The organism is Pseudokineococcus sp. 1T1Z-3, assembly GCF_037482365.1.
Lineage (GTDB): Bacteria > Actinomycetota > Actinomycetes > Actinomycetales > Quadrisphaeraceae > Pseudokineococcus.
The window spans coordinates 173,748-228,447 of record NZ_JBBHZF010000012.1 but is presented as its reverse complement, the minus strand read 5'-3'; the positions used below and the strand labels follow the sequence as shown (position 1 = coordinate 228,447).

The window sequence follows — 54,700 nt, the reverse complement described above, 5'->3', positions numbered from 1 at the left end:
CCCGGCTTCGGCCACGTCAGCACCCAGGCGGAGTGGGACGACTACGAGTGGTCCTGGACCGGCTCCCTCGTCGACTGGGCGCTGCACGAGGCGCCCACCGACGACGACCGCCAGCAGGCGTTGTCGACGGCTCGCGAGCACCGCCGGCAGTGGCTGGGTGGGTACCGCGGCGTCCTCGGCTTCGCCACGGTGGTCCTGCACGACGTCGCCACGCCGCAGGGCTCGGAGCCCTGACCGACAGCCGAGGCTCGGTCACCGAGGCGGGCGCGCCTCACTCGACCGTCGGGATCGACGCCTCCTGGGCCACCCGGTGCGACGACGGCTCCAGGAGCTCCTCGAGGCATGGCCAGACCCGCCGTGAGGGGCAGCGCCAGGCGCCACTGACGGAGAGTCCGCCTCAGTCTCCCCGGCAGCGGTCGACCAGGACGAAGGCTCCCGGGCCGCTCAGCCCCTCGGCGTGGACGCGGCGGCCAGCCACCACCCTTGGTGAGGAAGCGGTTGATGTCGCCGTGAGGACCGCCGTTGACACCAGCCCCTCCTCGAGCTCGACGGCGACGACCCCGTCGTCATCCACGCGATGACGCTGCGTCCGAAGTTCCATCGATCCTTGGCATGAGGCAGACGCCGATGCGCCACACCGACGAGGAGATCGACGCGGCAGCGCACCGCTTCGAGCGGCTGGCCGACGAGCTCGACCCCGAGACCGCTCTCGCGGTGGACACCGCAGACCTCCAGCGCGTCGCGTCGGCCACACGGTCGGTCCGGACTGAGGAGATGCGACTTCGCGAGGCCGTCGCCGAGGGACAGGTCCACGGCCGTTCCTGGGCGCAGATCGGCCTCGCCCTCGGCGTCTCGCGGCAGGCGGCGCGTCAGCGGTTCTCCGACCGTGCCTCGGCGTGAGGTCCTGGCCCGGCAGACGTGCTGACAGGCCCGCGCTCCGGGACTGACGACGTCCTCTGGGGGCATCACGCCGCGGGGCTGCGCAGCGAGGTGGTGACCGAGGTGCGGGCGGGTCTCGCCGTCGCCGCCGACGAGTCCCAGCCCGGCTGAGCGGCGCCTCGACTGGCGTCACCACCCGTCAGGCCTGGACCTCCGGCCCGTCGAGCGGGAGGCTCGAGGTATGTGGTCGGACAAGAGCGGCGACCCGTCGACGGACGACGACGGTGAGCGGTGGCAGCGCACCTACCAGCGACCCGACAACGAGGTCGGCGTCCCCGTGCCGCTGTCGCTCGTCCTCGCGCGCACCGAGGACACGGCGGTGGTCCTGACGTCCGTGCTCGCCTACAGCACGGGCTTCGCCTTCGACGTCGCCGTCCGCCTTCGCCAGCCGCCGCCCGACGACCGTGACCTCTTCTGGCACGGGTTCGGCCGCTCGACGTCGGCAGACTCGTTGCTCCTCGGCGTCGAGTACGTCGACGGGCGGCGACGCTCGGTCCTCGACGTCGACGACGCACCGTGGTCGCCCTCGGGGCGTGCGAACCGCGCGGCGGCCGAGGCCGGCCCCCTCACCCTGGTGGGCGGCGGAGGTGGCGGGGGCGGCAGGACGTACGACCACAGCTGGTGGGTCCACCCGCTGCCGCCCCCCGGTCCGGTGCGGGTCGTGGTGCGGTGGGACGCCCAGGGGCTCGCGGAGTCCGTCACCGAGGTCGACGGAGCGGGCATCGCCGACGCCGGCGCCCGGGCGGAGGCGCTGTGGCCGTGGGAGCCCGAGCGGCGCCGTCACGACGTTGAGGCGCCGTCGCCGGCCCGACCCAGCGACGGCTGGTTCGCGACGCCGTAGCGGTTCACCTCCATGAGGTGTCCCTCCAAGGTGACCGCGCACGGTCTCCTCCGACCTGCGTCGTCGGACCACCGGGGCACCCTGGCGACACCCGCCGCCCTTCTCCTCCTCAGCGGCGGCGGCCGGGGGGCGGGTTGACGGAGTCCCCGCCGTCGCTGAGGTCGCCGTCGGGCGGGACCCGGTGGGCCTCCAACGCGGTGCTCGCCACCACGGCCTCGACCAGTGACGCGGGCCCGCCGACCAGCGTCGAGTCGAGGTCGACCTCCGTGGACAGGCACCAGGACCGGTCGTGCGGCCAGAGCAGGGCGGGGGACTGGCGCCACAGCCACTCCCCGGGCCACACCTCGGCGACGTCGGCGCAGGTGCGTCGACCCAGCCGCGCAGCGGCCGCCAGCGGACCGGTGAAGAGGAGGTACCCCCGACCGGGCAGCTGCAGCCGGGGACCGCCGAGGACGTCCGCCGAGAACGCGGGTGGAACTGGCCCGGGGTCTTCGCCGTCGCCGTAGAAGCCGACGCCCCGGCCGTCGACCCAGCCGTGGCCCTCCCACAGGGCCATCACGTGCTCCTGCTCGGCAGGCGTCCACGACCCGAGGACGTCGAGCAGCGCCGCCAGGGCCGTGGGCTGGAGGTCGCCCTGCTCGGGCTCCTCCCCCTCCCACTCCGTCGTCCTGGTGCGCCGCGTGCGGGAGGTCCCGCTGATCGCCTCCCACTGCATCAGCGGGTGCGCCGTGCGCCCGGTGGCCTCGCAGACCTGCGCCCACGTCGTCTGCTCCGGCGACCCGTCGTCACCGACGGGGTGGAGCACCCGCGCGTACGCCTCGTAGCCGCTCGGCACGAAGCTGGTGACCGGCGCCCCACCGGCTCCGCTCTCCGTCAGGCGAGGAGCCAGCCAGGCCCCCAGCGAGACAGCCGGCGTCCAGACAGGCTCCACGAGACCTCCATCTCCGCCGAGAGCCGCCCGGCTCCGTGCCACCGCTGTCCAGGGCGTCCGACGGCGGAAGCAGGATGACGCACGAGCGGCCGGCCCGGACGGACGTCGAGTCCGACGGCGCGCACGTCCAGCAGCTGCCCGACCTGCCGGAGGTCGGACTCGACGCGCCGCGGCGACCGGACGAGCGGGAGGCGGCGCCCGCACCAGGCGGGCACGCGCGCTGCGTCATCGACGTCGACCTGCGCTGGTCGATCCGCCGACCTACGGTTCCGGTCCGCCCTGGCTCGTCCGCCGGGGCGGTGTCGTCGACGCATCCCGGGAGAGCCCCATGCCCCTGCAGCCCACCGTCGTCGTCCTCGACGTCAACGAGACCCTGTCCGACATGAGGCCGATGGCCCGCCGGTTCCGCGACGTCGGCGCGCCGGAGCACCTGGCGCGGCTGTGGTTCGCGACGCTGCTGCGGGACGGCTTCGCCCTCACCGCCGCCGGTACGCGCCCGACCTTCGCCGACCTGGGCGTCGACGCGCTGCGCACCGTGCTGGCCGGCGTCGACCTCGACCGCGACCGTGAGGCGGCCGTCGAGCACGTCATGTCCGGCTTCTCCGAGCTCGGGCTGCACCCCGACGTCGCCGAGGGCCTGCGCGCGCTGCGCTCGGCGGGGTACCGGCTCGTCACGCTGACCAACGGCGCCGCACAGGTCTCCGAGCAGCTGCTGGCCGGCGCGGGCGTCCGCGACCAGGTCGAGCGGCTCATCTCGGTCGACGACGCCGAGGCGTGGAAGCCGGCGCGGGCCGCCTACGAGCACGCCGCCCGCGTGTGCGAGGTACCCCTGGCGGAGATGCTGCTCGTCGCCGCCCACCCGTGGGACGTCGACGGCGCCGCCCGCGCCGGCCTGTCCACGGCGTACGTCGACCGCACCGGCGCGCCCTACCCCGCCTCCTTCACCGCGCCCGACCTCGTCGTCACCGGCCTTGGCGACCTCGCGGCCCGGCTGGGGTGAGCCGACGAGGGCGCGAGCGGCGCCCTCGCCGGCACGGCCTCAGCCGATCTCGGCCCGGTGCACGCGCAGCGCGCCGAGCACGGAGGGCACGAGGACCCAGATCGCCGAGGCCGTGGCCAGGCGGGCCCACTCCGGCGCGCCCATCTGGAGGCCCTGCCCGACGGGCGTCAGGGCGGTGCTGAAGTCGACCCACGGCGCGACGTCCTGCAAGGGGCCCACGAAGAGCAGGAGCAGGGTCACGGCGGTGGGGACGACGAAGTACAGGACGATCGCGACGGGCGAGCTCAGCAGCAGCAGGGCCAGCGCGAAACCCACGAGCACCGAGACCAGCAGCAGCACGAACGGCTGCAGCACCTGCCACCACTGGACGTCCCAGTCCGCCGGGACGTCCTGCACCGCCGCCCCCGCAGCGGTGCCTGCGGCCGTGACGGCCACGCTGACGGCGAAGGCGGCCACCGTGAGCACGAGCACCGCCAGCAGCTTCGCGGTGAGCACCCGCTGGCGCCGCGGGACCAGGGTGAAGGTGCCGGTCGCCGTGCGCGCCGACCACTCGCTGGTGACGACGAGGATGGCGATGACCGGCACGAGGAAGCCGGCCGGCGTCTGCTGGAGCACCAGCCAGAAGGCGTAGTCGCCCGCCTGGTCCCCGCCGGCGAGGACCTGGACGGCCACGACGGCGAGCGAGACGAGCACGACGACCACCAGCAGCCAGAAGCCGGCCCGGGTGTCGACGGCCTTGCGCAGCTCGACGCCCGCGAGGTGGCCAAGCCCCGGCGGCTTCGTGGGCGCCGACGTCTGCGGACGGGCGTGGGTGTCGGTGGACGTGCTCATCGCGAGGCCTCCTGCGCGCTCGTCGCGGGTGCTGCGTGCGGGTCGGGCGCGTCCGGGCGGTCCTCGCCCAGCTCGCTGCCCTGGGTCATCGAGAAGAAGAGCTCCTCCAGCCGGCGACCGCCCACGGGGCGCAGCCCGGTGAGGACGACGCCGGCCGCGAGCGCCGCACGTCCGACCGCCTCCGCGCCGGCCTGGACGGTGAGCCCCTCCTCCGACGGCGTCACGCCCACCCCCGTGGCCTGCAGCGCGGCGACCAGCGCCTCGTCGTCCAGGCTCCGGACCAGCACCGCCTCGCCGGAGGAAGCCGCCAGCAGCTCCTCCTTGCTGCCCGCGGCGGCCACCCGCCCGCGGCCGATGACGACGAGCTGGTCGGCGATGGCCTCGACCTCCCCGAGCAGGTGCGAGGACAGCAGCACGGTGCCGCCGCGGTCGGCGAAGTCGCGCAGCAGCCCCCGCATCCAGAAGATGCCCTCGGGGTCGAGCCCGTTGGCCGGCTCGTCCAGGACGAGCACGCGCGGGTCGCCCAGCAGGGCGACGGCCAGGCCGAGCCGCTGGCGCATGCCGAGGGAGTACTGGCGGGTGCGCAGCCGCTCCGGGCGGCCGGCCAGCCCCACGAGGGCGAGGACCTCGTCCACCCGCTCGGCGGGCAGCCGCATCGTGCGGGCGGCCAGGGAGAGGACCTCGCGGCCCCGACGGCCGGGGTGGGTGGCCCCGGCGTCGAGCAGGACGCCGACGACGCGACCGGGGTCGGGGATGTCGGCGTAGGCGCGGCCGTCGACCGTGGCCGAGCCGGACGTCGCCCTCGACAGCCCGCAGAGCACGCGCATCGTCGTCGTCTTCCCGGCGCCGTTGGGGCCGAGGAAGCCGGTCACGGTGCCGGGTCGGCACGTGAAGGTGACGTCGTCGACGGACAGCTGCCCGCCGTAGCGCTTGGTGAGGTGCTCGACCTGGATCATGCGAGAGATCCTCTCGCGGCGCTCGCGCCGCGTCCTCCGCCCTGAGGTGGATCGCTCGCTCCACCTACGGGGGGAATGCCGAGGCGTCCGCCGGCCAGGCCGAGGGTGTGGACGCAGGACGCACCTGACGGCGTCCTCGGTCCACACGCGCGGCGGCGGGGCCCTGGCGGCTGCCCGGCGCGCTCGACGCCAGCGGTCGGCGAGAGGACGATCTCCGGGCGAGGCCCCTCCCCGCGAGCGCCCTCACCCACACCCGCCGCGCCGCTCGGGAGCAACGATGACGGACGCCCGCCTCGCCGACTGGCTGCTCGACTCCGACCCTGCGCTGCGCTGGCAGGTCGAGCGAGACCTGCTCGGCGCCTCCGAGGAGGTCTGGCGGGCGACGCGGGCCCGGGTCGCGACCGAGGGCCTCGGGGCGGAGCTGCTCGCGCGCCAGGACGCCGACGGCCAGTGGGCCGGCGGCGCCTACTTCCCCGCCGGGTGGGACGGGAGCAGCGGCGAGCCGCAGCCGTGGACCGCCACCACGTGGGTGCTGAACGACCTGCGCGAGTGGGGCCTCGACGCGGCGGTCCTCGGCGACACCGCCCAGCGGCTCGCCGCGAACGCCCGCTGGGAGTACGACGACCTCCCGTACTGGGGCGGCGAGGTCGACTGCTGCATCAACTCCTGGACCCTGTCCAACGGCCTGTGGCTCGGCGCGGACGTCGACGGCCTCGTCGACTGGTTCCTCGCCCACCAGCAGGGCGACGGCGGCTGGAACTGCGAGTGGGTCGAGGGCTCGACGGTGTCGTCCTTCCACTCGACGCTCAACGTCCTCGTCGGGCTGCTGGACCACCAGCTCGCCACCGGTGACGCCGACCGCACCCGCGCCGCCCGCCGTCGCGGCGAGAGGTACCTGCTGCGGCGCAGCCTCTTCCGGCGCTTGTCAACCGGCGAGCCCTTCTCCGAGCGGGCCACGAGTCTGGCCCACCCCCGCCGCTGGTGCTACGACGTCCTGGCTGCGGCCGACCACTTCCGTGCCGCCTCGCTCGCCGACGGGAGCACGCCAGAACCCCGCATGGGCGAGGCGGTCGACGTCGTCCGCAGCAAGCGGCAGCCCGACGGCACCTGGCTGCAGGGCCACCGGCTGCGCGGCGACGTCTGGCTCCACGTCGACGCCCCCACCGGCGAGCCGTCGCGGTGGCTGACCCTGCAGGGGACGCGCGTCCTGGACTGGTGGGACGCGCAGTCCTGACGACGCCCGAGTCCGACGTCGCGCAGGTCCGGCAACCCCTGCACCTGCGCGGCGTCGGACTCGGGGGAGTCCCGGTCAGTCCAGGACGGCCGTCGCCTCCAGCTCGACGAGGACGTCGGCCTCGAAGAGCGCCGCGACGCCGATCACCGAGGCCGGCGGCAGCGGCGACGGCAGGCCCACCTCCTCGGCCACGGCCTCGATCCCGGCCATGAAGGGCCCGATGTGCTCGGGCTCCCACCCGGCGACGTAGAAGGTGAGGCGGACGACGTCGTCGTATCTCGCCCCGGCCGCCGTCAGGCCACGGGCGGTCGCGCGCACGACGTGCGCCACCTGGCCGGCGAGGTCACCGGTGGCGACGGGTTGCCCGTCCGCGGTGCGGGCCACCTGCCCGGCGACGTGCACCTGCCGGGTGCCGGTGGCCACGGCGACGTGGGCGTAGGGGACGGCGGGCATCATGCCCCCGGGGCTCAGGCGCTGGACGGTCACGGCAGCTCTCCTCTGCGGACGGTCGGTGCGGACGACGCCCTTCCTAGCCACCGCCGGCAGAGCACCTCAACGAGACCAGAGCCCGACGAGGAGACCAGGTGTCATGACGGATACCGCACGCGTACTCCCAGACACCCACCGCGACGACACCCACCGCGACGACGCCCTCCGCGTCGACCAGCCGCACCGCGAGCTGCTCGACCAGGTCCTGGACACCTGGTCGTTCGGCGTCCTCGCCGAGCTCTGCGAGCGCCCGTGCCGCTTCGACGAGCCGCGTCGGGCCCTCCCCGCCGTCACGCAGAAGTCGCTGACGGCGACGCTGCGCCGGCTCGAGCGCAACGGCGTCGTCGAGCGCCGCGTGCTCAGCACCCGGCCCGTCGCGGTGCAGTACCGGATCACCCCGCTCGGCAAGACGCTGCGCGAGCCCGTGGACGCGCTCCTGGCGTGGGCGCAGGTGCAGATGCCCCGCATCGAGGCGGCGCGGCTCGCCTACGACGACGCGCTGGACGGCTGAGGGCGGCGTGGCGGCACGGGCGCCGTCCCCGTGGCCGCCCACGCCGGCCACGGGTCGAGCGACCTCGGCTGCCGGTCACGGCCACCGGTCAGGGCCGCCGGTCAGGGCCGCCCACGGGGGCGCAGCTCAGACCTTGCCGCGCAGGAGCCGGCGGAAGTAGACGACGGGCAGGCCGTAGCGGTCGAAGAGCCATGTCGTGCGGCGGGGCACGAAGCGACGCACCGGCAGGTGGCGCGGGCGTGGCCCGGAGCGGTCGCGCTCGACGAGCACGAGCCGTCGGCGGCTGGTCGTCACCGGCATCACGGTGAAGCCGTCGTAGCGGCGCAGCCGTCTGCCCTTCGCCGCCGCGGCGAGGTTGCGGGCGAGGACGTCGACCTGCTTGCGCAGCCCGCCCCCCGAGGAGCTGGTGCCGAGCGAGGCGACGTCGCCGATCGACCAGACGTCCTCGTGCCGGCGCGAGCGCAGCGTCTGCGGGTCGACGTCCACGCGACCGCCGTCGGCCTCGGTGCCCAGCCCGCCGCCGGCGACCCACCGCGGTGCCCGGTAGTGCGGGACGACGTGGGCGTGGGCCAGGTCGTCCAGCTGGCGGGAGCCCGTCGGCGTCGACAGCTCGACCGAGCGCAGGACCGGGTCGACCCGGGCGACGCGAGCCCCGCGCAGCACCCGGACGCCGTAGCGCTCGAAGGCCCGCTCGAGCCGCGCGTCGGCCTTGCGGACGCCGGTCACCTGCTTCTCGGGAAGGGCGAGGACGACGTCGAGGTCGCGCAGGACACCGGCCCGCCGCCACGAGTCGCACGCCATGAACAAGGGCTTGAGGGCGGTCGCGGCGCACGGCGCCGGCTCCGGCGGCACGGTGAAGAGCACCGTGCCCTCGCGCACCGCCTGCAGCGCGGGCCACACGAGCGTCGCCGCGCCGGGCACGTACGTCGACGTCGCCCACCCGGCGGCGTAGGCGTCCTGCAGCCCGGGGGTCGCGTCCCAGTCCTCCTGCATCCCCGGGCAGACGACGAGCGTTGAGTAGGTGATCCGGCGCCCGCGGCCCGTGGTGACGGTTGACGCGCCCGGGTCGACGGCCGCGACGGCGTCCTGGACCCAGCGGCACCCGCGCGGCACGACGCGCGCCATCGGACGCTCCAGCGCACTCACCGGCGCCTCCCCCACGCCGACGTAGTTCAGCAGCGGCCGGTAGCGGTGCACCGGCGAGGGCTCCACGAGGGTGACGTCCTCGGCGCCGTCGCGCAGCAGCCGTGCCGCCAGGGAGATGCCGGCGTTGCCGCCCCCGACGACGAGGACCTCGGCGTGGTCGACCAGGGCATCTGCGCGGGTGAGGGTCACACCTGACCATCGCCTCAGGTCGCCCATGCCGCCACCTGCCGGCGACAGGACGGCAGATGGGCGCCCGTCAGTGCTCGCGGACGCCCAACGCCTCCTCCAGGCGTTGCAGCTGAGCCCGGACGGCGCGCAGCTCGGCGGCGACCTCCGGAGCGACGACGGCGCTGGCCGCGCCCGAGACCTCGGCGTCCTGCGCGGCCTCCTCGACCTCCTGGGTGACCTCCTCGACGTCCTCGGCCCGTCGGCGGCTCATGGCGTCGACCGTGACGGCGACGAAGAGGTTGAGGACGACGAAGGTCGTCGTGATCGTGAAGAGCATGAAGAAGGCCCACACCCACGGCTGCTCCTGCGCCAGGGGGACGACGACGTCGGGCCAGCCGTCGGTCACCATGATCCGGAACAACGACGCCGTCGCGGTCCAGAGGTCGCCGAAGTGCTGCGGGGAGTCCTCGCGGAAGAGCGTGACGGTGCTGACGGCGAAGACGTAGAGCACCATCAGCAGCAGGCCGCCGATCGACAGGATGCCGGGGACCGCCGCCCCGAGGGCGCTGACCACGACGCGCATGGAGCGCACGGCCGACAGCAGGCGCAGGACGCGAAGCAACCGGAGCACCCGCAGCACCGAGGCCTCGGACCCGGCCGGCACGAGCGCGACCACGACGACGAAGAGGTCGAAGAGGTTCCAGCCGTTGCGGAAGAAGCTCCAGCCGTGGGCGTAGACCCGCAGCGCGATCTCGACGACGAAGACCCCGACCACGGCGGTGAGCGTCAGCTCGAGCGCGCCGCCGGCCGCCGCGGTCACCGCGGGGTAGGTCTCCAGCCCGAGGAGGACCGCGTTGAGGAGGATGAGCGCGACGACGGCGCGCTGGAACGCCCGGGCCTCGACGACCCTCGCCACCCGGGCGCGCATCGGTGGCACGGTCGTCGACCGTAGACCACGGCCCGTGCGGGACCGCGGGCGACGGCGGCCCGCCCCGTGACCGGCGTCCCGCTGCTCGGCTCGGCCGGCGTCCCGCTACCCGGCTCGGCCGGCGCCCCCGAGCCCTTGGACGTCCGGCTGCGCTGCCACGCGACGGTCCGCCGAGGTGCTCAGCTGCTGCGCCGCGTCGTCGAGCAGCGCCAGCCGCTCGTCGAGCGGCCCGCGCCGGTGCGCCGGCGCGCTCTCGCGGACGTCCAGCAGCAGCGCGCGCAGCCGCCGCAGCACCTGGACCTGGCCGGCCCCTGCCTGCCGGACCTCGTCGACGGCGAGCGAGACGAGGTCCTCCCACCGTGAGGGCTGCATGAGCACACGGACGGCGCCGGTGCTGTCTCGACGCTGCTGCGCAGGCATCGCGCGGGTCGCGAGGAGACGGAGCACGTCGTGGACCCGGTCGAGCGCCTGGACCGCCGTCGTCGGGTCGTTGACCGCCGGCGAGAGGGCCCGTAGGCCCACGTCCGTCAGGAGCCGCAGCCCGTAGGCGACGTCGCGGTCGACCTGGCGCTCGACGTCCACGGTCACCGCCCGGCGCAGCGCACGCGGCGGGAACTGGGGACCCCAGACGTGCAGGAGGGGGCTGCCGTCGGGCACGTAGTCCCCGACGGCGGGGAGGACCTCGACGACGGCGTCCGCCTTCTCGGCGACGCGGACGAGCGCCGCGTGGTCCACGGCGACGAGGGAGCCGGCCCGCGGCGTGGGGACGGTCCGGCGCGAGCCCGGGTCGGGGCGCCGCGGGGCGGCGTCCTCCTGCTCCTGCTCCTGGGCGACCGGGTGCGGCATCTCGTCGTCGATCGTGCGCCTGGTCTCGGCGGCCAGGGTCCTCGTCAGGGACCCCACCCGGACGAGGTGGGCGACGTGGTGGGAGAAGACGGCGAAGGTGACCACGGAGAGCACGGCGAGCACGACGGCGAGGAGCACCGAGAACCCGAGGGGGTCAGCGGTGGCGCGGACGGAGGGCAGGAGCAGCAGCGAGTAGCTGACCGTCGCGACGAAGGTGCCGATGGTGAAGTGGCTCGGGCGGTCGGTGTAGAGGGTCCGCAGCGCGCGCGCCGAGTACTGGCCCGTGGCGAGCTGGATGACGACCGTGATGATGGTGAAGACCAGCGCCAGCAGCGACGTGACGGCGCCCGCGATGGCCGACAGGAGCGTCGACGCGGTGCTCGCGGAGCCGCCGAACAGCGGTGGTGGCGGCTCCGCCGGCCAGGTCAACCTGCTGTCCACCGTCAGGGAGACCGCCAGCAGCACCACGGCCGCTGCCAGCCCCAGCACCGGTGGTACCCAGAACCTCGCTGTGCGCACGACGTCCACCTCCTCGACCGCTCGTCGTGTTGACGTCGGGGACGTGGCCGGGGCGGCGCCTCGACTGCGCCCGGGTCGGCACCCCCCGCGACCGGTGCAGCCTGACGGACGACGGCGCACCGCACCCGCTGGGACGGGCGTCCTGCCGGACGCCCGTCCGGCCACCCTCGGGGGCGAGTCGGCGACGACTCGCCCCTCTGCGCACGGTGATCCGGGCGTCAGCGACCCGGCTCGGTGTGCATGAGGTCGGCGACCGCCGGACGCAGCTCGTCGAACCGGAAGGTGAAGCCCTCCTCCAGGAGCCGGGCGGGCTGCGCGCGCCGACCGGTCAGCGCGAGCGCCGGGTCGGTGCGCAGGAGTCGCGCGCCCAACCGGACGACGAAGGTGGGGTTCGGCAGGGCGACGTGGTTGCCGGTCGTCCGCCGGACGGTGGCCATGAGCTCCTCGTTGCGCACCGGACCCGGGCTGGTGGCCAGGTAGACCCCGTCCATGCCCGGGTCGCCCAGCGCCCGGGCGACGACGGCCAGCCAGTCGGCGACGTGGATCCACGACACCCACTGCTGCCCCGAGGCGATCCGCCCTCCCAGGCCGGCCCGGGCGAGGAAGAGCAGCCGGTCGAGGGCCGGGCTGTCGCGGTCGAGCACGACGCCGGTCCGCAGCACGACGGTGCGCTCGGCGTCCGCGCCGACCACGGCCTCCTCCCACGCGCGGGCGACGCCGGCCATCTGCGGCGGCCCGTCGGCGAGAGGGGAGTCCTCGGTGAGCACCGCGTCCCCGGCGTCGCCGTAGATCGCCAGCGTCGAGACCTGCACCCACACCGGCACCGGCCGGTCGAGGGAGGCCGCGGCCTCGCGCAGCGCCCGGGTCGGCTCTACGCGCGAGTCCCGCAGCAGCCGCACGTTCTCCGGGGTCGGCCGGCGGTCGACGAGCTCCCCGGCGAGGTTGACGACCGCCGCGCCCTCCAGCTCGGCCGCCCAGCCACCGACGGTCCGCCCGTCCCAGGCCACCTCGCGGTAGCCGGTCGAGCCCCGCGGAGACCTCGTGAGGACGACGACGTCGTGCCCGACGGCGTCCAGCGCGCCGCACAGGCGTCGTCCCAACGAGCCGGAGCCTCCCGCGACGACGACCTTCATGGTGGGGACGCTAGCGAGGGGGCGCTTCTCCCGTCCCCGGACGCCCAGCTGGCGGCCCGGGCCTCACGACCTCGGCAGGTCGCCATCCACACGTTCCGCCATCGGGTGGCGAAGAGGGCCGGCGCCGCCCGCACCCCTCGGCCGGGCCGACGTCGACCGCGACGTCGTCAGTCTGCCGATCAGCCGGCGAGCTCGTGGCGCCGGAAGAGGCGGTCGAGGAGGCGGTCGACGCGGCCCGGCCGGGCCTTCTCGGGCCAGGCCGGCGTCTGGGCGCGGTCGGCAGCGAGCTCGGTCAGGACGACGGCGCGCAGGCGGTCGACGTCGACGCCCATGGCCGGCAGGAGCCGTGAGACCCGGGTCGTCGGCTCCAGCACGGCCAGCCACAGCACCGCGGCGCTGACCTTCCGCTCCCGGCGAAGGGCGCCCGACGCGCGGAGCTCGTGCCACTTGCAAGCCGCGGCGTACAGCGCGTCCTGGAGGTCGTCGGTGTGGCCGCCCGTCGTCAGCCGGCGGCCCTCAGAGGCAGTCCCCTCAGCCGAGGCCGAGGCGAGCACCGCGTCGGGGTCGATGCCCAGCTGCCGCAGGTAGGGCTGGTCGTCGAGGGAGCGCTCGACCGCCTCCCGCACCGCCGCCTCGCCGAGCCTGGGCTCGACGTCGACCAGGGGTGCCAGCAGCGGCCCCCGCGCAGTCAGCAGACCGAGAAGCAGGTGCTCGGATCCCATGGGCCGGCGGCCAGCGCGCTCGGCCTCGCGACCGCCGGCCTTCATCGCCGTCGTGAAGGACTCGTCACCGAGCATCATGTCCGCCTCCTCGTCGTGGCTGCTCCGCACGGCCGTGCTTCTTGTGGACGGTCTGGCGCGTCACCTGCAGCTCCGCCGCGATGTCGGCCCACGAGAGTCCCTGCGCGCGCGCATTGCTCACGTGCAGGGCCTCGAGCCGCTCGGCCAGCCGCCGCAGGGCGAGCGCCGTCCTCAAACCCTCCCGCGGCTCGGCGCGGGTCGCCGTCGCCGTGACGTCGTCCAGGTCCATGCTGTCAGCATGGTCTGACGCCACTCGGCCTGTCAACCTCGTCTGACGGTCTGCGAGCACGGCGTCTTCCGCGCTCGGTGAGGGCGCCGCTCCACGGCGTCGGTGCGCGCCGCGTCGGCCGGCGTCGGCTGCGGCGCCGCCCGAAGGTCGAGCGTCCGTCGCGGCGTCATCGCGCCGACGAGGACACCGGCGACGACGACGCCGCCCAGGGCCACCTCCACGAGCGGCGTCCGGTCGCCGAGTAGTAACCAGGAGGAGGAGACGCCGGCCACCGGCACGAGCATCGAGAAGGGAGCGACGAGCCCCGAGGGGTGCCGTGCGAGCAGAGTCGTCCACAACCCCGAGCCGACGACGGTCGCGAGGAGGACCACGTACAGCAGGCCGATGAGCGCGAGCAGCCCGGACCGGCTGTCGGTGACGGTCGTCAGCGCCGTGAGCACCCGACCAGGTCCCTCCACGGCGAGCGAGGCGGCGAGCATCGGCACCGGTGGCACGACGCTCATCCACAGCACCAGGTGCAGCGGTCGCGGCGGGCGGGCGAGCCGGCTCGAGAGGTTGCCCAGCGCCCACCCGAGGCCGCCCGCGAGGGTGAGCAGGACGGCGGCGACCGGGGCACCGCCGTCGGCCATCTCCCGGTGCACGGCGATGCCGGCGAGACCGCCGATCGCGACGAGCACGCCGACGACCCGCCGAGCCGTCAGCCGCTCCCGCAGGAGCAGCGCGCCGAGCAGCACGGTGAACGGCGCCGAGGACTGCAGCACGATCGAGGCGAGGCCGGGCGGCATCCCGACGTCCATCGCCGTGTAGAGGAAGAGGAACTGCAGGACGCCGAAGCCCAGCCCGTAGCCGACGAGCCAGCGCAGCGGGACCTGCGGGCGCGGCACGAGCAGGACGGTCGGCACCGCCAGCAGGGCGAAGCGAAGCGCCACGAGCAGCAACGGCGGGAACTGGCCGAGCGCCAGCTCGGTAGCGGGGAAGTTGACGCCCCACAGCACCGCGACGACGCAGGCCAGGGCTCGGTCTCGGATCGGCACGATGGCAGCGTCAGGCCGCAGACCCCGTGCAGTCCATCGCACCTTTCCGAAGTATCGGTTCAGCCGTGCTGAACGGTGAGACCCTGCCGGCATGGACGTCGACGCGCTCGCCGCGCTCGCCGCGGTCCGCAGCCAGGGCGGCGTCACCAAGGCGGCGGCGGTGCTGCACGTGAGCCCGTCGGCGGTCTCCCAGCGTCTGGCGGCCCTCACCCGCGCCGCCGGCACGCCGCTGACGGAGCGGGACGGACGGCGGCTGCGCCTGACCCCGGCGGGTCACGCCCTGGCCGACGCGGCGCTCGACGTCGCCGCCTCGCTGGAGCGGGCCCGCACCGCCGCCCGGGACGTGCTCGCCCGACCGAGCGGCGTGGTACGCGTCTCGGCCTTCTCCAGCGGCGCCGAGCTACTGCTGCCCGGGCTGCTCACCCGCCTCGCGCGCTTCCCCGACGTCGTCGTCGAGTGCTCCGACGAGGACGTGGCGCTCGAGGACTTCGCCGCGCTCACCGACCGCCTCGACGTCGTCATCGCCCACCGCCCCGAGACCCAGCCGGCCTGGACGGCGCACCCGCGGCAGGTCCGCACGAGGACGCTGCTGCGCGAGCCGCTCGACGTCGCGGTCCCGACGACGCACCCGCTGGCCGCGCGGGAGAGCCTCACCCCCGACGACCTGCTCGACGAGCCGTGGATCGCCGTCCGCGAGGGCTTCCCCGTCGCCGCGGTGCTCCACGCCGTCGCCGGTCAGCACGCACCGGCGCGGATCGTGCACCGCGTCAACGACTTCCACGTGGTGCTGAGCCTGGTCGCCGCCGGCCACGGCCTGTCGCTGCTGCCGCGCCACACCTGCGGGCACCACCCCGACGTCCGGCTGCTGCCGCTGACCGGCGTCCGCGCCGGACGCCTCGTCGACGCCCTCGTCCGCCCCGACAAGGCCGAGCGTCCCCTTGTGCGCCTGGTGCTCGACGAGCTCGGCGACCTCGCACGGGAGGTCGCGCCCGACGAGCACTGAGCCCGGAGACGTCGGCACAGACACGACGGGGGGCGGCTCAGGTACCTCGCTTCACGGCAGATGCGCGCCTCCTGGCGGCGACGGATGCGCCGCCGCTACGCGGCCTTCTTCGGCGGCTACCTCGTCCTCGGGCTCGTCCCTGCCCACGCCGTCGCCGCGACGACCGGCATGGCCGCCTGGCTGTACTGCGCGGGCGCCATCCTTGGCGCCGGCCTGGCCCTCTTCGTCGTGATGCGAGACACCCCACCCGCCCAGACCGCCCAGTGGGAGCTCGGCGCCTTCGCCGAGCAGTGGACCGCCAAGGAGCTCCGGCCGCTGCGGCGCCGCGGCTGGACCGTGCTCCACGACCGCCGCCTGCACCCGGACGGGCCCGAGAACGTCGACCACGTCCTCACCGGCCCGTGCGGCACCTACGTCCTGGACTCCAAGCGGCGGCCCGGCACCATCCACGTCGACGACCGGGGACGTGCCACGGTCACCAGCCACGACGCCCCCGAGCTCGTCAGCACCCGCGAGGTCGGCGGGGCCGCCCGAGGGCTCGGCATAGCCGTCCACACCCATCTCGGCCTCGGCCACTCCTCCTGGGTCCAGGCCGTCGTCGTCCTGTGGGGCGACTTCCCCCAGCAGGTCGTCGAGGTTGGCCGCGTCGTCTACGTCGCCGGCCCCCACCTGCGGGAATGGCTACGGGCCCTGCCCCCGAAGACCCAGCCCGCCCACCCCGACGAGATCGCCGCCGCACTCCGTCAGGCCCTGCCGGCCGCCTGAGGCGCCCGCTCGACCGGGATGCCGTCCTCGGCGCAGCCGTCTACCAGCTGGTTGACGTCGCGCTCTCCTTCGACGACTAGGAACCCGACCTCGCCCTGGCCAGCAGCGACGCACCTTCGACCTCTTCATCGCCCGACGCACGGCACAGACCCCGTCGTAAGACAAGACCTGGTGAAGACACGCCCGCCCCTTCGGCACCGACCTGGACCGTCACAAGCCGAGGTAGGTGCGGAGCCGTGCGGCCAACCGGTCGATCTCACCGGGGGCCAGCCGTCCGCGCTGACGGAGCAACCGCGCCCTGTCGACCGGCTGCAGGGCGGTGACGTCGGCATAGGACTCCGGGTACCGCGTCAGCCCGGCGTCGACGGTCAAGGGCACGTGCGCGGCATCCGGTCCCATGGTGCCGGTGACAGGAATGACGGCGACGTGGCCTAGTCGGGTGTTGAGGGCGTTGACGCTGAGGACGACGGCCGGATGGGTCCCGACGTCCGGGAAGTCGACGTCCCAGACCTCACCGCGGAACGGCTCAGGCCGTGGCATCGCCGGGCGCGACGGCCGCCGGTCGGACGCCGATCGGCAGCGGTGGCGTCTGGCCGGCGTAGAAGTCGTCGACGCTGCGAGCCATCTGCTCCTCGGCTGCTCGCTGGTGGAGCAGCTGGAGGGCGGCGCGCACGATCTCGGTGCGGCTCTCGAGGCCGAGGACCTGGGAGTCGGCACGCAGCTGGGCGGCCAGCTCGTGGTCGATGCGTGCTTGCCAGACCTCGCTGGCGCCTGCGGTTGCCGTCACGTGTCTACATTTCGTCGTACAGGCGTCGCCGTCAAGGCTGCCGACGTGCCAAGTACCGATGGATGCGCGGACCGGCAGGCCGAGGAGCCAGCAGAGGACGCCTCCAGGGCCTGAGCGCCTCTCCCACTGAAGAGGGCGGAGACCGTCGAGCTGACGCTCTCCGAGCGGGATGGCCGTCGACGAATCAGTGCTCGGCGGCGGAGCGACGCCGAGGAGGCCATCGTCGCGTGCGCCTCTCGCTCACCGAGCTGGTGACCGATGATGCTCAGGTGGACGTCGTCCGGGAGTACGGGTGAGCAGGGCCGAGCGGTCACCCGGTCGTCACGCTGGACCCCCTGCGCCCACCCCGTCCCTCCCAGACGTGGCCCGTGTCGTCCTGGACGTACCGCGCCGGCTCGTCGGCGCGCTGCTCGACGAGGTCGGCTGGCTCGTCGTCCTCTTGCCCGTCTGGGGGCTGTCCTTGCTCGCGTGGCTCCTCAGCCCCTGGATCTTCGGGGCCTTCGTCGTCGCAGTCGTCTGCTGGACCGTGTGGGCCCTCCGCAGGACCGATGCCTCGAGCTGGGCTGTCGCCGGCATGGCCGCTGGCCTGGCGCTGCTCCAGCTGGTCCCTGTCCTGACTCTGAGTCTTCTCTGAGACAGCCTGTCTCGTCAGCGACAACTCCCGTCGGACAGCGTGCTGACCGCGTGAGGACCGGGTGGTCCTCGGTGGCGGAGGCGCCGACGACGTCGCACGAGAGGACCATCGGGGACCGGGAAGGTCGCGGTCTCGCGACGACGAGCGCGCCGCCGGCGACCAGCGCGGACTGGTCGTCACCCGCTCGTGCCACCGACCCGAGGGGAGCGCATGGAGGACCAGGAGACCGTGCTCGACGAGGCTGTCGACGGCTTCCGGCGACGGGCCGGCGGCATCGCCTGGCGCTGGGAGGAGCCGACGCCGTGCGAGGAGTGGTCGGTGCTCGACCTGGTCGAGCACGTCATCACCGGCAACGCCCTCGCCGTGCACCTCCTGGAGGGCGGCTCCGCCGGCACCGCGCCACCGCCTCCGCAGACGCCCGAGGCGGCGACCGCCCTCCAGCGGTTCGAGCACAGCGCCCGGCTGCAGCGCGAGGCCTTCTCCCGTGCCAGCACGCTCGGGAAGGTGTGCGACCACCCGGCGGGCAGGGTCACCGGCCGAGAACTGCTGCGCTACCGCGCCGCCGACATCGCCGTGCACACCTGGGACCTCGCCCGAGCCCTCGGCCTGGACGAGGCGCTGGACCCTCTCGTCGTCGAGACCGCCATCAGCCACTACCTGCCATGGATCGCATCCATGCCCAGCTCATCGCACTTCAGAGCGCCCGACGGTCTTCCCCCGGCGGGCGCCTCCGCCCAGCACCGTCTCCTCCACGCCGTCGGACGTCCACCAGTCCGTTGAGGAGCTGAGCGGTGCAGGCGAGTGGCACGGCCAGGCTCCGTTCCCATCCGATCCCGAGCGGGACGACAGGCAGAGCGGCACCATCGGGCGGTGCTCTCCTGAGACCACAACGCCTCCTACCACCGGTCGCTGCTGCCGAGCAGCGCATCGCCAGGGCTCGGCAGCACGCCGCTGAGCGCCGACGCGACTGAGACCGGGAGATCGCTGCACGAGTCACTGGGCGAGCTGTGCAGACGACCAGTCGCGGCCCACCTGCAGCCGCTGGCGCTCGGCCACTGCCAGGCGCTCCATGTGCTGTCGAGGGACAGTCCTGCAGACGTGCACCGAACGAGGCACCTGTCAGCGCTCTCAGCCCGCGGACCACCATCGTCTCCGCCTCGGAAACCGACGTCGCATCAACCCGCGGTCGTCTCCGCGCGGCCCGCGCGCGACGCGCTCCAGCAGTCGACGTCCCTCTCCACCGGTGCCGCTGCCCAGGCCGTGAGGTGGAGGACGTCTTAACGCACAGGCTCAGCACGCCGGGCCAGCGACGTTCCCTCGTCCTGACCAGTGTCTAGCGCAGAGGGGGTCTTGCGGCAAGACCCCTGTGCCGCTCCATCATTCGCGCCTCCCCGCCTAAGGCCGCCGCCACGGGGACCACCGCACCTGATCGGAGCCGCCGTGCCCACTTCTGCCTCCGCCGTGCCCTCCTCTGCCTTCGCCCTGCCCGCCGAGCGCGCCGCGAAAGTGGCGCCAGCCCTCGTCGGCGACGACGAGCGCCACCTCGCCGCCGTCGCGTCCAGCCTCGAGCGCTCCGTCGACGACCTCGAACGCCGTCTGGCCTCGGCCCGCCGCGCTCCCGGCGGCGAGGGCCAGCACGCCCTGGACCGCGACCAGGAGGTGCACCGGCTCACCGCCCGCCTGCGGGCGCTGCGGCGCGTCGGCCTCGACCTCTGCCTCGGGAGGATGACCACGACCGACGGCGACGTCGTCTACGTCGGCCGGCTCGGCCTCGCCGGCGAGGACGGCGCCCGGCTCGTCGTCGACTGGCGCTCCCCCGCCGCGGCGCCCTTCTTCGCCGCCACCCTCGCCGACCCGAAGGGGCTGGTGAGCCGCCGCCGCTACCGCTGGACCGGTGGTCGCATCACCGACTACTGGGACGAGGTCCTCGTCGACGACCGCCCCGGCGAGGAGGCCTCGCGCGCTGCCCTGGACGCGAGGTCGGCCTTCGTCGCCAGCCTGGGCGCCGCCCGCACCGACCGGATGCGCGACGCGCTCGCCACCCTCGCCGCCGACCAGGACGCCGCGGTCCGGGCGGGCTCGGCCGGCGTCCTCGTCGTCGACGGCGGCCCGGGCACCGGCAAGACCGTCGTCGCGCTGCACCGCATCGCCTACCTGCTGCACGCCGACCCACGCCTTCGCGCCGGTCGCGGCGGTGTGCTCTTCCTCGGGCCGCACCAGCCGTTCCTCGCCTACGTCGAGGACGTGCTGCCCGACCTCGGCGAGGACGGCGTGCTGACGGCGACGCTCGAGGACCTCGTGCCCGAGGGCGCCCACGCCCGACCCGAGCACGACGCCCGCGTGGCGACGCTCAAGGCCGACGCCCGCCTCGTCGCGGCCGTCGAGGCCGCCGTCGGCCTCCACGAGGAGCCGCCCACCGCCCGGGTCGCCGTCGGGACGCCGTGGGCGGATCTCGTCGTCACCGCCGCCGACTGGGCCGAGGCCTTCGGCGCCCTCGACCCCGGCATCCCGCACAACGAGGCGCGGGAGGCGGTGTGGGAGGAGCTGCTGGGAGTACTCGTCGAGCGGCACGGCACCGCCGAGGACGGCGAGGGCGAGGCGCCCGCCGCCGCCGTCCGCGCCGAGCTCGCGCGCGACGCCGACCTGCGCCGCACGCTGGAGCGGGCCTGGCCGATGCTCGACGCCGTCGAGCTCGTCACCGACCTCTGGAGCGTGCCGGCCTACCTCGCCCGGTACGCCCCGCACCTGTCGCGCGAGGAGGTCCTCGCCCTGCAGCGCCCAGCCGACGCGCCGTGGACGACGTCGGACCTCCCGCTGCTCGACGCCGCCCGCCGTCGCCTGGGCGACAAGGGCCTCGCCTCCCGCCAGCGCCGTCGGGAGGCCGCGGCGGCGCGCGAGCAGGAGCAGCGGGCCCAAGTCCTGGAGGAGCTCGTCGAGGCGGGAGCGGCCGACGGGCTCATGACCCAGCTGCGCCACGCCGACCTCAGCGAGCGCCTGGTCGACGAGACGACGCTCCCGGGCGGTGGACGGCGCACGCGCAGCGACGCCCTGGCCGGGCCCTTCGCCCACGTCGTCGTCGACGAGGCGCAGGAGCTCACCGACGCCCAGTGGCGGATGGTCCTGGCCCGTTGCCCGGCAGGCAGTCTTACCGTCGTCGGCGACCGCGCCCAGGCCCGGCACGGCTTCGCCGGCACGTGGCCGGAGCGCCTGGCCCGGGCGGGCCTGCGCCGGGTCGAGGTCGCCATCCTCACGGTGAACTACCGCACGCCCGCCGAGGTGATGGCCGAGGCCGAGCCCGTCATCCGCGCCGTGCTGCCCGACGCCGCCGTGCCGACGTCGGTCCGCCGCACCGGCCTGCCCGTGACCCACGGACAGGTCGGTGACCTGCCGGACCTGCTCACCTCGTGGCTGGCCGACCACGACGAGGGCACCGCCTGCGTCCTGGCCGCCGACGTCGAGACCCTGGACCTGCCGGGCACCCCGCGCGTCCGCTGCCTGCGTCCTGACCTGGCCAAGGGCCTGGAGTTCGACCTCGTCGTCCTCCTCGAGCCGCTCCCCGGCGCCGCCGAGGCCAGCACCGCCGTCACCGCGGCGGTGGACCGCTACGTCGCGATGACGCGGGCCACCCAGCAGCTCGTCGTGCTCACGCCGTGAGAGCAGGACGGAGGGCTCGTCCGCGACTCACGCCGAGACGCCCTGCCTCGACCGGTGCCCCTCCATCAGCCGGTCGAGGGCGTCGCGGGCGGCGCCGAGGTCGGCCATCGCCGTGGTGAGGCGCTCGCGCTCGCGGAGCATCGTCTCCTCCGCGGCACGGATGGTGCTCCGGCTCGGCGAGGTCATGCACGGCAGCATCTCCAGGATGGACGCGGTCGACATGCCCGTCCGCAGCAGGGCGGCCAGGCACCCGACCCGCTCGACGGCGTCCTCGGCGTAGACCCGCTGGCCCGACGGCGTCCGCCCGCTGAGCAGCAGCCCGCGCTGCTCGTAGTAGCGCAGCGAGCGCGGGCTCACGCCGGTGCGCCGCGCCAGCTCGCCGATCCTCATGCCGTCCACGGCATCAGCATCACCCGCCGCCACCTCACCACCAGGACTTGCCCCTGACACCGGTGTCAGCTCCTACCGTCCGGTCGACGCCGCGACCGTCGCGGCGCGCCGAGACGGAGGCACCCGTGCGTGCAGCGCGCTACCACCGGTACGGCCCGCCCGACGTGATCGCCCTCGAGGAGGTCCCGGCACCGAGCGCCCCGGAGGGGGCGGTCCGCGTCAGGGTGCAGGCCACGAGCGTCAACCCCATCGACTGGCTGCTGCGCAGCGGCCGGCTGGCCGAGGCCGTCGACCTGCCGCTGCCGGCCATCCCCGGCCGCGACGCCGCGGGCGTCGTCGACCAGGTGGGCGCCGGGGTCGAGGGCACGCGCGTGGGCGACGTCGTCTTCGGGCTCGGCGGCCTGGCGGACACCACCGCGGCCCACGCCGTCCTGACCGCGTGGGCGCCGGTGCCGCAGCCGTGGTCGATGCCCGAGGCGGCCGCGGCCGGGCTGGCCGCGGCCACCGCTGTGCGCGGGCTGGACACCCTCGCGGATGCGCTCGGGGACCTCGCCGGCCGGACCCTGCTCGTCGAGGGTGCGGCCGGCTCGGTCGGCAGCGCCGCCGTCGCGGTCGCCCGCAGCCGCGGCATCCGGGTCGTGGGGACGGCGAGCCCCGCCCACCAGCAGCTGCTCGCCGACGCCGGGGCCCTGGCCACGACGTACGGGCCGGGATTGCCGGGGCGTCTCGCGGAGCTGTGCCCCGACGGCGTCGACGCCGCCCTGGACACCGCGGGCGCCGGGACGCTCGGCACCCTCGTCGAGGTCGTCGGCGACCCTGCGGGTGTGGCGACCGTGGCCGACGCCGCGGGCGCCGGCGAGCACGGAGTCGCGCTCGTCTTCGCCGAGAACGACTCGGCGCTGCTCCAGACCGCCGCCGACCTCGGCGCCCGCGGCGACTACCGACCGCGCGTCGCCCGGGTGCTGCCCCTGGACGACGTCGTCCGCGCGCACGAGCTCGTCGAGCGTGGCGGCGCGGGCAAGGTCGTGCTCACGCTGCCCTGAGGCAGGGCGGCTACGGGCCCTCCCCGACGCCCGGCAGGTCGCGCGAGCGCGCCAGCGGGCTCAGCAGCACGGGCAGGACCCCGAGTGCCTGGCCGGCGACGCTGATCCACAGCGCCGCCACGAGCCCGACCTGCTCGCCCAGGACGCCGCCGAGGAAGGCACCCACCGGCATGACGCCCCAGACGACGAAGCGCACCGAGGCGTTCATGCGCCCGAGCAGGGGCCGTGGGCACAGCCGCTGGCGGAAGGTCACCTGCGCGACGTTGTAGACGACGATGCCGACGCCCCCGACGGCGCCGGACACCGACACCATGACCAGCGCCGTCGCGGTCTCCCGGCCTGAGGCCAGCGGCAGGAGGGCGAGCGCCGGCAGTGCCGGCACGAGCGACCAGGCGATCGTGCGGCCCTCGCCCGCCCAGGCCGTCACCTTCTCGGCGACGAGGGCGCCGGCGAGGCCACCGACCGCCCCGACGCTGAAGGCCAGGCCCACCTGCGCCTCGGTGAGCCCCAGCTCGCGCACGGCGTAGAGCACGAGCAGGGCGCTGGTGATGGCGCCGAAGGCGTTGCTGGCCGACGTCGTCGCGACGATGCGCCGCAGCAGGGGCCGGTGGACGACGAACGCGAGCCCCTCGGCGACCTCGGCCCGCAGCGTCCGCCCCGGCTCGCGCGGCGCCGGCTCCTCGCGGTGGGCGATGCTCGCGGGTCCGGCGACGGCGACGAGGAAGGTCGCGCCCGCGGCCAGGAGCGCGAGCGGCGCCCCCAGCAGCCGGGCCAGCAGACCACCCAGCGCCGGCCCGGCGACCTGGGCGAGGGAGGCCAGCACCTGCAGCTTCGCGTTGCCCTCGGCCAGGTGACGCGCCGGCACGAGCGAGGGCAGGTAGCTCTGCGAGGCGACGTCGAAGAAGACGCTGCCCACCCCGACGAGGGCCGCGACGACGAGCACCAGCGGCAGGGAGAGGACGTCGAGCGCCCACGCCAGCGGCAGCAGCAGCAGGGCGCCGCCCCGCAGGAGGTTGGACCACAGCAGCACCGAGCGCTTGCGCCACCGGTCGACCCAGGCGCCGGCGGGCAGGCCGACGAGCAGGAAGGCCAGGGTCTGCGCCGCCTCCAGCAGGCCCATCTCCAGCGGCGACGCCTGCAGCACGCCGACGGCCAGCAGCGGCACGAGCAGCCCGGTGACCTCCACGCTCGCGCCCGTCAGCCCGTCGCCGACCCACAGGCGCCGGTAGTCGCGGCCCTCGGGGGCACCGAGGAGGCCCGCCCGCCAGCGCTCGCGAGGGCTGCGCCGGCGGGGTGGGCGGTGCACAGGCCGAGCCAAGCCGGGGCGCCCACGGAAGGTCAAGCACGTTAGGGCTGGTGTGCCCGACGGCGTCCAGACGCCGCAGATGGCGCGGAGGGGCTTGTCCGGCCACCCGCCTGGCACTTAGGTGTGCGGACCCTGGGAGCTCGCGGCACGACCGGTCCGCTGCTCGGCCGGCCTGCCGCTCGACCGCGTGGAGGCACCGTGTCCGCCAACATGATCGGGCTGAGCCTGCTGGTGCTCGGCGTCGTCCTCCTGGTCGCGAAGGCGATCCGGGTCCGCTCGCGCCTGGCGCAGAAGCTGTTCCTGCCCAGCTCGATCATCGGCGGCGCCCTGGCGCTGCTGCTCGGCCCCGGCGTCGTCGGCGGCATCGCCGGGGCGGTCGGCGGGGAGGGCGCCCCGCTGTCGGAGGGGGTGTGGCCGGCCGAGTTCCTCGAGGTCTGGTCCTCGCTGCCGGGCCTGCTCATCTCCGTGGTCTTCGCGACGCTCTTCCTCGGCGAACGCATCCCCAAGGTCAAGACGGCGGCCGAGCTCGCCGGCCCGCAGCTGGCGCTCGGCGTGACGATGGGCGCCGGCCAGTACGTGGTCGGGCTGCTGCTGGCCGTCCTGGTCCTCGTGCCCTTCCTCGGGCAGAACCCCCTGGTCGGGACGCTCATCGAGGTCGGCTTCGAGGGCGGGCACGGCACGGCAGCCGGGCTCGGGACGACGTTCGAGGAGCTCGGCTTCCCCGAGGGGCAGGACCTCGCGCTCGGGCTCGCGACCATCGGGGTCGTCTCCGGCGTCGTCGTCGGCATCGGGCTCGTCAACTGGGGCGTGCGGACCGGGCGCGCGGAGGTGCTGGAGGGGGACGCGAAGACCTCGCTCGCCGAGCAGCGCGGCCTCTACGAGAAGGACGACCAGGAGCCGGCCGCGATGCTGACGGTGCGGACGGCGTCGGTCGAGCCGCTGGCCATCCACTTCGCGATCGTCGCGGTAGCCATCCTCATCGGTCTGGCCGTCCTGGAGGCGTTGCAGGCGCTTGAGGCCGCCCTGTGGGCCGGCACCATCGAGATCTTCGCCTTCGTGCCGCTCTTCCCCCTCGCGATGCTGGGCGGCGTCGTCGTCCAGAAGGTCGTCGACCGCTACGACTCCATGGGCATCGTCGACCGCCGGATGATGCTGCGGATCCAGGGCATCGCCCTCGACCTGCTGATCATCAGCGCGCTGGCGACGCTGTCCCTGCAGGCCATCGCGAGCAACTGGGTCACGTTCCTCGTGCTCGCCGTGGCCGGGCTCGCCTGGAACATCGGGGTCTTCGTGTTCCTGGCGCCGCGGATCATCCCGCGCTACTGGTTCGAGCGCGGCATCGGCGACCTCGGGCAGTCCCTCGGCGTGACCGCCACCGGGCTCATCCTCATCCGGGTCGCCGACCCCAACGCGGCCACCCCGGCGCTGGAGGCCTTCGGCTACAAGCAGCTCGCCTTCGAGCCCTTCTTCGGCGGCGGGCTCGTGACCGCGGCGTCGCTGCCGCTCGTGGCCCAGCTCGGGCCCTACCCCCTGCTCATCGCCATGGCGGTGCTGCTGGCCGCCTCGCTGGCGGTCGGGCTGCTCGTCTTCGGGCGTCGGTCACCCGAGGAGGAAGAAGCCCGCGTCGCCGGTACCGCTGAGGGGGACACCAGCTGACGGCGACGCGAGCCGGCGGCGGCTGCGCCGGCGACCGACGGGTCAGACGCCCGAGAGCCTCAGCGCCACGCGTCGGCGCGCAGGCGGTAGAGGACGTGGCGCAGCAGCGGGCTCGCCTTCGGCACGAGGGGGTGGTCGAAGTCCTCGGCCGGGTCACGGGTCATGCCGAGACGTCGCATGACCGCCTGGGAGCGGACGTTGGGCACCGCGGTGAACGAGACCACCTCGGCGAGAGCGAGGTCGGCGAAGGCCACCCGCAGCGCCTCCTGCGCCGCCTCGGTGGCGTAGCCGCGACCCCAGGCCCACCGCGGCAGCCGCCAGCCGACCTCGACGCACGGCCCGAAGGGCGGGGCCCAGGAGGGCGCCTGCAGGCCGGTGAAGCCGGCGAAGCGGCCGGCGTCGTCGCCCGTCGCGACCTCCAGCGCCCACAGGCCCCAACCCTGCTCGGCGAGGCGGGCGTCGGCGCGCGCCGCGAGGGCGTCGCTGGACGTGCGGTCCAGCAGGGCGGGGAAGTGCTCCATGACCTCGGGGTCGGCGTTCATCGCCGCGAAGGGCTCACGGTCCTCCGTCCGCCAGCGGCGCAGCAGCAGGCGCTCGGTGCGGCGCTCGGACCGGTCCTGGTCGGACGTCGCCGGGCCATGCGCGGTCATGGCTCCCGGCCCGCGCCGAGCCCAGTGCCCGCGCCGTCCCGTCTCCTCATGCGGTGCAGCCTGTCACGGCGGCGCCGTAGTCGTCGGGGCCTATGACGGCGCACCTCTTATCGGATCCGATAAGGCGACGTCGTGACGACTTCGGGCGAACCCCCTGAGCTCGACGACGTCAGCGACACCCTGCGCGGGGTCCTGCTCTCCGCTGCCGAGCTGCAGCACGTCGTCCCCGACGCCGTCCTCGTCGGCGGCACGGCAGCGGCCCTCTACGCCCACCACCGCGACTCCCACGACCACGTCGTGGCCGATCTGCGGGAGCGGTACCTGCACGTCCTGGAAGCGGTCGAGGCCACGGACGGGTGGGTCACCGACGTCCGGGCCAGCTCACCACCGCTGACCGACCATCCTCGGCGCGCTCGGCGGCGTCGAGGCGGGTCTTCGCCAGCTCCGTCGCACGCGCCCCCTCCAGACGCAGCGTGTCGAGCTCGGCACGGGTGTGCAGCTGCAGGTGCCGACGGCCGCGGAGACGCTCCGCATCAAGGCCTACCTCGTGGTGCAGCGCAACCAGGTCCGCGACTACCTCGACGTCGCAGTTCTCTCCGCGCGCTACGGCACGAGGGCGGGCGCCCGAGCGCTCCTCGACATCGACGACTACTACCGGGACCGCTCGGGCGACGACGACGGCGTGCTGACCGCCCTCGTCACGCGTCTGTCCGCACCGGCGCCACGGGACGTACGAGTGACGCGAGAGCTGGCGACCTACCGGAACCTGGACGCGCGATGGCAGGACTGGTCCGCAGTCGTCACCGCGTGCACCGACCTCGCCGACGCGCTGGTGGGAGAGCTGGCGTCATGATCCTGCGCTTCCGCAACGTCGACGCCGACCCCGCCGACCCCGTCGAGACATGGCCCTACGAGGCAGTCGTCACAGCGGTCGAGCGCGGCGGCGTGCATGACTGGGCGCGGCTGACGGGCGCGGTGCGAAGAGATCCGTGGGGCGAGCTCTCCCGGTCGCTGGAGGACTACCTCGGCTACGCGGAGCCCACGGGCGCCACGGCGTTGCTCGAGCGGGCGATCCGGAGCGCGCGGGAGGAGGCACGGGCCACCCGACCGCGCCGAGGTCGCCGCCCGGGTACGTGAGCTCGTCGAGCTGTCCGGGCTCACGGCGGCCCAGCTCGCCCGTCGCGCCGGCACCTCGGGACCACGTCTGTCCACCTACGCGAGCGGTGCGGTGACGCCGTCTGCTGCTCTCCTGCGCCGGCTGGAGAAGGTCGCCGGCTCCGCACCCTCCGCACCGGGCGAGCGGACGCCCGACGGGACGCGCTCCTGACCCGCCCGCCCCGGGGAGGCCGGGCTGACCCCGTCGGCCGACCCGGGCGGGTGCGAGGCTGTCGGCCGACCCCGACGAGGAGGCCCCGTGCCCACGAGCGCCACCACCGAGCGGGCAGCGCGTGCTCGCACCGCCGGCCGGCATCGCCGCCGGCGGACCTCGACCCGGCTCACCGCCGTCGTCGCCGTCCTCGCCGCCGCGGCGGCGGCACTCGTCGTGCTGGGCCTCGCCGCGCGCGACCCGGCGGGTGCCGGCGACGTCCCCGTCGTGCGGGCAGACAGCCACCACCTCGCCGACGGCGGCGAGGGCGCGCCCGTGCTCGTGGAGTTCCTCGACCTGGAGTGCGAGGCCTGCGCCGCGGCACACCCCCTCGTGCACGAGCTGCGCGAGGAGCACGAGGGCCGCCTCAGCGTCGTGGCCCGCCACTTCCCCATGCCGGGCCACCTCAACGCCGAGACGGCCGCGGTCGCCGCCGAGGCCGCGGCGCAGCAGGGGGCCTTCGCCCCCATGGTGGACCGGATGTACGAGACCCAGCCGCAGTGGGGCGAGCAGCAGGAGTCCAAGGCCGCGCTGTTCCGCGGCTTCGCGGCCGACCTGCGCCTGGACCTGGAGGCCTACGACGCCGCGGTCGCCGACCCGGCCACCCTGGCGCGCGTGGCCCGGGACCTGCGCGACGGCCAGGCCCTCGGCGTGCAGGGCACACCGACCTTCTTCCTGGACGGCGAGCCGATCGCGCCCCGCAGCGTGGCCGAGCTGCGCCAGCTGGTGGCCGACGCCGTCGCCGAGGCGCCCTGAGCAGCCTGACGCCCGCACACTGGGGCACCGCCGCGAGGGCGGGCACCGCCGGCGCGCAGCGGGAGGAGGCAGCCGACGTGGGGACCAGCCCGACGCCGTCCTCTCCCGCCCAGGCCCTGGCCCTGCTGGGCCTGGGCGACGCCGCCCGACGGGTCTACGCCGTCCTGCTCGCGCGGCCGAGCACCTCGGTGGAGCGGCTCCTCGCCGCGGTGGACGACGACCCGGCCGACGTGCACGCGGCGCTGGAGCTCCTGCTCGTCCACGGGCTCGTCACGCGCACCGGCCACGAGGAGGGCCGCTACGTCGGCGTGGACCCGGCCGTCTCCCTCCGCACGGCCGCGGACCGGCTCACCGCGGGGGTGCGGGACCTGCGGCAGTCCATCCCCCACTTCGTCGAGCTGTTCGAGAGCTCGAGCCCGGCCGCCGCCGAGGCCTCGACGTCCCGGGTCGTGACCGACCTGCGCGAGGTCGGCAGCTGGTACGTGCAGCTGCGCCACGAGGTGACCTCCGAGCTGTTGATCTTCGACCGCCCCCCGCACGTCTCCTCGCCCGTCGAGCAGGTCGAGACCTCCAGCATCCGCGAAGGCGTCCTCTGGCGCGGCATCTACGCCCGGGCCAGCCTCGAGCGCCCCGGGGCGATGGCCGAGGTGCAGCGCCTGGCCGCCGAGGGCGAGCGGGCCCGCGTGCTGCCGGACCTGCCCGTGAAGATGGTCATCGCCGACCGCAGGGCCGCGATGGTGTCCCTGAGCCTGGAGCCGGACCGCGTGGACACCCTCGTGACCCACGACTCGCCCCTGGTCGGCGTGCTCGTCGACGTCTTCCTCGCGGCCTGGGAGCGCGCGGCCCCGCTGGGCAGCGGCGTGGCCACGGAGCCCGGCGGCGCGCCGGCGGAGTCCCGCGACGGCGGGCCCTCACCCGAGGACCGGGCCATCCTGGCCCTCGTCGCGGCCGGCATGACGGACGAGTCGGTGGCGCGCCAGCTGGGCCTGTCGGTGCGCTCGCTGCGTCGCCGCACCCACCGGCTGATGGCCGAGCACAGCGTCGACAACCGCTTCCAGCTCGGGCTGCTCTGCGCCCGCCGCGGGTGGCTGTGAGCCCTCCCCGGCCGTGCGACCCGTCATGACGTGGGCGGTCGCCGGACCTGGCTCGGCATCTGGCAGGTAGCGGCCAGTGACCGCACCCTGCCGCGCAGAGTCTCTACCGTCCTCGCCCGGGCGGCACGGCGCCGTCCCCGCGACCCCGAGGACGTCCCCGTGCCCCCAGCAGCACCCGGCCCCCACCGCCGCTCGCCCGACCCGGGCCGCCCGACCGCACGCCCGGCGGCCCGCCTGGCGAGCGCCGTGGCGCTCGCCCTCTCCGCCGGTCTGCTCTCGGCCCCCGTGACGCTCGCCGCCCCGGCGGCCGAGACCGAGGGTGCCCCCGCCACGGCGCCGCAGCCCCTCGCCGACAGCGCCCCCTCGCCGGCGACGTACGAGGACGGCACCTACGTCGTCGTCCTCGAGGACGACCCGACCGCCACCTACGACGGCGGCATCGAGGGCCTGGCGCCGACGGCGACGGACGCGCCGGCCGACTTCTCGGCGGACTCCGCCGCCGTCCGCGCGCACGCCGACCACGCCGCCGCCGAGCAGGAGGAGGTCGCCGCCTCCGTCGGCGCGGAACCCCTGGTCACCTACTCCCTCACGACCAACGGCTTCGCCGCCGAGCTCGACGGCGCGCAGGCCGCCCGGCTGGCCGACGACCCGCGCGTGGACCGTCTCGTGCCGAACGAGCTGCTGCAGGTGCAGGACCTCTCGCCCAGCTCCACCGAGTTCCTCGGCCTCGAGGGGCCGGACGGCACCTGGGCCGAGGTCGGCGGGCCGGAGGAGGCCGGCGCCGGCGTCGTCGTCGGCGTCATCGACACGGGCATCGCGCCGGAGAACCCCTCCTTCGCGGGCGAGCCGCTGAGCAGCGAGCCGAGCACCACGACCCCCTACCTCGACGGCGACGAGATCATCGTCGAGAAGGCCGACGGCAGCCAGTTCCGCAGCCGCTGCGTCGAGGGCGACGCCTTCGACGCCGAGGACTGCAGCACCAAGCTCGTCGGCGCCCGCTACTTCGTGGAGGGCTTCGGCGAGCGCGCCGTCGCCGGCGCCGAGCGCGGGGAGCACCTCTCCCCCCGCGACGGCAATGGACACGGCTCGCACGTGGCCTCGACCGCCGCGGGCGAGCACGCCGTCGACGCGGCCGGCCGGCGCGTCTCCGGCGTCGCCCCGGGCGCCGTGGTCTCGACGTACAAGGCGTGCTGGACCGGCGTGTCCGGGGACGGCTGCGCGACGGTGGACCTGCTGGCCGCCATCGAGGCCGCCACCCGCGACGGCGTCGACGTCCTGAACTTCTCCATCGGCTCGGGCTCCGGCGCGACGTCGACGGTCGAGGTGACCGACGAGGCCTTCCTGGCCGCCGCCGCCACCGGCGTCTTCGTGGCCGCCGCGGGCGGCAACTCCGGCCCGTGGTCCTCCAGCGTGGACAACGCCGCGCCCTGGATCACGACCGTGGCCGCCTCGACGATCCCGGCCCCCGAGGCCACCGTCGAGCTCGGCGACGGCACCCGGCTGCTCGGCACGTCCGTGACGGTGCCCGAGGGCGGCGTGCCCGCCACCCCGCTGGTCGACGCCCGCGCGGCCGGGCTCGACGGGGTGGACGCCACCCTGTGCGCCTCCGGCACCCTGGACCCGGCGGTCGTCACCGGCACCGTCGTGCTGTGCGACCGCGGCACCGTCGCCCGCACCGACAAGTCGGTCGAGGTGGCCCGGGCCGGCGGCGTCGGCATGGTGCTCGTCAACCCCACGCCCAGCTCCCTGGACACCGACGAGCACGCGGTCCCGACCGTGCACGTGGACGCCGACGTGCGGGAGGCGCTGCGCACCTACGCCGGCACCGAGGGCGCGACCGCCGCCATGCTCGCGGGCAACCAGGCGGGCGTGCCCTCGCCGCCGGCGCCGCAGATCGCCGGTTTCTCCTCCCGCGGGCCGCTGCGCGTCGACGGCTCCGACCTCATCAAGCCCGACCTGGCCGCCCCCGGCACCACCATCTACGCCGCCCTCGCCAACGCCGAGGACGCCGAGCCGGTGTGGGGCTACCGCTCCGGGACCTCCATGGCCTCCCCGCACGTCGCCGGCCTCGGCGCCCTGTACTACGGGGCGCACGAGGGCGCCTCGCCCGCCGAGGCCAAGTCGGCGCTCATGACCTCGGCCACGCCCGCCGTGGACGCCGAGGGCCAGCCGCTGGAGGACCCCTTCGCCCAGGGCAACGGCCAGGTCGTGCCGCGCTCCTACCTCGACCCGGGCCTGCTGTACCTGAACGGCCCCTCGGACTGGGAGAGCTACCGCGCCGGCATCGGCCTGGGCCGCTCGGACGTCGAGCCCGTCGACGCCTCCGACCTCAACCTGGCCTCGCTGGCCGTCGGCGAGCTGCCGGGCGTGCAGACGCTCACCCGCACCGTGACCTCGACCCGGGCCGGCACCTGGACGGCCGAGGTCTCGGGCCTCGCCGGGGTGGAGGCCGTCGTCGAGCCGGCCACGCTGAGCTTCGACGCGCCGGGCCAGACCGCGACCTTCGAGGTCTCCTTCACCCGGACCGACGCGCCCCTGCAGCAGTGGGTCAGCGGTGCGCTGACCTGGGTGCCGGAGGAGGCCGGCCGCCCGTCGGCCCGCAGCGCGGTCGCCGTCCGCCCCGTCGCCGTCGGCGTCCCGGCCGAGGTCCGCGGCGAGGGCCAGCAGAGCTCGGTGACGTGGCAGCCCCAGCTCGGCGAGGCCTCCTCGCTCGAGCTCGGCGTCGCCGGCCTGACCCGCGGCGCGACCGCCCGCGGCGAGGGCCGCGAGGGCCGGCGGGCCGACCGCTACGCCGTCGAGGTCCCGGACGGGGCGACGCACCTGCGCCTGGCCCTGGACGCCGAGGACGACGCCGCCGACCTCGACCTCACCGTGTACCTGCGGGACGAGGACGGCTCGGTCTACCCCGTCGCCGGCACCCGCAGCCCGGCCGCGGACGAGGTCGTCGACCTGTCCCTGCCGTGGGGAGGCACCTACGTCGCCGCCGTCGAGGTGGTCGACGGCGGGCAGCAGGAGACGGTGCCCTACGCCCTCACCAGCTACGTCGTCACCGACGACGTCGACGGCGAGCTCGTGCTCGACCCCGACCTGCTGGTCGGGGACGTGGGCGCGACCCCCGCCGTCACCGCCAGCTGGGACGTCGAGCCGGGCCAGTACCTCGGGCTGGTCTCCTACGGCCGCACCGGCAACGTCACCGCCGTGGCGGTCGACGCCGGCGAGCCCGTCGCCGAGCCCGGGGAGCTGTCCCTCACCGTCACGCCCTCCGGGCCGGACGAGTGGGCCACCGTCGGCTTCGACCTCGCCGTGCGGGCCACCGGGCTGACGCCCGGGGAGCGCTACACCGCCCGGGTGGCGGGCAGCGACGTCGCCCAGTCCGGGCAGGCCCGCGTGGACGGCACCATCAGCTGGTCCCTGAGCCTGGGTGAGGAGCTGGAGCCGGGCGCGCAGACCCTCGTGCTCTCCGGCCCGGGCGTCGAGCTCTCGCGGGACTTCCTGCTCTCCCCGGTGAGCATCAGCCCAGGCTGGTACGAGCTGCAGCCGGCCCTCACCGGCACCCAGCGGGTCGTCCTCACCGTGTCCACCCAGGGCAGCGGCGACGTACGCTTCCGCCTCACCGACGCCGAGACGGGCGAGGTGGCCTTCGAGGAGGTCCAGCCGACCGAGGACGGCGTCCTCTTCCTGCGCAGCAGCCCGGCGGCGGTGCCGGTGGGTCGCTACGTGGGCCGGGCCGAGGTCGTGCTGCCCGACGGCACGACGGGGCCGGGCCAGAGCGTCGAGGACGTCGTCGTCGAGGCCGCCGAGGCGAGCACCGTCACGGTGACGCCGACCGAGGAGCCCGGGCGGGTCCGCCTCGACGTCGACAACCGCACCGGCGGCGGCGCCACCGTCCAGGTGACCTACCGCGGCTGCGACGGCCGGCTCGTCGACGCGTGGGACTCCTTCGCGCCGGGGACCTCGCAGGAGGTCTGGACCGTCGAGGGCTTCACCTCGCTCGAGGTCCGGGACTTCTTCGGCGACGTCGTCACCCGGTACGACAACGACGGGCCCTCGCGGTGCGCCCCCGTGGCCGAGGAGCTCATCGGCCAGGACCTGTGGACGACGCGCACGGCCGAGCCCGGGGCGGACGGCGAGGAGCCGGTCGACCTCGCCGTCAGCCACCGCCACCCGCTCGGGGCGTCGCTCTACACCCTGCGCGTGGGGCTCGGCGAGCCCGACGCCAGCAGCCCGTTCCTCGACGTCGTGGTCCCCGTGGACCCGGCGGACGGGACGACCGTCACGACCACCCCGACGACCCTGCCGGCCGAGCAGGACGCCTGGGTCACGGTGAGCTACGAGACCTTCGACGGCGTCTGGCGGGTCTGGCGCCAGCTCACCCTGGAGCTGGGCGGGGTCGGCGTCGAGGACCTGGCGCCCGAGGGAGCGCTGGTGCCTGGCACGCCCACGGTGGCGGGCGAGGCCGTGGTGGGCCAGACCCTCACGGGCGAGCCCGGCACGTGGGCCCCCGCGGAGGTCGAGCTCAGCTACCAGTGGCTGCGCGACGGCGAGCCGATCCGGCGGGCGACGTCGGCGCAGTACGAGCTGAGCCGCCACGACGCCGGGCACCCGATCTCCTTACAGGTGACGGGCACGCTGCCGGACGGCCAGCAGGTCGTCGCTGCCAGCGAGCCGGTGACGGTGCTCAGCGCCTTCCGACGGGCGCCCGTGCCGGTGGTGCGCGGCCCCTGGCGGGTCGGCTCCGAGCTGACGGCCATCCCGGGCCGCTGGTCGCCGGCACCGGTCGAGCTCAGCTACCAGTGGCTGCGCGACGGCGAGCCGGTGGAGGGCGCCACCGGCCGGACCTACGTGCTGCAGCCGGCGGACGCCGGTGCGGCGCTCAGCGTCCGGACGACGGCGACCCGGGAGGGCTACGCCACGGCGAGCCAGACCTCGGCGGAGCGCACCGTGCGCCGCTGACCACGGGCTCGTGAGGCGGAGGGGCACCAGCCGGTGGGCTGGTGCCCCTCCGTCGTCCCCGGGCCGCCGGAGCGCCGGCGTCGCTCGCCGGAGCACCGGGCCGGCGGTGCCAGACTGCCGCCATGGTGCAGAAGACCGAGATCGTGCTGACCGACGACATGGACGGCTCCCCCGCGAGCCGGACCGTCTCCTTCGCCTTCGAGGGCGTCGCCTACGAGATCGACCTCAACGACGAGCACGCCGCCGCGATCGAGGAGTCCTTCGCCGAGTGGGTCGCCGCCGCCCGCCGGACCGGCACGGGCGGGGCCGCCGCCAGCGGCGCCGTCCCCGCACGCTCCTCGGGCCGCTCGGGGCCCAAGCGCTCCGACCTCGACGCCGTCCGCGCCTGGGCGCGGGACAACGGGCACAGCGTCTCCGACCGCGGCCGCGTCGCCCAGAAGGTGCTCGACGCCTACGACGCCGCGCACTGACCTCGGCCAGCCCTCGGCGACGGAGTCCTCGGCGACAGCCTCCTCGGCAGCGGAGGCGGGCGGTCACCTCCGGGGCGTTCGCGGGGGCGCGCAGGGCCCCCCGCCGGCGTCGTCCACCGGGAGCTCAGCCCGGCGACGCAGCGCCCCACCCGTGCCAGCGGTCGACCTCGACGTGGACGAGCACGCGGGGTCGGTCTCGCTGGGGGTAGTCACGACCGGTGTAGTGCCGGGAGAGCCGGTCGATGCCGGCGAGTCCCTCGTCGTCGACGACGTCGACGACCCGGCCCTGGACGCTGACGTGGGTGTACCAGTCCCCCTCCGCGAGCGCGGTGAGCGCGACCCGGCCGTCGCGGCGCAGGTGCTCCAGGCGTGCGCGGCCGGCGTCGAGGCCAAGGAGCACGCGGCCGTCGTCCTCGACGAGGTACCACGTCGCGACGCTCACCGGCCGGCCGTCGGCCGCGACCGTCGCCATGACGGCCGGGTTGGGCCGGCGGAAGAGCTCGGCGACGTCCTCGGGCATGGAGGTGCTGGGCCTGGAGCTGCTGGGCCTGGAGCTGCTGGGCATGGAGCTGCTGGGCGTGGAGGGGCTCATGACGACACCCTGCCTCGCCACCGTCGGGCGTGGGAGGGTCCGACGTGCCGTCCCCCGGACGCCGCCACGCTGCGCCGGGGGTGAACAGGCCTGGACGGCGGCGGGCTGCTGAGGTCTGCTGCGCCCATGCGTCTGCTTGTCCTCGGCGGCACCGCCTTCCTCGGGCGGCACGTCGTCGACGCCGCCCTCGCCCGCGGGCACGAGGTCGCCACCTTCACCCGCGGCCGCAGCGGCACGTCGCCGCCGCCGACGCTCGACCTGCGCGGTGACCGCGACGACCCGCCCTCCCTCGCCGCCGCTCTCGACGGCGCCGGCTGGCGGCCCGAGGTCGTCGTCGACACCTCCTGCCAGTCCCGGGCGGCCGCCGAGCAGGCGGCGTGGACCCTCGGGGGCGGCGGCGGTGTCCGCGCGTACGCGTTCACGAGCAGCCTCAACGCGTGCGCCGCATGGCCTCCCGGGCCGGTGACCAGGGACGACGCACCCGGGTGGACGACCGACGACGACGCCTACGGCCCGACGAAGGCCGCGGCCGAGCGGACGCTCACCGCCGCGGTCGACGGCCCGGTGCTCCTGGCGCGGGCAGGGCTCATCACCGGGCCGTACGACCCGCTCGGTCGCCTCGGCTGGTGGCTGCGACGCCTCGCGCGTGGTGGGCCCGTGGTGGTCCCCACGGGCCTGGACCAGCCGGTGGCGCTCGTCGACGCGCGCGACCTCGCCGACTGGCTCGTCCGTGGTGTCGAGGAGGGCTGGTCGGGCCCCGTCAACGCGACCGCCCCCGTCGGGAGCACGACGCTCGGCTCGCTGCTGCTGCTGTGCGCCGAGGTCGTCGGGCGGCGCGTCGGCGACGACGTGGCCTTCGTCCCGGTGCCCGACGAGGAGCTGCTGGCAGCCGGCGTCGAGGCGTGGACGCAGCTGCCGCTGTGGGTGCCCGCGGAGACCGCGCGCACGCTGTGGGACGTCGCGACGGACCGCGCGCAGGAGACCGGCCTCGTGCGGCGGTCGGTGCGGGAGACCGTGACGGACACCTGGGCCTGGCTCAGCGGCCCGGACCGCCCGTCGCCCGCGGACCAGGCCACGCCCGGGCTGCCCGAGGACCTGGAAGGCCGCCTGCTCGCCGACCGCGTCGGCGGCGTGCGATGACCGGGCGCCGGCTGGAGGCGGTGCCGTCGTCCGGCCCCGCCTCGGTACCGGCGGGGCGCCAGCCGCACCGGCCGACCCCCTTGCTGCGAGAGCTGCTCGGGCGGCGGCTGCGCGAGGCCCGAGGGCGTCGGCGGATGACGCTGCGGGACGTCGCCGCGGCGTCCGACGTCTCGATCGGCCACCTCTCCCAGGTCGAGCGCGGGCTCTGCGAGGTCTCCTCCGAGGTGCTCGCCGCGATCTGCCGTGCCCTCGGGCTGCCGCTGGCCGTGCTGCTGCGCGACGTGGTCGTTGACCTCACCGTGCCGGTCGGGCGGGAGGAGGACGCCGCCCGCGCCGGCGCGCGGACCGCCGGCGTCGATTCGGCTAATATCGAGGCCGGACACCTCGCGGGAAGATCACCTGTCCTGGCAGCCTGAGACGGCTAATTCGCCCGCGACGCGCGTCTCCTTTTCGCGAGCGTCGCCTCAGGGCGATGCGCCTGGAGATACTCGCGTCACCTCTACGCACCATGCTCCTGGCTATCCGCTCGGCGCGTTGGCCGCGCACGACAACTGGACCACCCATGACGGAGGATGCGAGATGTCACGGGCCCAAGGGGCGACCGACGAGAACGGGGACGTTCTCGCACTCTTGGGTAACGGCGTTTCCATCGCTCACAATGACACCTTGGCGATGCACGTCCTCACCAGACGCCTCGTCGAAAGACTCAACGAGGCGGCAGGACTTGGCGCCGACAGCGCCCGCGCCCTGCTCAATCTAGTTGCCGCGAACCTGGGCGAGGAAGCCGCCGAGAACTCGCAGGATGACTTCGAGGCACTGCTCGGCCCATTTGATCACTTGGCGCAGACACTCACAGGTCTGCGCGATCTCTCCGTGTACGCCAGTGACGCAGAAGACACCCTCACAGCTATCGAAAAGGTAAGCCAATTCGCGGCTCGCGTCCGACGTCTTGGCGTCAGTCACATCCTTGAGGCTATCGACTGCGCGTCACGCGTCCCGATGTTGAAGCCGAGCCCCTTGGACGCCCTCCTCGAGGCCCTCTTTAGAGCAGGAAGCCACGGCCTTCCGGGCCACTTGACCATCGCCAGTCTTAATTACGACTCACTCGTGCCGAGCAGGATCACTCCCCCTGCAGCAGACTGCACCGCGAGAGGCGCCTTCGACTTGACTGGCGAGCGAAGCGTCTCTATGGCTGTGCGGGGAAGAGGTGCCGACTTACACGGTCGCGTGCTCGACATCGGTCGCCCAACCGCGGGACGACACGCTGCACCCACCACTTTGCTACAGCTTCACGGTTCCCTCTCGTGGCTTCGCTCTCCGGATGGGACCACGGCCAGGTTCGAGATGAAAGACTTAAGAGGAGACCAGCAGATGAAGTCATACTGGTCGGCCTGGCGGGACGGGGAGTGTGACTGGACACCGGCCGTCATACTCGCCAACCAGAAGTACAAGAGCAGGTTAGTGGAACAACATCCTTTCGACATCGCGTACGACCAGTTCACGGCCAGTCTTCTTCATGCAGAGAGGTGGCTGATCGCCGGCTACTCATTCCGTGACGAGATTGTCAACGAGAGACTGCGAACCGTCTTCTCGCTTCGCGGAAGACGTCCGCAAGTTCTCATCGTATCCAAGGGCGCCGACTCTCCCCAAAGCTGGGTGAGCGAGACGCTTAACCTCCGAGAGGACGACCCCGCCACCTTCCAATTCGTCGACGGTGGCCTGGCCGACCTCGAGAGCACGAGTGCATGGCGGACGTGGCTCGACGGAGTCCCCGGCCTTTATTGAGGGCATGAAATCTGCGCACAGCAGTCAGACGGGCGCGAGGGAGCTTCCGATCGACAAGAACGCTGACGCCGGAGTGCGTTGACTTGCGCACCCTTGGAGGCGTACCTCCTTGCAGGTGCCCGATGCACTGTCGCCAAGCGGGGGAGGCATTGACTTGCTCGCGCGCAAGCACCTTGCCTCCCTGCCTCGCCGGCAAGGGATCACGAGTGACGCCGGACCTTGCCGGTGGTGCTGCGGACGGGCGCCGTCGCCACCTCGACGACGTCGGGGCGCGCCGGCGCCGGCAGGTGCTGCGTGCACCAGGTGGAGACGTCGGACGGCGCGCCGTCCGTCAGCTCGACGACGGCGACCAGGCGAGGTGGGCCCTCGCCCTCCTCCCACCGCACCGCGGCACCCCGGACGCCCGGGTGCCGCTCGAGGACGTGCTCGACGTCCGCGGGCGCGACGGGGACGCCGTCGCGGACGTGGACGTCGCCGGCCCGGTCGAGGAGGAAGAGGTGGCCGTCGGCGTCGAGGTGGCCGAGGTCGCCGAGGGTGTCCCAGCCGTCGCCGTCGCGCCGCGACTCCCGGCCCAGGTAGCGGTAGGCCGGGCCGCCGGGGCGCCGCATCCACACCTCGCCGACCTCGCCCGCCGCGGCGGGCGACCCGTCGGCGCGCGTCACGCGCACCTCGGTGCCGCCCACCCCACGGCCCACCGACCCAGGCCGGGCCAGCCACTCCTGCCCGTCGGCGACGAAGAGCCCGGTGGACTCGCTGCCGGCGTAGACCTCGACGACACGCTCTGGCCCGAGCCAGGCGATGGCGGCGCGCTTGACCTCGGGGTCGCAGCGCGCGCCGAGGTGGACCAGGCGCTCCAGCGCGGACAGGTCCGCGGCGGCGCGCTCGGCCGCGGGCAGCCGCACGAGGTCGCCGAGCACCGCCGGGGAGACCCAGGTCCACGAGACGTGGTGGCGCACCAGCGCGTCGAGCACCACGCGTGGGTCGGGGCGGCCACCGCCCACCGAGGGCCCCGTCGGGAGGAGGACGAGGTGGTGTCCCGTGAGCAGGCCGCGGACGGCGTAGGTGAAGGCCGCCGACCCGGTGATCGGCGCCACGACGAGCTGGGTCGCCCGCAGCGGGAGAAAGGGTGCCGAGGGCACCTCCGGCTCGACGAGCGCCGGCGCGGTCGAGACGACGACGGACGGGCGGCCCGTGCTGCCCGAGGACGTCGGCGCCTTCCACGAGGTGGCCCACCGGTCGGGCAGCGTGGTCGGCACCTCGCGCACGTCGGCGTCGGTCGGCGACCAGCCGGGCGGCACCCAGGGCGGCAGCGAGGACCCGCCCGACCCGGCTCCTCCGACCGCCCGCCCCGCCCCGTGCCCGGGGTCACGTCCGACGACGAGCGTCGGCCGCGCGAGCGCGACGACGTCGGCCAGCTGCTGCGGCGACGTCGTCGGGTCCAGCGGCTGCGGCGTCGCACCGGCCCGCCACACCGCGCAGCAGACGGCGAGCGCCTCGGCGCTGCTCGGCAGGGCGACCGTCACGAGGTCGTCGGGGCGCACGCCGAGCCCGACGTAGGCGCGGGCCAGCGCGGTCGCGCGCGCGTCGAGCGCGGCGGCGGTCAGCACGCCGTCCTCGGCCGTGACCACGACCCGCCCGGGCTCTCGCTCAGCGAGCCGGGACACCGCCCGGGAGAACGACAACCGCGCCACGAGCACCTCCTCGGACGGCCTCGTAGAGCCGCTCGTGCGCGGCGGCGACGCCCTCCCAGCCGTGGCGGTCGGCGAGCGCCCGGCCGCGCGCCGGGTCGGGCGCCCCGCCGTCGAGGGCCGTCCGCAGCGCGGCGGCCAGCGCGGGCGGGTCGTCGCCGTACAGCACGGCGTCCCCCAGCACCTCCCGCAGCACGGGAAGCCCCCGGGCCACGACCGGCACGCCCGCGGCGAGCGCCTCCAGCGGCGCCATGCCGAAGCCCTCCTTGGTCGAGGGGAAGGCCAGCGCGCCGGCGGCGGCGACGAGCGCGGGCAGTCTCTCGTCGGGCACGGTGCCGACGTCGACGGGGACGACGCCGAGCTCGGCCGCGCGCGCCGCCACCGCGGCCCGGTAGGGGCGGTAGTCGAAGAGGGTCTCCCCGCCCGCGACGACCAGGGTGGGGGGTGGGCCACCACCGTCGCGCAGCAGCGCGCAGGCCTCGACGAGGTCGAGCGTCCCCTTGCGCGGCTCGACGCCGCCGAGGGCGAGCACGTAGCGCCCCAGCCGCTGCGTCCACGCGTCACGGGCCGCCGCGGCCCCGGGGTCCTGCCCGGCCGCGGCGGCGAAGCGGGCGGCGTCCACCCCGCCGGGGATGACGGTCGGCCGCAACCCGTAGCCGGCCTCGACCTCGGCCGCGACGGCCGCCGAGACGCACACCCGCGCCACCGGCTCGACGACGGCGGCGTCGTGGCAGGCGACGAGCTCCGGCGTCGTGAAGGCGTCGAGGTGGTGGATGGTGCGGACCACCGACGCCCCCGCCCGCGTCAGCGCGTTGGCGGAGATGCAGTCCTGGGCGTGGACGACGTCGTCGCCGCGCGCGCGCTCGGCGAAGGAGCGACGCAGCACGTCGATCGACCGGACCACGCGGGCGCCGACGTCCTCGCCGTCGAGGGTGGGAAACGGCACGGCGACGACCCGCACGGCCGGGTCGACGGGTCGGAAGAAGCCGGCGTCCCCGCCGCGGGCCAGGGTCCACACCGTGACGTCGTGCCCTCGCCGCGCCAGGGCCTCGGCGAGCGCGAGCGTGTGCACCACACCGCCGCGGGGGCGGGTCGAGTAGGTGCTCAGCGCGACGCGGATGGCCACCTCCCAGGGCTGCTCGGGCCTGCCACCGCGCGGGGGCGGGCGGCGACGGCCGGCGTGGACCCGTCGTCGTAGGGCTGGCCCACCCGGTCGCCGTACGCACCGAGCACCCGGTCGCGCAGGTGGTGGACCCGACGGCGGGCCTGCGCCACCCCGCCGCTGACGTCGGCCACCGCCGAGGCCATCCCACCCTGGCTCCAGGTGCGCGCGACGACGTCGCCGGAGGGGTCGACGACCTTGGCCTGCCCCAGGAAGTGCAGGCGGCCCTGGCGGCCGGTCTGGTTGGCCGAGACGAGCCACACCTGGTTCTCCGCGGCGCGCGCGGCGTCGTAGATGTCGAAGAGGCGCGCCTGGCGGTCGAGCCGGAGGCGCTCGGCGCGGTCGGTCGCGCTGGCGGGCCAGGCGGACAGGCACACGAGCACCTCGGCCCCGTCGAGCGCGAGCGCCCGACCCGACTCGGGGAAGGACTTGTCGAAGTCGACGAGCAGCCCCACCCGCCCGACCGGGGTGTCGACCGCCGCGAAGCGGTCCCCCGCCCGGTAGGCCTGGAACTCCCCGAGCGGCAGGTGCACCTTGCGGTGCGTGCCGAGCACCTCGCCCCGGTGCACGCACACCGCGGTGTTGTAGCGCACCTCCTCGCCCCCTTCGACCGCCCGCTCGGCGATGCCGAAGCACAGGACGACGTCACCGGCGGCCGCCGCGAGCCGCGCCACCTCGGGACCGTCCACGTCGACCGCGGGTGGCAGGTCCCCGGAGCGCAGCGGGTCGACGAGGTCGTCGACGTACCCGCCGACCGTCGCGTCGGGCAGGGCCAGCAGGCTCACGCCGGCCTCGGCTGCCGAGGCGCAGACGGCCTCCGCCTTGGTCAGCGACCGCTCGACGTCGCGCCCGAAGTGACCGGCGACGCCGGCCAGCAGCACCTCCCCCGGTCGGCGGGCCGCCGCGGGCGCAGGGCTCACCTCGTGGCCCGGCGCTCACCCGCGAGGACGGGCACGTCGGCCGGGCCGGGCTGGGCGGGCAGGTCGGGGGGCTCGGCCTGGTGGTCGGACTGGTGGTCCGCCGGGACAGGCGTCGACGTCCGCTGCGCCGCAGCGCCGTCCGCTGGCCCCTCGGTCGTCCGCAGGTGTCGCACGACGGCGTCGGCGAGGTGCTCGGCGTCGCGCGCGATGCCGGCGAAGCGCCCGGAGCCCCAGGTGTGCAGCCAGGGCAGGCCGAGGAAGTACAGGCCCGGCGTCGTCGTCACCCCGCGCACGTGCGTCGGCGCACCCGCGCCGTCGAAGACGCCGACCCCCACCCACCGGTAGTCCGAGCGGAAACCGGTGGCCCACACCACGGCCGAGACACCCTCGGCACGCAGGTCGAGCTCGACGTCCTCGACCTCCGGGCGCCACACCGGCTCGTAACGCGCCTCGGTCGGCGCGTCGAGCCCCTGGCGCTCCACCCAGGCGTCGATGTCGTCCTTGATGGACTCGGCGACGGCGTCGGCCGCGTCGAGGGACGCCTCGGCGCTCGGCGCGAAGCGCAGCACGGTCCCGGTACCGCTCGCCCGCACGTCCTGCCCCGTCCCGGGCGCGACGTCGCCCGTGTCGACGGCACGCTCGACCGCGGTCAGGCGACCGTGCAGGCGCAGCCCGCGGTCACGGGCGTGCGCGCGCAGGTCGATGTCGCGACCGCCGTCCCGGCCGGTCACGTAGTGGTTGGTCGACTCCCGCTTGGCGAGGCCGCCAGCGGTCGTGCCCACGCCCGCGTCGTACACGCCCATGTCCGCGAGCCAGGCGACGCAGTCCCGGCCCCGGTACCGGCGGGCCACCCGGGGGGCGCTGCCGAGCGAGAGGTGCACCTGCCGGCCGGCCAGCAGGAGGTCCTCGGCCACCTGCGCCCCGGACTGGCCCGACCCGACGACGAGGACCGCGCCGGCGGGCAGCGCCTCCGGGGACCGGTAGTCGGCCGAGTGCAGCTGGACGACGTCGTCGGGCAGCCGCTGCGCGACGGGCGGCAGCACGGGCCGGTGGTAGCCGCCGGTCGCGACGACGACCTGCCCGGCGCGCAGCGTGCCCGCGCTCGTCGTCACCTCGAAGCCGCCACCGGGGTGCTCGCGCAGCCGCAGCACCTCGACGCCCTCGTGCAGCGGGGCGCCGAACGTCGCCGGGTAGGCCCGCAGCCAGGCGTGCACCTCGTCCCGGGTCATGAAGCCGTCCGGGTCCGGGCCGTCGTAGCCGTAGCCGGGCAGCCGGCACTGCCAGTTTGGCGTCACGAGGGTGAAGGCGTCCCAGCGGCGGTCGACCCAGTCGTGCACGGCGGTCTCACGCTCGAGGACCACGTGGTCGACGCCAGCGTCGACGAGGTGCCAGGACAGGGCCAGGCCCGCCTGCCCGCCGCCCACGACGACGACGTCGTGCCGCGCGCCCTCCAGCGGCTGGTCGCTCACGCCGCACCGCCCGCGGCACCGGGAGCGGTCGCGGGCTGCCCCGGCAGCGGCGGCTCGACCGAGAGCACCTCCACCAGACCGGTGGCCGCCTCGCCGCGGAGGCCGGCCGCGCGCTCGGCGACGCCCTGCGCGGTGGCCGCGGCGCCCGTGCACGCCATGCCGTACCGCGCCCGGACCCGGGCGTCGGCCTCGTCCATCGCGGCGCGGACGCGGGCGACGACGTCGGCCACGGGGTAGCTCTCGCCCGCCGTCAGGTGGTCGTGGACGACGAGGCTCGGCGACCAGCACGTCTCCTCGCCGCCGTCGGGCCAGCGCAGGCGCACCCTGGCCTCAGGCACGGGCCATCTCCGGCTGCTCCGCGGGCCGGGCGGGCGCGTCCGTGCGCGGCGGGGGCACCGGAGCGGGGACGGCGGAGACGGCGGGGCCGTAGACGTCGGGGCGCCGGTCGCGCAGGTGGTACATCGCGCCGCGAGCGGCGTCGAGGCCCGCACCGAGGTCGACCTCGGCGAGCGCCATGCCGGGTCCGGTGCCGGTGTGGGCCAGGACGGCGCCCCCGGGGTCGACGACCTTGGCGCTGCCGACGAAGCGCAGCGAGCCGAAGGTGCCCGCCTGGTTGGCGGCCACCCAGTAGAGCTGGTTGTCCAGCGCCCGGGCCCGGTCGAGGAGGTCGAAGCGGTGGGTCCAGCGGTCGTCGGCGAGGTCGGCGGCCGGGGCGGTGCGGGCCCCCGGCCACGCCGAGAGGCTGGCGACGAGCTGGGCGCCGTCGAGGGCCTGCGCCCGCGCCGCCTCGGGAAAGGCCTTGTCGTAGCAGATCTGCATCGCGATCCGCCCGACCGGCGTCTCGAAGGCGCCGAGCTGTGCCCCGGCGCCGTAGGAGGCGTCCTCGCGCAGCGGCTGGTGGACCTTGCGGTAGGAGGCCAGGACGCCGTCGCCGTGCAGGCACACGGCCGTGTTGAAGCGCTCGCCGTCCTCACCCCGGTCGGGGTCCCCGCTCTCGCACAGGCCGACGCAGACGACGAGGTCGCCCGCGGCCTCCTGCAGCCGGGCCAGCTCCGGGCCGTCGAGGCGCAGCGCCGGGGGCAGGGACGCCGGCCCGCCGGCGGGTCCGGGGACGTCGCCCGGGCCCTCGAGGGAGAGCAGGTAGCCCCCGAGCATCGCCTCGGGCAGCACGAGCAGGCCGGCTCCGCGCTCGCGGGCCTCGGCGATGTGCCGCTCGACCTGCGCGAGGCAGGAGTCGAGGTCGCGGGTCGCGCCAGCCGAGACGGCGGCGACGGTGAGGGTCACGGCGTCCTCCTGGTGGTTGGTCAGGTCGATCAGGTCAGGTCGATCAGGTCAGGTCGATGCAGGTCAGGGCTGGTCGGGCCGGGTCGATCGGGTCGGCTGGTCGGTCCCCGGCTGGTCGGTGCCACCGCCGGTCGCGGGGCCGAGCCCGGTCGCGGGGCCGACGGCGGGCGTCACCTCGCCGTCGGGCCAGCGCAGGGCCGCGCCGGCGCCGGGGGTCAGCTCGCCGCACGCGGCGACGGCGAAGCCGGGCACGCCGGGGTCGGCGAGCGGGGCGCCGGGGGCGTCGGCGGTGACCCAGCCCGAGCCGGGGAAGCAGGTGAGCCAGTCCCCGACGCCGGCCCCCGCCGGGCGGGGGACCTTCGAGACGTCGAGGACGGCGCCGCACCCGCTCGCCTCGGCGAGCATCGCGAGGGTGCCGACCAGCCCGGCCATCGAGACGTCCTTGGCCGCAGCGGGTCGTGCGACCGCGACGGTCCTGGTGAGGGCGCGCAGCGCCGCCGGGTCGCGGCCGGTGCTGGAGTCCCACTGGCGGCCCGGGTGCCCCGCCCGCCAGCCGCCGGTCGTGTCGACGGCGAGGGAGACGGCCATGCCGGCACGGCCGCCGCCCGCCGGCACGGGGGCGGCTCCGCCGGGCACCCGCCCGAGGGCGGTGACGGACAGCGCCGCCGGGACGCCGAGCTGGGTGTACCCGCCGAGGACGGGGACGCCGAAGGCCTCGGCTCCGGCGCGCAGGCCCGCGAGGACCTGCGCGGCCGAGGCGGTGTCGCGGGCGGCGAGCGCGTCGAGCAGGCCGACGGGCTCGGCGCCCATGGCGGCGACGTCGCCCACGTTGACGAGGGCGGCGCACCAGCCGGCCCACCAGGGCTCGCGCTCGACCATCGCGGGCAGGACGGCGTCGCAGGCGGCGACGAGGTCGCTGCCTGGCACGGGGGCCGCGTCGTCGCCGAGGTAGCCGTCCCCGCCGAGAGCCGCGGCGCCGCCGGTGTCCTGAGCCAGGAGGGGCTGCAGCAGCGGCCCCAGCGGCGCCTTCGTCGCGGCGACGAGCCGCTGGACGCGGGTGCACGGCCACCGCACGAGGACGTGCGGCGCCCCGGCCACCTCGACCTCGCGGACGGGCACCCAGCCGAGACGGACGAACATCGGTGCGGCGGAGCGCTGCACGGTCGCCTCGAAGCGCAGGACGCCGGCCTGCTCGGCGACGGCGCAGGCGGCACGCACGAGCGCGGGGCCGATGCCCCCGGCGCGGCGCGCACCGGCGGCGACGGCGAGGCGGGAGCCGGTCCACCAGCCGACGTCGAGGCCGCCGGTGAGGTGCTGTCCCGCCGGGGCGAGCCGCACACCGCCGACGACCTCACCGGAGCCGGCGAGGCGGGCGACCAGGACGACGGCGCGGGGGTCGTCGTCGACGTCGTCGGCCTCGGCCGCCCCGCTGGGGAAGAGCTCCTGCTCGGAGACGAAGACGTGCCGCCGCAGCCGGCGGTAGGCGGCCAGCCCGTCGCCGTCCGCCACCTCGACGTGCCAGGTCGGCGGTGCGAGGTCCACCGGCCCGCGAGGGCGGCGCGGCGCGCCGAGAAGCACGGCGCCCAGCGGCCCGGTCGGTGCCGTCGCAAGCCCGACCGTTGGGCCGACGCGCCGGCAGACCGGCGGCGCGCCGGCGAGCACGAGGCTCACGCGCCCGCCTCCGCGAGCGCGCTGCAGCCGCCGCACGCGGCGCAGCCGGCGCGCTGGTCGGCGCCCCGCATGCCGCGGGCGACCAGGTCGGCCGCCACCCGTGCGGTGACGTCGGCGAGCACCGCCGGGTCGGGCGCCCGGGCGCCGTCGACCTCGACGGCCAGCGTGCCCGCCATCGGCCGGAAGGGGACGACGAAGGGGTAGACGCCTGACGCCGCGAGCTCGGCGGCGCCGGCGACGAGCTCGTCCGGGTCCTCGCCCAGACCGACGAGCAGGTAGGTGGAGACTTGGTTGCGGCCGAAGAGGCGGACGCCTTCGGCCCAGGCCGCGCGGTACCGGTCGAGGGAGACCGTCGCCTTGCCGGGCATCCAGGCCCGGCGGACGTCGTCGTCGAGGGACTCGACGTGGACGCCGAGGGAGTCCGCTCCCGCCGCGCGCAGCTCGGCGAGCGCCGAGAGGTCCTCCGGCGGCTCGACCTGCACCTGCACGGGCAGGTCGGGCACGGCCGCCTTGACGGCGCGCACGCAGCGCGCGACGTGCCGCGCCCCACGGTCGCGCCCAGCGGAGGTGCCCGTGGTCATGACGAGCTGGCGGACGCCGTCGAGGCGCACCGCGGCCTCGGCGACCTCGGCCAGCTCCTCGGGCCGCTTGACCGCCGTGGTGAGACCGGCGCGCAGCGACTCCTCGATGGAGCAGAAGCGGCACCGCTGGTCCTGCGCGTACCGGATGCACGTCTGGACGACCGTCGTCGCGAGGACGCCGTCGCCGTGCACCCGCGCAAGGTGCTCGTAGGGGACGCCGGACGCGGTACGCAGGTCGTAGAAGGCCGGGCGCGCCACCTCCTCGACCTCGACGCCGGTGTCGGTGAGCACCGGCTCGGGCAGGCCGGCCCCCTCCGGACCGGTGGTCGGGCCTGCGCCGCAGCCGTCCTCGCGCCACAGCCGGCCGTCGCGGACGAGGTAGGGGCTGCTCGGGTCCAGCGGCAGGGCGGCGCCCCGGCCGTCGAGGCGCAGGTGGCCGTCGTCGCTCGGGCCCGCACCGCCGCGCCGCTGGAGCGGCGCGGCGGTGCGGACGCCGCGGATGGCGACGTCGACGCGCGTGGAGAGGGTCATGGCCTGCCCGTCGTCGTGGGAGGTGCTGTCCAGCAAGGGCTCCGGGAGCTCCGTGGGCGCTCAGACCATGTAGGTGCTGTTGATGATGGCGCCCTTGCGGGCGTAGTGGATGACGGCGTCCTGCACGTCGAGGGGGTGGCACGGGATGACCCCGGCGATGAGGTCCTCCTCGCGCAGGCCGTGCAGGGAGAGCCCGAAGCGGCAGCAGTAGACGGTGCCGCCCTCCTCGATGAACGTCGCGAGGGAGCCGTTGATGTTCTGCTCGCCCGGGAAGGCGGAGTCACCCGTCGTCGGGAAGCCGCGCGTGGCCATGCAGTTCATCGCGCCGGGCCCGTAGAAGTAGAGGACGGACTCGAAGCCCTTCCGCAGGGCACGGGTCGCCTGGAGGATCGCGACGAAGCTCACGGAGGACTCGTGCGCGATGCCGTGGACCATCGTGAAGTAGGACTGGCCCTCCTCGGCCTGGTAGTCCGGGAAGATCTTCGTCGAGCCGTAGATGCTGCTGCCGGGCTCGAGCGAGGGGTGGGCGATCTCGGCGAGGCTCTTGGCCCCGGCCTCGGCGATCTGCGCCTCGATCTCGGCGGTGGTGCCAGCGGGAGCGGTGGTCGTGGTCATCAGGGGCCTCCGTCGTGGGGTGTGCGGGTCGGCGGTCTGGTGCGGGTCGGCGGGTCCGTGCGGCGGTGCGGGCGAGTGGTGCGGTGGTGCGGACCGGGGAGCCGGTCCCCTCAGCCCCCGTAGAGGGCGGAGAAGTTGTCGGAGAGCCACATCCGGGCCAGCTCGCCGTCGCCGGCGGCGGCGCGCAGCCGCGCCAGCTCTCCGGCGGCGTCGCCCCAGGGCTCGTCGCTGGCGTAGAGCACGCGGTCGGCGCCGACCCCGCGGCGCTCGACCTCGGCGGCGAGCCACCGCGGCGCGAAGCCGATGGCCCAGCTCGTGTCGGTGTAGACGCGCTTGCCGGCCGCGACCCAGTCGAAGAAGCGGGAGCCGATGAGCTTGATGTGCCCGCTCATGCCGCCGCCGAGGTGCACGAGGTGGATGGCGACGTCGTCGCCGTAGCGGTCGACGAGCAGGCCGACCTCGTCGACGTCGGAGGCGGCGCCGGGGCTCGTGTGCACGTGGACGACGAGGTCGTGCTCGCGGGCGACGGCGAAGATCCGCTCCAGCGGTGCGGCGCAGCCGGGGTCGGAGGCGGCACCGCCGAGGAGGAAGGACGTCTTGAGCGCGACGACGCCGCTCTCGCCCGCCAGCGCGAGGGCCGCCTCGGTGAGCTCGGCGTCCTGCGGGCGCGGGGAGACCCACAGGCCGGCTCGCAGCCGGTCGTCGGCGGCCGCCGCCTCCAGGACGACGTCGTTGAGGGCGAACGAGGCGCTGACGTCGGGGACGCCGTAGTTGGGCAGGACGACGGCGCGGTCGGCGCGCTCGTCGTCCATCGCGGCGAGCAGCGAGGCGGCGTCGGGCACGGCGGCGGTGTCGGGGCTCACCGGCGGCCCGCCGTAGAAGGGGTGCGCGGGCAGCACGCCGAGGTGGCGGTGCGCGTCGCTGACGGTCGGTGCCCTCACGCCGACGAGTGAAGGCAGGGGGTGTTTCGGGGTGGCTCCGTTCGTGGCAACTCGGTGTTGCGAAGTCCTCACAGGTCAGGGCGTCTTCGGTGACCCGGCTCGCCGACGGCACCTCCTCCCGGCCAGACTGCCGCCGTGGCGACCTGGGACGACGTGCACCGGCTGGTCGCGGCGCTGCCCGGCACCGACGTGCACCCGTCCTACGGCGGTCGTCCGTCCTGGCGGGTCGGCGGACGCGCCTTCGTGTGGGACCGGCCGCTGACCCCGAAGGACCGGGACGACCTGGGGGCGTCGGCGCCTCCGCAGGACGAGCCGCTGCTCGGCGTCCGGCTGCCCGACGAGGGCGTCAAGGCGGCACTGCTCGCCGACGACCCCGAGGCGGTGCTGACGACGCCCCACTTCGACGGCTACCCCGTCGTGCTCGTGCGGCTCGAGCGGGTGGCCGACGACGCCCTCGCCGAGCTCGTCGAGGAGGCCTGGCGGGCACGGGCGCCCCGTTCCCTGGTCGCCGAGCGGGACGACCGCTGACGGCGGGGTGCGGGGAGGCCGCGTCCCCTGCGGGTCGCGGTCTCCTCCTCGCCCCGCAGCAGGCCCGCAGGACAGGTGGGCGGGCGTCACCTCACCCCGGCGACGTCCCGCCCCCCGCCCCGGCGGAGCCCCCGGTCCGCCGGGGCGGACGGGCCCGGAGGTCGCCGTGCACCGGCGTCACCGGGGTGACCGGGCCCGGGCGCCGTGGCCGCTCGTCGTAGCGGGCGCGGGCGGCCTCGACGACGTCGATCCGCGCGTAGGCCCACTCCCGGATGCCGTCCACCACACCCGAGAGCTCCGTCCCCAGCACGGTGAGCCGGTACTCCACGGTGACCGGGGTCGTGGCGAAGACCTCCCGGTCCACCAGCCCGTCCCGCTCCAGCGCACGCAGGGTCTGGGTCAACACCTTGTGCGAGACGCCCTCGACGCGGCGCTGGAGAGCCGAGAACCCGCGCGGTCCCTCCTCGAGCGCCAGCAGCACGAGCATCGTCCAGCGGCCTGCCACCCGGTCGAGGACCTGGCGGGTGGGGCAGCCGGCCGAGAGCATGTCGGGGCCGTCCTGGCTGCCCCGGTGGTCGGGCCCGTCGGCGGGACCTGCGGGCATGGCACCTCCTCGGCTCCGGCACCTGCAGCCCCCCGGCCGGGCGGCGACCGAGGGCGTACCTCCAGGTAACCACCGCACGTGCAGGTGCGACCTGTCGGCCGTCGGCGCCGCGGCGCACCGTCGAGGCATGGACACCACACCTGTGCACCCCATTCAGACCGGCCTGCCCACCACCACCGGCCTGCCCACCACCACCGCCCTGCCGACCACCACGCGCGCCGTCGTCCCGCCCGAGCAGCCCGGAGGCGCCCTGCGCCGCAGCGAGGTCCCGCTCGCCGCGCCAGGAGCGGACCAGGTGCTGGTCGCCGTCGAGGCCTTCTCCGTCAACCGCGGCGAGACCTTCCTCCTCGAGCACCCGCGCCCGGGGTGGCGCCCAGGCCAGGACGTCGCCGGCACCGTCGTCGCCGGTGACCTCCCGCCCGGCACCCGGGTGGTCGCCCACGCGGACGAGGGCGGGTGGGCCGAGCACGTCGTCGTCGACGTGGGCGCGCTGGCCGTCCTGCCGGACGACGTCCCCGCCCACGAGGCGGCTGCGCTGCCCGTCGCGGGCCTGACCGCCCTGCGGCTCCTGCGCGCCGCCGGGCCGCTGGCCGGTCGGCGCGTCCTCCTGACGGGCGCCTCGGGCGGCGTCGGCCACCTGCTGACCCAGCTCGCCGTCGGGGGCGGGGCCGACGTCACCGCGGTCTCCGCCAGCGCGGACCGGGGCCAGCGCCTCACCGAGGCGGGCGCGCTCGTCGTCACCGACGTCGAGCAGACGGACGGCCCCTTCGACGTGGTGCTCGAGTCGGTGGGTGGCGCGGTGCTCGCCGCCGCCCTCACCCGCCTCGCCCCGGGCGGGACAGCGGTGTGGTTCGGCCAGGCTGGTCGTGCGCCGGCCACGCTCGACTTCTTCTCCCTGCTCGGCGGGTGCCCGGGTGCCCACCTCGTCGTCTTCAGCTACTGGCAGGCCCCCGGCCGCGACGACGAGGACCTCGCCACGCTCGTCCGCCTCGTCGCCCAGGGCCGGCTGGGCGTCGAGGTCGGCCGGTGCGAGGACTGGTCTGCCACCGAGCAGGTGCTCGACGACCTGCGCGACCGCGCCGTGCGCGGCGCGGCCGTGCTCACGGTGGGCGGCGACCGCGCCTGAGACCTCCCGCCCACCGGCGTCCGGGCCGCCGAGGAGGGCGTCACGGCGGCGCTGCTGGCCGACGACCCGGAGGTGGTGCTGACCACGCCGCACGTCGACGAGCGCGCCCTCCACGTCGACGACAGCGCTGGCGGGTGCGGCGCCGGACGGCGGGGTCGTGCTCGGCCGTCGACGGCGGGCCCTGCGCAGGTCTGACGAGGCGCTCGTGCGTCGAGGAGCGACGCGACGCTCGAGCCGCCCGGTGCCGGCGTCCCCGCCGTCAGCCGAGCCGACGGGCCATGCACACCGACGTCGCGCTGTCGACGTACGGCCCGAAGCGCGGGACCACCTCGAAGCCGCGCCGGCGGTAGAAGGCGATGGCGGCGGCCTGCTTGTCGCCGGTCTCCAGGCGGAGGACGTCGGCACCGCTCGCCCGGGCGACGTCGAGCAGCGCGTCGAGGACGGCGTCGGCGACCCCGGCGCCCCGGGAGGAGGGCTCGACGTAGAAGCGCTTGAGCTCGGCGCCGCCCTCCCCGTCGGGCTCGACGCCGCCGACCCCGACGAGCCGTCCGCCGCGGCGGGCGCCGACCAGCTCGACCGCCGAGGCGGCCAGCCGCTCAGGGGTGTACCCGAAGGTCTCCTCCGCCGTGTAGCCCATCGCCGCCAGCTCTTCGGTGAGGTCCTCCAGCAGCGCGAGCACCTCGGGGTCACCGGCGTCGACGGGCATGACGTGCAGGTCGTGGTCCATGCCCCCGTCCTACCCGTCGGACCCACGAGCGGGCGCCGCGGCACGAGAGTCAGCCCGTCGGCGGGGTGAACTGGCTGAGCGACAGCTCGGCGCCGAAGGGGTCTCGCAGGTCGGCCGTGCGCGCGAAGGTGCGCTCGGCCGTGCGCAGGACGAGGAAGCCGAGCCGCTCGGCTGTCGTGACGGCCTCGTCGCGGTCGGCGACGCCGACGGTGACGCGCCAGCGCGCGTGGTCGTCGCCGTTCGTGCCAGCGGGGACGACGCCGCCGACGACGTCGGCGAAGTCCTCCGGCGCGAAGGACTGCTGCTCGTGGATGTCGGGGTAGACCGTGGCGGCGAGGTGGTCGCCGTAGCCGGGGACGGACAGCATCGGGTCGCCGCCCTCCCACAACGGTGCCGCCCGCCAGCCGAAGAGGGGCCGGTAGAAGGCGAGCGCCGCGTCGACGTCGGCCGTGACGAGGTCGGAGAAGTTCCACGCCCCCGGCACGTTGACCAGCTGCGCCCCGAGGCGCCGGCGAGCCTGCCAGAGCCGGAAGGGCACGCCCTGCGGGTCGGAGCAGGCGACGGCGCGCCCACCCGGGCCGGCGTCGGCGGGCCCCGCCGTCACGGCGCCGCCGGCCTCGACGACCGCGCGGGCCGTGGCGTCGGCGTCGTCCACCGCGACGTAGGTGCTCCACGCGGGCGCCCGGCCCATGTCGGGCGAGCCGACCGCGGCGACGTCCTGCCCGTCGAGCGTGGCGACGAGGTAGGAGCCCGGAGCACCCGGCGGCATCGCCTCGGTGAAGGACCACCCGAGCAGCCGGCCGTACACGTCCTGCGCCGCACCGGTGTCCTCGACCTCGAGGTCGACCCAGCAGGGGACGCCGGCGGGGTAGGTGCGGAGGACGCGCGCGACGGTCATGACAGGCCCTTCGGGAGGTGAGCAGCCCCGCGCACGCGGCGGCCTGAGGCGATCTCGCCCGTCGTCGCCTCGCGGTGAGCCCGGACGAGCAGCGCCACCCAGGACCGGTAGGGCGACCACCGCGCCGCGACGCGCGCCAGGCGCGGGACGTCGGCGTCGGGGGCGTCCCAGAGCTGCCGCATGGAGTCGTGGAGGCGGCCCTCGCTGCGAGGGAAGACGTCAGGTGCTCCGGCCCCGCGGACGAGGACGAGCTCCGCGGAGAAGGGCCCGATGCCGGGCAACCGCTGGAGATCGGCGAGCGCGTCGTCGGCGGCCGTGGAGCGCAGCCGGTCGGCGTCGAGCACCCCGTCGAGGGCCGCCGCCGCGAGAGCGGCCAGGCGCTCCCGCTTCGCGGCCGGGAGCGGCAGCGTGCCGGCGACGTCGTGCAGCGCACGAGGACCTGGGAAGACGGGGAGGGGCACACCGGCGACGTCGAGCACGCCGCCGTGCTCGCGGGCGATGCGCTCCTTGGTCGCCGCGGCCTGCGTCATCCGGACGCGCTGGCCGATGACGCCCCAGCAGGCCGCCTCGTAGGGGGAGGCGAAGCAGACGGGCCTCAGTCCCGGGTACGCACGCTGCAGGCGACCGACGACGGGGTCGGCCTCCCCCACGCCGGCGAAGCCCTCGCCGTCGACGTCGAGGGAGAGCACGCGGCGCACCTGCGCGGCCACGGCCTCGGGGTCGCGCGCGTCGGTGCCGACGCTGACGCGCCCGTCGTCCTCCTGGGTGACCGCTGCCCCGACGAGCTCACCGGTGCCGTCGAGCGGGAAGGCGAGGCGCAGGGTCGGGCGCTCGTCGTCGTCCTGGCCGCCCGGGTGGGCGGCCGGCGCGAAGCCCTCGAGGAAGCGGGCGCTGGCCGCCAGGGAGAAGGGGCCGGCAGGGGTCAGCAGCGGCGGTGCGGTCGTGGTGGATGCCACGCGACCTCCTCGACGTCGGTACGGGTCGCCGTCACGTTCTCGTCCGCACCGGACAGACGGCGTCCGCTCGACCCGGAGGATCGCTGCCGTGGCGGGGACGACGACGCGGGCGCTGGCGTTGCTCGACCTGCTCCAGCGGCGCCGGCGCTGGAGCGGTGCGGAGCTCACCGAGCGTCTCGGCGTCACCGACCGGACGCTGCGCCGTGACGTCGAGCGGCTGCGTGAGCTGGGCTACGAGGTGACGTCGACCCGCGGGGCGGGAGGGGGCTACCGGCTGGAGGCCGGCTCGGCGCTGCCGCCGCTGCTGCTCACCGACGACGAGGCCGTCACGGTGGCGCTGGGGCTGCGGACCGTCGCGGTGCAGGGGCTCGTCGACGGCGAGCACACGACGCTGACGGCGCTGGCCAAGCTCGAGCAGAT

The 54,700-nt window shown here is 75.5% G+C and carries 59 protein-coding genes (1 of these 59 running past the window's edge); 28 read left to right on the top strand and 31 right to left on the bottom strand.

Features of this window, described 5'->3' with window-relative positions; genetic code table 11:
- The 4 genes from WDV86_RS04495 to WDV86_RS04480 all read left to right on the top strand — a co-directional run.
- A protein-coding gene (locus WDV86_RS04495) for a hypothetical protein (protein WP_339566403.1) crosses the window boundary here: on the top strand, positions 1-234 show its 3' portion. 207 nt of this gene lie to the left of the window's left edge; only the last 234 of its 441 coding nucleotides appear in the window; the start codon falls outside the window, past its left edge; its stop codon occupies positions 232-234.
- A gap of 378 nt (positions 235-612) precedes the next feature.
- A complete protein-coding gene (locus tag WDV86_RS04490) occupies positions 613-900 on the top strand; it encodes a hypothetical protein (protein WP_339566402.1) in 288 nt (95 codons plus the stop codon).
- Between the two features lie 18 nt (positions 901-918).
- Positions 919-1,050, top strand: coding sequence for a hypothetical protein (locus WDV86_RS04485; protein ID WP_339566401.1), 132 nt, complete (start codon positions 919-921; stop codon positions 1,048-1,050).
- A 70-nt stretch (positions 1,051-1,120) separates the two neighbouring features.
- Positions 1,121-1,780, top strand: coding sequence for a hypothetical protein (locus WDV86_RS04480; RefSeq protein WP_339566400.1), 660 nt, complete (start codon positions 1,121-1,123; stop codon positions 1,778-1,780).
- A 109-nt stretch (positions 1,781-1,889) separates the two neighbouring features.
- Here the strand turns inward: WDV86_RS04480 and WDV86_RS04475 are convergent, their stop codons facing one another.
- The gene (locus WDV86_RS04475) at positions 1,890-2,711 is read right to left on the bottom strand and encodes a hypothetical protein (RefSeq protein WP_339566399.1); all 822 of its coding nucleotides are present in this window, start codon (positions 2,709-2,711) and stop codon (positions 1,890-1,892) included.
- A 328-nt stretch (positions 2,712-3,039) separates the two neighbouring features.
- On the opposite strand from WDV86_RS04475, the gene WDV86_RS04470 reads away from it, so the two are divergent.
- Positions 3,040-3,711, top strand: coding sequence for a haloacid dehalogenase type II (locus WDV86_RS04470; protein ID WP_339566398.1), 672 nt, complete (start codon positions 3,040-3,042; stop codon positions 3,709-3,711).
- A 39-nt stretch (positions 3,712-3,750) separates the two neighbouring features.
- On the opposite strand, the gene WDV86_RS04465 is transcribed toward WDV86_RS04470, so the two are convergent.
- Both WDV86_RS04465 and WDV86_RS04460 read right to left on the bottom strand, forming a co-directional pair.
- The gene (locus WDV86_RS04465) at positions 3,751-4,542 is read right to left on the bottom strand and encodes a hypothetical protein (protein WP_339566397.1); all 792 of its coding nucleotides are present in this window, start codon (positions 4,540-4,542) and stop codon (positions 3,751-3,753) included.
- Positions 4,539-5,498 carry an ABC transporter ATP-binding protein gene (locus WDV86_RS04460; RefSeq protein ID WP_339566396.1) on the bottom strand — a complete coding sequence of 320 codons (960 nt, stop codon included), beginning with the start codon at positions 5,496-5,498 and terminating at the stop codon, positions 4,539-4,541. Before WDV86_RS04460 ends, WDV86_RS04465 begins: the two co-directional genes overlap by 4 nt.
- A gap of 277 nt (positions 5,499-5,775) precedes the next feature.
- Here WDV86_RS04460 and WDV86_RS04455 point away from each other — a divergent pair, with 277 nt between their 5' ends.
- Positions 5,776-6,732 (top strand): squalene cyclase, encoded by a 957-nt coding sequence (locus WDV86_RS04455; protein ID WP_339566395.1) that lies wholly within the window; start codon positions 5,776-5,778, stop codon positions 6,730-6,732.
- A gap of 75 nt (positions 6,733-6,807) precedes the next feature.
- Here the strand turns inward: WDV86_RS04455 and WDV86_RS04450 are convergent, their stop codons facing one another.
- The gene (locus tag WDV86_RS04450) at positions 6,808-7,218 is read right to left on the bottom strand and encodes a RidA family protein (RefSeq protein WP_339566394.1); all 411 of its coding nucleotides are present in this window, start codon (positions 7,216-7,218) and stop codon (positions 6,808-6,810) included.
- 103 nt (positions 7,219-7,321) lie between these two features.
- Between WDV86_RS04450 and WDV86_RS04445 the strand changes: the two genes are divergently transcribed.
- Positions 7,322-7,732: a winged helix-turn-helix transcriptional regulator gene (locus tag WDV86_RS04445; RefSeq protein WP_339566393.1), complete on the top strand. Its 411-nt coding sequence runs from the start codon at positions 7,322-7,324 to the stop codon at positions 7,730-7,732.
- A 126-nt stretch (positions 7,733-7,858) separates the two neighbouring features.
- On the opposite strand, the gene WDV86_RS04440 is transcribed toward WDV86_RS04445, so the two are convergent.
- The 7 genes from WDV86_RS04440 to WDV86_RS04410 form a co-directional block, all read right to left on the bottom strand.
- Complete coding sequence (locus tag WDV86_RS04440; protein WP_339566392.1) at positions 7,859-9,067, bottom strand: NAD(P)/FAD-dependent oxidoreductase; 1,209 nt, start codon at positions 9,065-9,067, stop codon at positions 7,859-7,861.
- A gap of 67 nt (positions 9,068-9,134) precedes the next feature.
- Entirely contained in the window at positions 9,135-9,974 is an 840-nt protein-coding gene (locus tag WDV86_RS04435) for an ion transporter (protein WP_339566445.1), read from the bottom strand.
- Between the two features lie 105 nt (positions 9,975-10,079).
- On the bottom strand, positions 10,080-11,339 hold the full coding sequence (locus WDV86_RS04430; RefSeq protein ID WP_339566391.1) for a DUF2254 domain-containing protein: 1,260 nt from the start codon (positions 11,337-11,339) through the stop codon (positions 10,080-10,082).
- Positions 11,340-11,557: 218 nt separating this feature from the next.
- Positions 11,558-12,472: an epimerase gene (locus WDV86_RS04425; RefSeq protein ID WP_339566390.1), complete on the bottom strand. Its 915-nt coding sequence runs from the start codon at positions 12,470-12,472 to the stop codon at positions 11,558-11,560.
- Between the two features lie 179 nt (positions 12,473-12,651).
- Positions 12,652-13,272 (bottom strand): Clp protease N-terminal domain-containing protein, encoded by a 621-nt coding sequence (locus tag WDV86_RS04420; protein ID WP_339566389.1) that lies wholly within the window; start codon positions 13,270-13,272, stop codon positions 12,652-12,654.
- Positions 13,259-13,501, bottom strand: coding sequence for a helix-turn-helix domain-containing protein (locus WDV86_RS04415; RefSeq protein ID WP_339566388.1), 243 nt, complete (start codon positions 13,499-13,501; stop codon positions 13,259-13,261). The genes WDV86_RS04420 and WDV86_RS04415 overlap by 14 nt, the downstream gene beginning before the upstream one ends.
- A gap of 32 nt (positions 13,502-13,533) precedes the next feature.
- Complete coding sequence (locus WDV86_RS04410) at positions 13,534-14,535, bottom strand: EamA family transporter (RefSeq protein WP_339566387.1); 1,002 nt, start codon at positions 14,533-14,535, stop codon at positions 13,534-13,536.
- Positions 14,536-14,626: 91 nt separating this feature from the next.
- Here WDV86_RS04410 and WDV86_RS04405 point away from each other — a divergent pair, with 91 nt between their 5' ends.
- Positions 14,627-15,538 carry a LysR family transcriptional regulator gene (locus tag WDV86_RS04405; RefSeq protein WP_339566386.1) on the top strand — a complete coding sequence of 304 codons (912 nt, stop codon included), beginning with the start codon at positions 14,627-14,629 and terminating at the stop codon, positions 15,536-15,538.
- Between the two features lie 60 nt (positions 15,539-15,598).
- Positions 15,599-16,303, top strand: coding sequence for a nuclease-related domain-containing protein (locus WDV86_RS04400; protein ID WP_339566385.1), 705 nt, complete (start codon positions 15,599-15,601; stop codon positions 16,301-16,303).
- A gap of 210 nt (positions 16,304-16,513) precedes the next feature.
- Here the strand turns inward: WDV86_RS04400 and WDV86_RS04395 are convergent, their stop codons facing one another.
- Positions 16,514-16,843, bottom strand: a complete 330-nt coding sequence (locus tag WDV86_RS04395; RefSeq protein ID WP_339566384.1) for a type II toxin-antitoxin system PemK/MazF family toxin — start codon at positions 16,841-16,843, stop codon at positions 16,514-16,516.
- The gene (locus WDV86_RS04390; protein ID WP_339566383.1) at positions 16,830-17,090 is read right to left on the bottom strand and encodes a hypothetical protein; all 261 of its coding nucleotides are present in this window, start codon (positions 17,088-17,090) and stop codon (positions 16,830-16,832) included. The genes WDV86_RS04395 and WDV86_RS04390 overlap by 14 nt, the downstream gene beginning before the upstream one ends.
- A gap of 361 nt (positions 17,091-17,451) precedes the next feature.
- Between WDV86_RS04390 and WDV86_RS04385 the strand changes: the two genes are divergently transcribed.
- The 3 genes from WDV86_RS04385 to helR all read left to right on the top strand — a co-directional run bounded on the left by WDV86_RS04385 (position 17,452) and on the right by helR (position 21,378).
- Positions 17,452-17,724, top strand: coding sequence for a hypothetical protein (locus WDV86_RS04385; RefSeq protein WP_339566382.1), 273 nt, complete (start codon positions 17,452-17,454; stop codon positions 17,722-17,724).
- Between the two features lie 210 nt (positions 17,725-17,934).
- A complete protein-coding gene (locus WDV86_RS04380) occupies positions 17,935-18,504 on the top strand; it encodes a TIGR03086 family metal-binding protein (protein WP_339566381.1) in 570 nt (189 codons plus the stop codon).
- A gap of 660 nt (positions 18,505-19,164) precedes the next feature.
- Positions 19,165-21,378 (top strand): RNA polymerase recycling motor ATPase HelR, encoded by a 2,214-nt coding sequence (gene helR, locus WDV86_RS04375; protein ID WP_339566380.1) that lies wholly within the window; start codon positions 19,165-19,167, stop codon positions 21,376-21,378.
- Positions 21,379-21,405: 27 nt separating this feature from the next.
- Here the strand turns inward: helR and WDV86_RS04370 are convergent, their stop codons facing one another.
- Entirely contained in the window at positions 21,406-21,768 is a 363-nt protein-coding gene (locus WDV86_RS04370) for a MerR family transcriptional regulator (RefSeq protein ID WP_339566444.1), read from the bottom strand.
- A gap of 125 nt (positions 21,769-21,893) precedes the next feature.
- Here WDV86_RS04370 and WDV86_RS04365 point away from each other — a divergent pair, with 125 nt between their 5' ends.
- Positions 21,894-22,811 carry an NADP-dependent oxidoreductase gene (locus WDV86_RS04365; protein WP_339566379.1) on the top strand — a complete coding sequence of 306 codons (918 nt, stop codon included), beginning with the start codon at positions 21,894-21,896 and terminating at the stop codon, positions 22,809-22,811.
- Positions 22,812-22,821: 10 nt separating this feature from the next.
- Here WDV86_RS04365 and WDV86_RS04360 read toward each other — a convergent pair whose 3' ends face one another.
- On the bottom strand, positions 22,822-24,117 hold the full coding sequence (locus WDV86_RS04360; protein WP_339566378.1) for an MFS transporter: 1,296 nt from the start codon (positions 24,115-24,117) through the stop codon (positions 22,822-22,824).
- 198 nt (positions 24,118-24,315) lie between these two features.
- Here WDV86_RS04360 and WDV86_RS04355 point away from each other — a divergent pair, with 198 nt between their 5' ends.
- On the top strand, positions 24,316-25,773 hold the full coding sequence (locus WDV86_RS04355; RefSeq protein WP_339566377.1) for a sodium/glutamate symporter: 1,458 nt from the start codon (positions 24,316-24,318) through the stop codon (positions 25,771-25,773).
- 59 nt (positions 25,774-25,832) lie between these two features.
- Here the strand turns inward: WDV86_RS04355 and WDV86_RS04350 are convergent, their stop codons facing one another.
- The gene (locus WDV86_RS04350) at positions 25,833-26,423 is read right to left on the bottom strand and encodes a GNAT family N-acetyltransferase (protein WP_339566376.1); all 591 of its coding nucleotides are present in this window, start codon (positions 26,421-26,423) and stop codon (positions 25,833-25,835) included.
- A gap of 505 nt (positions 26,424-26,928) precedes the next feature.
- Between WDV86_RS04350 and WDV86_RS04345 the strand changes: the two genes are divergently transcribed.
- From WDV86_RS04345 to WDV86_RS04320, 7 genes are all read left to right on the top strand, one after another.
- On the top strand, positions 26,929-27,276 hold the full coding sequence (locus WDV86_RS04345) for a hypothetical protein (protein ID WP_339566375.1): 348 nt from the start codon (positions 26,929-26,931) through the stop codon (positions 27,274-27,276).
- Positions 27,273-27,560 carry a hypothetical protein gene (locus WDV86_RS04340; RefSeq protein WP_339566374.1) on the top strand — a complete coding sequence of 96 codons (288 nt, stop codon included), beginning with the start codon at positions 27,273-27,275 and terminating at the stop codon, positions 27,558-27,560. Before WDV86_RS04345 ends, WDV86_RS04340 begins: the two co-directional genes overlap by 4 nt.
- Before the next feature lie 10 nt (positions 27,561-27,570).
- Positions 27,571-27,750: a helix-turn-helix domain-containing protein gene (locus WDV86_RS16215; RefSeq protein WP_445262940.1), complete on the top strand. Its 180-nt coding sequence runs from the start codon at positions 27,571-27,573 to the stop codon at positions 27,748-27,750.
- An 87-nt stretch (positions 27,751-27,837) separates the two neighbouring features.
- A complete protein-coding gene (locus WDV86_RS04335) occupies positions 27,838-28,545 on the top strand; it encodes a DsbA family protein (protein ID WP_339566373.1) in 708 nt (235 codons plus the stop codon).
- Between the two features lie 77 nt (positions 28,546-28,622).
- Positions 28,623-29,639: a hypothetical protein gene (locus WDV86_RS04330; protein ID WP_339566372.1), complete on the top strand. Its 1,017-nt coding sequence runs from the start codon at positions 28,623-28,625 to the stop codon at positions 29,637-29,639.
- A gap of 159 nt (positions 29,640-29,798) precedes the next feature.
- A complete protein-coding gene (locus WDV86_RS04325) occupies positions 29,799-34,592 on the top strand; it encodes a S8 family serine peptidase (RefSeq protein ID WP_339566371.1) in 4,794 nt (1,597 codons plus the stop codon).
- A 122-nt stretch (positions 34,593-34,714) separates the two neighbouring features.
- A complete protein-coding gene (locus WDV86_RS04320; protein ID WP_339566370.1) occupies positions 34,715-35,062 on the top strand; it encodes a histone-like nucleoid-structuring protein Lsr2 in 348 nt (115 codons plus the stop codon).
- Between the two features lie 124 nt (positions 35,063-35,186).
- Here WDV86_RS04320 and WDV86_RS04315 read toward each other — a convergent pair whose 3' ends face one another.
- On the bottom strand, positions 35,187-35,582 hold the full coding sequence (locus WDV86_RS04315) for a TIGR03618 family F420-dependent PPOX class oxidoreductase (RefSeq protein WP_339566369.1): 396 nt from the start codon (positions 35,580-35,582) through the stop codon (positions 35,187-35,189).
- Between WDV86_RS04315 and WDV86_RS04310 the strand changes: the two genes are divergently transcribed.
- The 4 genes from WDV86_RS04310 (at position 35,581) to WDV86_RS04295 (ending at position 38,579) form a co-directional block, all read left to right on the top strand.
- Positions 35,581-35,766, top strand: a complete 186-nt coding sequence (locus WDV86_RS04310) for a hypothetical protein (protein ID WP_339566368.1) — start codon at positions 35,581-35,583, stop codon at positions 35,764-35,766. The two genes, WDV86_RS04315 and WDV86_RS04310, sit on opposite strands and share 2 nt — an antisense overlap.
- Positions 35,767-35,780: 14 nt before the next feature.
- On the top strand, positions 35,781-36,794 hold the full coding sequence (locus tag WDV86_RS04305; RefSeq protein WP_339566367.1) for an NAD-dependent epimerase/dehydratase family protein: 1,014 nt from the start codon (positions 35,781-35,783) through the stop codon (positions 36,792-36,794).
- The gene (locus WDV86_RS04300) at positions 36,791-37,210 is read left to right on the top strand and encodes a helix-turn-helix domain-containing protein (protein WP_339566366.1); all 420 of its coding nucleotides are present in this window, start codon (positions 36,791-36,793) and stop codon (positions 37,208-37,210) included. Before WDV86_RS04305 ends, WDV86_RS04300 begins: the two co-directional genes overlap by 4 nt.
- Positions 37,211-37,373: 163 nt before the next feature.
- Positions 37,374-38,579 (top strand): SIR2 family protein, encoded by a 1,206-nt coding sequence (locus WDV86_RS04295; RefSeq protein ID WP_339566365.1) that lies wholly within the window; start codon positions 37,374-37,376, stop codon positions 38,577-38,579.
- A gap of 200 nt (positions 38,580-38,779) precedes the next feature.
- Here the strand turns inward: WDV86_RS04295 and WDV86_RS04290 are convergent, their stop codons facing one another.
- From WDV86_RS04290 to WDV86_RS04245, 10 genes are all read right to left on the bottom strand, one after another.
- Entirely contained in the window at positions 38,780-40,270 is a 1,491-nt protein-coding gene (locus WDV86_RS04290; protein ID WP_339566364.1) for an AMP-binding protein, read from the bottom strand.
- A complete protein-coding gene (locus tag WDV86_RS04285) occupies positions 40,227-41,387 on the bottom strand; it encodes an MSMEG_0565 family glycosyltransferase (protein WP_445262939.1) in 1,161 nt (386 codons plus the stop codon). The genes WDV86_RS04290 and WDV86_RS04285 overlap by 44 nt, the downstream gene beginning before the upstream one ends.
- Complete coding sequence (locus WDV86_RS04280) at positions 41,372-42,349, bottom strand: carbon-nitrogen hydrolase family protein (RefSeq protein ID WP_339566362.1); 978 nt, start codon at positions 42,347-42,349, stop codon at positions 41,372-41,374. Before WDV86_RS04280 ends, WDV86_RS04285 begins: the two co-directional genes overlap by 16 nt.
- Positions 42,346-43,818, bottom strand: a complete 1,473-nt coding sequence (locus WDV86_RS04275; protein WP_339566361.1) for an NAD(P)-binding domain-containing protein — start codon at positions 43,816-43,818, stop codon at positions 42,346-42,348. Before WDV86_RS04275 ends, WDV86_RS04280 begins: the two co-directional genes overlap by 4 nt.
- A complete protein-coding gene (locus tag WDV86_RS04270) occupies positions 43,815-44,156 on the bottom strand; it encodes an MSMEG_0570 family nitrogen starvation response protein (RefSeq protein WP_339566360.1) in 342 nt (113 codons plus the stop codon). The genes WDV86_RS04275 and WDV86_RS04270 overlap by 4 nt, the downstream gene beginning before the upstream one ends.
- The gene (locus WDV86_RS04265) at positions 44,149-45,102 is read right to left on the bottom strand and encodes a carbon-nitrogen hydrolase family protein (protein ID WP_339566359.1); all 954 of its coding nucleotides are present in this window, start codon (positions 45,100-45,102) and stop codon (positions 44,149-44,151) included. The genes WDV86_RS04270 and WDV86_RS04265 overlap by 8 nt, the downstream gene beginning before the upstream one ends.
- A 63-nt stretch (positions 45,103-45,165) precedes the next feature.
- Positions 45,166-46,644 (bottom strand): MSMEG_0567/sll0787 family protein, encoded by a 1,479-nt coding sequence (locus tag WDV86_RS04260; protein ID WP_445262938.1) that lies wholly within the window; start codon positions 46,642-46,644, stop codon positions 45,166-45,168.
- 125 nt (positions 46,645-46,769) lie between these two features.
- Complete coding sequence (locus tag WDV86_RS04255; RefSeq protein ID WP_339566357.1) at positions 46,770-47,885, bottom strand: MSMEG_0568 family radical SAM protein; 1,116 nt, start codon at positions 47,883-47,885, stop codon at positions 46,770-46,772.
- Between the two features lie 60 nt (positions 47,886-47,945).
- Positions 47,946-48,500 carry an MSMEG_0572/Sll0783 family nitrogen starvation response protein gene (locus WDV86_RS04250; RefSeq protein ID WP_339566356.1) on the bottom strand — a complete coding sequence of 185 codons (555 nt, stop codon included), beginning with the start codon at positions 48,498-48,500 and terminating at the stop codon, positions 47,946-47,948.
- Positions 48,501-48,610: 110 nt separating this feature from the next.
- Positions 48,611-49,441, bottom strand: a complete 831-nt coding sequence (locus WDV86_RS04245) for an amidohydrolase family protein (RefSeq protein WP_339566355.1) — start codon at positions 49,439-49,441, stop codon at positions 48,611-48,613.
- 135 nt (positions 49,442-49,576) lie between these two features.
- On the opposite strand from WDV86_RS04245, the gene WDV86_RS04240 reads away from it, so the two are divergent.
- Complete coding sequence (locus tag WDV86_RS04240) at positions 49,577-49,969, top strand: MmcQ/YjbR family DNA-binding protein (RefSeq protein WP_339566354.1); 393 nt, start codon at positions 49,577-49,579, stop codon at positions 49,967-49,969.
- A gap of 91 nt (positions 49,970-50,060) precedes the next feature.
- Here WDV86_RS04240 and WDV86_RS04235 read toward each other — a convergent pair whose 3' ends face one another.
- The gene (locus tag WDV86_RS04235; protein WP_339566353.1) at positions 50,061-50,573 is read right to left on the bottom strand and encodes a winged helix-turn-helix transcriptional regulator; all 513 of its coding nucleotides are present in this window, start codon (positions 50,571-50,573) and stop codon (positions 50,061-50,063) included.
- A gap of 127 nt (positions 50,574-50,700) precedes the next feature.
- Here WDV86_RS04235 and WDV86_RS04230 point away from each other — a divergent pair, with 127 nt between their 5' ends.
- Entirely contained in the window at positions 50,701-51,699 is a 999-nt protein-coding gene (locus WDV86_RS04230) for a zinc-binding dehydrogenase (protein ID WP_339566352.1), read from the top strand.
- Between the two features lie 259 nt (positions 51,700-51,958).
- On the opposite strand, the gene WDV86_RS04225 is transcribed toward WDV86_RS04230, so the two are convergent.
- From WDV86_RS04225 to WDV86_RS04215, 3 genes are read right to left on the bottom strand one after another with little or no spacing between them, the layout of a single operon-like run.
- Entirely contained in the window at positions 51,959-52,426 is a 468-nt protein-coding gene (locus WDV86_RS04225; protein ID WP_339566351.1) for a GNAT family N-acetyltransferase, read from the bottom strand.
- A gap of 49 nt (positions 52,427-52,475) precedes the next feature.
- Positions 52,476-53,324, bottom strand: coding sequence for a VOC family protein (locus tag WDV86_RS04220; protein ID WP_339566350.1), 849 nt, complete (start codon positions 53,322-53,324; stop codon positions 52,476-52,478).
- Positions 53,321-54,280, bottom strand: a complete 960-nt coding sequence (locus WDV86_RS04215; protein ID WP_339566349.1) for a DNA-3-methyladenine glycosylase family protein — start codon at positions 54,278-54,280, stop codon at positions 53,321-53,323. Before WDV86_RS04215 ends, WDV86_RS04220 begins: the two co-directional genes overlap by 4 nt.
- A gap of 88 nt (positions 54,281-54,368) precedes the next feature.
- Here WDV86_RS04215 and WDV86_RS04210 point away from each other — a divergent pair.
- Positions 54,369-54,700, top strand: a 332-nt coding sequence (locus WDV86_RS04210) for a helix-turn-helix transcriptional regulator (protein WP_339566348.1), incomplete at its 3' end; no start/stop codon positions are given.

Excerpts from the sequence above, each read along its gene's own strand:
- WDV86_RS04490 (WP_339566402.1), top strand. The coding sequence starts at position 613 with ATGAGGCAGACGCCGATGCGCCACACCGACGAGGAGATCGACGCGGCA.
- WDV86_RS04480 (WP_339566400.1), top strand. The coding sequence starts at position 1,121 with ATGTGGTCGGACAAGAGCGGCGACCCGTCGACGGACGACGACGGTGAG.
- WDV86_RS04470 (WP_339566398.1), top strand. The coding sequence starts at position 3,040 with ATGCCCCTGCAGCCCACCGTCGTCGTCCTCGACGTCAACGAGACCCTG.
- WDV86_RS04465 (WP_339566397.1), bottom strand. The coding sequence starts at position 4,542 with ATGAGCACGTCCACCGACACCCACGCCCGTCCGCAGACGTCGGCGCCC.
- WDV86_RS04460 (WP_339566396.1), bottom strand. The coding sequence starts at position 5,498 with ATGATCCAGGTCGAGCACCTCACCAAGCGCTACGGCGGGCAGCTGTCC.
- WDV86_RS04455 (WP_339566395.1), top strand. The coding sequence starts at position 5,776 with ATGACGGACGCCCGCCTCGCCGACTGGCTGCTCGACTCCGACCCTGCG.
- WDV86_RS04445 (WP_339566393.1), top strand. The coding sequence starts at position 7,322 with ATGACGGATACCGCACGCGTACTCCCAGACACCCACCGCGACGACACC.
- WDV86_RS04435 (WP_339566445.1), bottom strand. The coding sequence starts at position 9,974 with ATGCGCGCCCGGGTGGCGAGGGTCGTCGAGGCCCGGGCGTTCCAGCGC.
- WDV86_RS04425 (WP_339566390.1), bottom strand. The coding sequence starts at position 12,472 with ATGAAGGTCGTCGTCGCGGGAGGCTCCGGCTCGTTGGGACGACGCCTG.
- WDV86_RS04420 (WP_339566389.1), bottom strand. The coding sequence starts at position 13,272 with ATGATGCTCGGTGACGAGTCCTTCACGACGGCGATGAAGGCCGGCGGT.
- WDV86_RS04415 (WP_339566388.1), bottom strand. The coding sequence starts at position 13,501 with ATGGACCTGGACGACGTCACGGCGACGGCGACCCGCGCCGAGCCGCGG.
- WDV86_RS04405 (WP_339566386.1), top strand. The coding sequence starts at position 14,627 with ATGGACGTCGACGCGCTCGCCGCGCTCGCCGCGGTCCGCAGCCAGGGC.
- WDV86_RS04400 (WP_339566385.1), top strand. The coding sequence starts at position 15,599 with ATGCGCGCCTCCTGGCGGCGACGGATGCGCCGCCGCTACGCGGCCTTC.
- WDV86_RS04395 (WP_339566384.1), bottom strand. The coding sequence starts at position 16,843 with ATGCCACGGCCTGAGCCGTTCCGCGGTGAGGTCTGGGACGTCGACTTC.
- WDV86_RS04380 (WP_339566381.1), top strand. The coding sequence starts at position 17,935 with ATGGAGGACCAGGAGACCGTGCTCGACGAGGCTGTCGACGGCTTCCGG.
- WDV86_RS04370 (WP_339566444.1), bottom strand. The coding sequence starts at position 21,768 with ATGAGGATCGGCGAGCTGGCGCGGCGCACCGGCGTGAGCCCGCGCTCG.
- WDV86_RS04350 (WP_339566376.1), bottom strand. The coding sequence starts at position 26,423 with ATGACCGCGCATGGCCCGGCGACGTCCGACCAGGACCGGTCCGAGCGC.
- WDV86_RS04340 (WP_339566374.1), top strand. The coding sequence starts at position 27,273 with ATGATCCTGCGCTTCCGCAACGTCGACGCCGACCCCGCCGACCCCGTC.
- WDV86_RS04320 (WP_339566370.1), top strand. The coding sequence starts at position 34,715 with ATGGTGCAGAAGACCGAGATCGTGCTGACCGACGACATGGACGGCTCC.
- WDV86_RS04310 (WP_339566368.1), top strand. The coding sequence starts at position 35,581 with ATGGAGGTGCTGGGCCTGGAGCTGCTGGGCCTGGAGCTGCTGGGCATG.
- WDV86_RS04315 (WP_339566369.1), bottom strand. The coding sequence starts at position 35,582 with ATGCCCGAGGACGTCGCCGAGCTCTTCCGCCGGCCCAACCCGGCCGTC.
- WDV86_RS04305 (WP_339566367.1), top strand. The coding sequence starts at position 35,781 with ATGCGTCTGCTTGTCCTCGGCGGCACCGCCTTCCTCGGGCGGCACGTC.
- WDV86_RS04300 (WP_339566366.1), top strand. The coding sequence starts at position 36,791 with ATGACCGGGCGCCGGCTGGAGGCGGTGCCGTCGTCCGGCCCCGCCTCG.
- WDV86_RS04295 (WP_339566365.1), top strand. The coding sequence starts at position 37,374 with ATGTCACGGGCCCAAGGGGCGACCGACGAGAACGGGGACGTTCTCGCA.
- WDV86_RS04255 (WP_339566357.1), bottom strand. The coding sequence starts at position 47,885 with ATGACCCTCTCCACGCGCGTCGACGTCGCCATCCGCGGCGTCCGCACC.
- WDV86_RS04250 (WP_339566356.1), bottom strand. The coding sequence starts at position 48,500 with ATGACCACGACCACCGCTCCCGCTGGCACCACCGCCGAGATCGAGGCG.
- WDV86_RS04235 (WP_339566353.1), bottom strand. The coding sequence starts at position 50,573 with ATGCCCGCAGGTCCCGCCGACGGGCCCGACCACCGGGGCAGCCAGGAC.
- WDV86_RS04230 (WP_339566352.1), top strand. The coding sequence starts at position 50,701 with ATGGACACCACACCTGTGCACCCCATTCAGACCGGCCTGCCCACCACC.
- WDV86_RS04225 (WP_339566351.1), bottom strand. The coding sequence starts at position 52,426 with ATGGACCACGACCTGCACGTCATGCCCGTCGACGCCGGTGACCCCGAG.
- WDV86_RS04220 (WP_339566350.1), bottom strand. The coding sequence starts at position 53,324 with ATGACCGTCGCGCGCGTCCTCCGCACCTACCCCGCCGGCGTCCCCTGC.